General features: G+C 66.4%; 54 protein-coding genes and 1 pseudogene (1 of these 55 only partly in view). 26 read left to right on the top strand and 29 right to left on the bottom strand.

The features are described 5' to 3' along the window. Positions 1-303, bottom strand: the 5' end (the start) of a protein-coding gene (locus ACZ60G_RS27090) for a protein kinase domain-containing protein (protein WP_465813490.1). It extends 3,141 nt beyond the left edge of the window; the window shows 303 of its 3,444 coding nt (coding positions 1-303); it begins with the start codon at positions 301-303; its stop codon lies beyond the left edge, outside the window. 302 nt (positions 304-605) lie between these two features. Between ACZ60G_RS27090 and mftA the strand changes: the two genes are divergently transcribed. Further along, positions 606-704, top strand: coding sequence for a mycofactocin precursor MftA (gene mftA, locus ACZ60G_RS27085; RefSeq protein WP_465813488.1), 99 nt, complete (start codon positions 606-608; stop codon positions 702-704). Here mftA and ACZ60G_RS27080 read toward each other — a convergent pair. From ACZ60G_RS27080 to ACZ60G_RS27070, 3 genes are read right to left on the bottom strand one after another with little or no spacing between them, the layout of a single operon-like run. Next, entirely contained in the window at positions 698-2,083 is a 1,386-nt protein-coding gene (locus tag ACZ60G_RS27080; protein ID WP_465813487.1) for an amidohydrolase family protein, read from the bottom strand. The two genes, mftA and ACZ60G_RS27080, sit on opposite strands and share 7 nt — an antisense overlap. A 10-nt stretch (positions 2,084-2,093) precedes the next feature. Continuing rightward, on the bottom strand, positions 2,094-3,893 hold the full coding sequence (locus ACZ60G_RS27075; RefSeq protein ID WP_465813485.1) for a CoA transferase: 1,800 nt from the start codon (positions 3,891-3,893) through the stop codon (positions 2,094-2,096). Next, positions 3,894-4,949 (bottom strand): enoyl-CoA hydratase/isomerase family protein, encoded by a 1,056-nt coding sequence (locus ACZ60G_RS27070; protein ID WP_465813483.1) that lies wholly within the window; start codon positions 4,947-4,949, stop codon positions 3,894-3,896. A gap of 139 nt (positions 4,950-5,088) precedes the next feature. Between ACZ60G_RS27070 and ACZ60G_RS27065 the strand changes: the two genes are divergently transcribed. The 4 genes from ACZ60G_RS27065 to ACZ60G_RS27050 all read left to right on the top strand — a co-directional run bounded on the left by ACZ60G_RS27065 (position 5,089) and on the right by ACZ60G_RS27050 (position 10,660). Next, entirely contained in the window at positions 5,089-5,865 is a 777-nt protein-coding gene (locus tag ACZ60G_RS27065; protein WP_465813481.1) for an enoyl-CoA hydratase, read from the top strand. A gap of 322 nt (positions 5,866-6,187) precedes the next feature. Continuing rightward, positions 6,188-7,801, top strand: a complete 1,614-nt coding sequence (locus tag ACZ60G_RS27060) for a hypothetical protein (protein ID WP_465813479.1) — start codon at positions 6,188-6,190, stop codon at positions 7,799-7,801. 146 nt (positions 7,802-7,947) lie between these two features. Continuing rightward, the gene (locus ACZ60G_RS27055; protein ID WP_465813477.1) at positions 7,948-9,003 is read left to right on the top strand and encodes a zinc-dependent alcohol dehydrogenase; all 1,056 of its coding nucleotides are present in this window, start codon (positions 7,948-7,950) and stop codon (positions 9,001-9,003) included. A gap of 118 nt (positions 9,004-9,121) precedes the next feature. Then, entirely contained in the window at positions 9,122-10,660 is a 1,539-nt protein-coding gene (locus ACZ60G_RS27050; RefSeq protein ID WP_465813475.1) for a carboxylesterase/lipase family protein, read from the top strand. 153 nt (positions 10,661-10,813) lie between these two features. Here the strand turns inward: ACZ60G_RS27050 and ACZ60G_RS27045 are convergent, their stop codons facing one another. From ACZ60G_RS27045 to ACZ60G_RS27015, 7 genes are all read right to left on the bottom strand, one after another. Next, complete coding sequence (locus ACZ60G_RS27045) at positions 10,814-11,518, bottom strand: DUF8020 domain-containing protein (RefSeq protein ID WP_465813473.1); 705 nt, start codon at positions 11,516-11,518, stop codon at positions 10,814-10,816. Between the two features lie 103 nt (positions 11,519-11,621). Next, positions 11,622-12,284 carry a PaaI family thioesterase gene (locus ACZ60G_RS27040; protein ID WP_465813471.1) on the bottom strand — a complete coding sequence of 221 codons (663 nt, stop codon included), beginning with the start codon at positions 12,282-12,284 and terminating at the stop codon, positions 11,622-11,624. Between the two features lie 50 nt (positions 12,285-12,334). After that, complete coding sequence (locus ACZ60G_RS27035) at positions 12,335-12,700, bottom strand: hypothetical protein (RefSeq protein WP_465813469.1); 366 nt, start codon at positions 12,698-12,700, stop codon at positions 12,335-12,337. Continuing rightward, complete coding sequence (locus ACZ60G_RS27030; RefSeq protein WP_465813468.1) at positions 12,697-13,449, bottom strand: ABC transporter ATP-binding protein; 753 nt, start codon at positions 13,447-13,449, stop codon at positions 12,697-12,699. Before ACZ60G_RS27030 ends, ACZ60G_RS27035 begins: the two co-directional genes overlap by 4 nt. Then, complete coding sequence (locus ACZ60G_RS27025) at positions 13,446-14,159, bottom strand: ABC transporter ATP-binding protein (protein ID WP_465813466.1); 714 nt, start codon at positions 14,157-14,159, stop codon at positions 13,446-13,448. The genes ACZ60G_RS27030 and ACZ60G_RS27025 overlap by 4 nt, the downstream gene beginning before the upstream one ends. After that, positions 14,137-16,254 (bottom strand): branched-chain amino acid ABC transporter permease, encoded by a 2,118-nt coding sequence (locus tag ACZ60G_RS27020; RefSeq protein ID WP_465813464.1) that lies wholly within the window; start codon positions 16,252-16,254, stop codon positions 14,137-14,139. The genes ACZ60G_RS27025 and ACZ60G_RS27020 overlap by 23 nt, the downstream gene beginning before the upstream one ends. 15 nt (positions 16,255-16,269) lie before the next feature. Then, positions 16,270-17,640 carry an ABC transporter substrate-binding protein gene (locus tag ACZ60G_RS27015; RefSeq protein ID WP_465813462.1) on the bottom strand — a complete coding sequence of 457 codons (1,371 nt, stop codon included), beginning with the start codon at positions 17,638-17,640 and terminating at the stop codon, positions 16,270-16,272. Between the two features lie 270 nt (positions 17,641-17,910). On the opposite strand from ACZ60G_RS27015, the gene ACZ60G_RS27010 reads away from it, so the two are divergent. Both ACZ60G_RS27010 and ACZ60G_RS27005 read left to right on the top strand, forming a co-directional pair. Beyond that, entirely contained in the window at positions 17,911-19,095 is a 1,185-nt protein-coding gene (locus ACZ60G_RS27010; RefSeq protein ID WP_465813461.1) for an amidohydrolase family protein, read from the top strand. Between the two features lie 73 nt (positions 19,096-19,168). After that, positions 19,169-20,596 (top strand): FadD3 family acyl-CoA ligase, encoded by a 1,428-nt coding sequence (locus tag ACZ60G_RS27005; RefSeq protein WP_465813459.1) that lies wholly within the window; start codon positions 19,169-19,171, stop codon positions 20,594-20,596. Positions 20,597-20,598: 2 nt separating this feature from the next. On the opposite strand, the gene ACZ60G_RS27000 is transcribed toward ACZ60G_RS27005, so the two are convergent. From ACZ60G_RS27000 to ACZ60G_RS26985, 4 genes are all read right to left on the bottom strand, one after another. Continuing rightward, complete coding sequence (locus ACZ60G_RS27000) at positions 20,599-21,459, bottom strand: LLM class flavin-dependent oxidoreductase (RefSeq protein WP_465813457.1); 861 nt, start codon at positions 21,457-21,459, stop codon at positions 20,599-20,601. Continuing rightward, positions 21,456-22,274, bottom strand: a complete 819-nt coding sequence (locus tag ACZ60G_RS26995) for a mycofactocin-coupled SDR family oxidoreductase (protein ID WP_465813456.1) — start codon at positions 22,272-22,274, stop codon at positions 21,456-21,458. Before ACZ60G_RS26995 ends, ACZ60G_RS27000 begins: the two co-directional genes overlap by 4 nt. Further along, positions 22,271-23,287 (bottom strand): mycofactocin radical SAM maturase, encoded by a 1,017-nt coding sequence (gene mftC / locus ACZ60G_RS26990; RefSeq protein WP_465813454.1) that lies wholly within the window; start codon positions 23,285-23,287, stop codon positions 22,271-22,273. Before mftC ends, ACZ60G_RS26995 begins: the two co-directional genes overlap by 4 nt. A 111-nt stretch (positions 23,288-23,398) precedes the next feature. Beyond that, complete coding sequence (locus ACZ60G_RS26985) at positions 23,399-24,232, bottom strand: TauD/TfdA dioxygenase family protein (protein ID WP_465813452.1); 834 nt, start codon at positions 24,230-24,232, stop codon at positions 23,399-23,401. 169 nt (positions 24,233-24,401) lie between these two features. Here ACZ60G_RS26985 and ACZ60G_RS26980 point away from each other — a divergent pair, with 169 nt between their 5' ends. The 3 genes from ACZ60G_RS26980 (at position 24,402) to ACZ60G_RS26970 (ending at position 26,808) form a co-directional block, all read left to right on the top strand. Next, positions 24,402-25,001 carry a TetR/AcrR family transcriptional regulator gene (locus ACZ60G_RS26980; RefSeq protein ID WP_465813644.1) on the top strand — a complete coding sequence of 200 codons (600 nt, stop codon included), beginning with the start codon at positions 24,402-24,404 and terminating at the stop codon, positions 24,999-25,001. 241 nt (positions 25,002-25,242) lie between these two features. After that, complete coding sequence (locus ACZ60G_RS26975) at positions 25,243-26,496, top strand: amidohydrolase family protein (protein ID WP_465813450.1); 1,254 nt, start codon at positions 25,243-25,245, stop codon at positions 26,494-26,496. 15 nt (positions 26,497-26,511) lie between these two features. Then, positions 26,512-26,808 carry a hypothetical protein gene (locus ACZ60G_RS26970; RefSeq protein ID WP_465813448.1) on the top strand — a complete coding sequence of 99 codons (297 nt, stop codon included), beginning with the start codon at positions 26,512-26,514 and terminating at the stop codon, positions 26,806-26,808. A 233-nt stretch (positions 26,809-27,041) separates the two neighbouring features. Here the strand turns inward: ACZ60G_RS26970 and ACZ60G_RS26965 are convergent. From ACZ60G_RS26965 to ACZ60G_RS26955, 3 genes and pseudogenes are all read right to left on the bottom strand, one after another. Then, a pseudogene (locus ACZ60G_RS26965) lies at positions 27,042-27,280 on the bottom strand (DUF397 domain-containing protein). A 144-nt stretch (positions 27,281-27,424) separates the two neighbouring features. Next, positions 27,425-28,306 carry an SDR family NAD(P)-dependent oxidoreductase gene (locus ACZ60G_RS26960; RefSeq protein ID WP_465813447.1) on the bottom strand — a complete coding sequence of 294 codons (882 nt, stop codon included), beginning with the start codon at positions 28,304-28,306 and terminating at the stop codon, positions 27,425-27,427. Positions 28,307-28,321: 15 nt separating this feature from the next. Next, entirely contained in the window at positions 28,322-28,969 is a 648-nt protein-coding gene (locus ACZ60G_RS26955) for a TetR/AcrR family transcriptional regulator (RefSeq protein WP_465813445.1), read from the bottom strand. A 110-nt stretch (positions 28,970-29,079) separates the two neighbouring features. Between ACZ60G_RS26955 and ACZ60G_RS26950 the strand changes: the two genes are divergently transcribed. Beyond that, a complete protein-coding gene (locus tag ACZ60G_RS26950; RefSeq protein ID WP_465813443.1) occupies positions 29,080-30,429 on the top strand; it encodes an acyl-CoA synthetase family protein in 1,350 nt (449 codons plus the stop codon). Then, positions 30,426-31,829, top strand: a complete 1,404-nt coding sequence (locus ACZ60G_RS26945) for an acyl-CoA reductase (RefSeq protein ID WP_465813441.1) — start codon at positions 30,426-30,428, stop codon at positions 31,827-31,829. The genes ACZ60G_RS26950 and ACZ60G_RS26945 overlap by 4 nt, the downstream gene beginning before the upstream one ends. Here ACZ60G_RS26945 and ACZ60G_RS26940 read toward each other — a convergent pair whose 3' ends face one another. From ACZ60G_RS26940 to ACZ60G_RS26920, 5 genes are read right to left on the bottom strand one after another with little or no spacing between them, the layout of a single operon-like run. Beyond that, complete coding sequence (locus tag ACZ60G_RS26940; RefSeq protein WP_465813439.1) at positions 31,830-32,237, bottom strand: hypothetical protein; 408 nt, start codon at positions 32,235-32,237, stop codon at positions 31,830-31,832. Beyond that, entirely contained in the window at positions 32,234-33,394 is a 1,161-nt protein-coding gene (locus tag ACZ60G_RS26935; protein ID WP_465813437.1) for a thiolase C-terminal domain-containing protein, read from the bottom strand. The genes ACZ60G_RS26940 and ACZ60G_RS26935 overlap by 4 nt, the downstream gene beginning before the upstream one ends. Beyond that, the gene (locus tag ACZ60G_RS26930; protein WP_465813435.1) at positions 33,391-34,563 is read right to left on the bottom strand and encodes a Zn-ribbon domain-containing OB-fold protein; all 1,173 of its coding nucleotides are present in this window, start codon (positions 34,561-34,563) and stop codon (positions 33,391-33,393) included. Before ACZ60G_RS26930 ends, ACZ60G_RS26935 begins: the two co-directional genes overlap by 4 nt. Before the next feature lie 15 nt (positions 34,564-34,578). Next, on the bottom strand, positions 34,579-35,790 hold the full coding sequence (locus ACZ60G_RS26925) for a CaiB/BaiF CoA transferase family protein (RefSeq protein WP_465813433.1): 1,212 nt from the start codon (positions 35,788-35,790) through the stop codon (positions 34,579-34,581). After that, positions 35,787-37,268 carry an aldehyde dehydrogenase family protein gene (locus ACZ60G_RS26920; protein ID WP_465813431.1) on the bottom strand — a complete coding sequence of 494 codons (1,482 nt, stop codon included), beginning with the start codon at positions 37,266-37,268 and terminating at the stop codon, positions 35,787-35,789. Before ACZ60G_RS26920 ends, ACZ60G_RS26925 begins: the two co-directional genes overlap by 4 nt. A gap of 220 nt (positions 37,269-37,488) precedes the next feature. Here ACZ60G_RS26920 and ACZ60G_RS26915 point away from each other — a divergent pair, with 220 nt between their 5' ends. The 9 genes from ACZ60G_RS26915 to ACZ60G_RS26875 all read left to right on the top strand — a co-directional run bounded on the left by ACZ60G_RS26915 (position 37,489) and on the right by ACZ60G_RS26875 (position 45,458). Next, positions 37,489-38,196 carry an SDR family NAD(P)-dependent oxidoreductase gene (locus tag ACZ60G_RS26915; RefSeq protein WP_465813429.1) on the top strand — a complete coding sequence of 236 codons (708 nt, stop codon included), beginning with the start codon at positions 37,489-37,491 and terminating at the stop codon, positions 38,194-38,196. 61 nt (positions 38,197-38,257) lie between these two features. After that, positions 38,258-39,118, top strand: coding sequence for a mycofactocin-coupled SDR family oxidoreductase (locus ACZ60G_RS26910; protein ID WP_465813427.1), 861 nt, complete (start codon positions 38,258-38,260; stop codon positions 39,116-39,118). Between the two features lie 13 nt (positions 39,119-39,131). Beyond that, complete coding sequence (locus ACZ60G_RS26905; protein ID WP_063039407.1) at positions 39,132-39,326, top strand: ferredoxin; 195 nt, start codon at positions 39,132-39,134, stop codon at positions 39,324-39,326. An 11-nt stretch (positions 39,327-39,337) separates the two neighbouring features. Beyond that, complete coding sequence (locus tag ACZ60G_RS26900; protein ID WP_465813425.1) at positions 39,338-40,693, top strand: cytochrome P450; 1,356 nt, start codon at positions 39,338-39,340, stop codon at positions 40,691-40,693. A 20-nt stretch (positions 40,694-40,713) separates the two neighbouring features. After that, the gene (locus tag ACZ60G_RS26895; protein ID WP_465813423.1) at positions 40,714-42,372 is read left to right on the top strand and encodes a thiolase C-terminal domain-containing protein; all 1,659 of its coding nucleotides are present in this window, start codon (positions 40,714-40,716) and stop codon (positions 42,370-42,372) included. Continuing rightward, positions 42,369-43,343: an alpha/beta fold hydrolase gene (locus tag ACZ60G_RS26890; RefSeq protein WP_465813422.1), complete on the top strand. Its 975-nt coding sequence runs from the start codon at positions 42,369-42,371 to the stop codon at positions 43,341-43,343. The genes ACZ60G_RS26895 and ACZ60G_RS26890 overlap by 4 nt, the downstream gene beginning before the upstream one ends. After that, positions 43,343-43,846 carry a DoxX family protein gene (locus ACZ60G_RS26885; protein ID WP_465813420.1) on the top strand — a complete coding sequence of 168 codons (504 nt, stop codon included), beginning with the start codon at positions 43,343-43,345 and terminating at the stop codon, positions 43,844-43,846. Before ACZ60G_RS26890 ends, ACZ60G_RS26885 begins: the two co-directional genes overlap by 1 nt. Beyond that, positions 43,846-44,664, top strand: coding sequence for an NAD(P)-dependent oxidoreductase (locus tag ACZ60G_RS26880; RefSeq protein ID WP_465813418.1), 819 nt, complete (start codon positions 43,846-43,848; stop codon positions 44,662-44,664). The genes ACZ60G_RS26885 and ACZ60G_RS26880 overlap by 1 nt, the downstream gene beginning before the upstream one ends. Next, entirely contained in the window at positions 44,664-45,458 is a 795-nt protein-coding gene (locus tag ACZ60G_RS26875) for an NAD(P)-dependent oxidoreductase (RefSeq protein ID WP_465813416.1), read from the top strand. The genes ACZ60G_RS26880 and ACZ60G_RS26875 overlap by 1 nt, the downstream gene beginning before the upstream one ends. Before the next feature lie 84 nt (positions 45,459-45,542). On the opposite strand, the gene ACZ60G_RS26870 is transcribed toward ACZ60G_RS26875, so the two are convergent. Further along, positions 45,543-46,988, bottom strand: coding sequence for an MFS transporter (locus ACZ60G_RS26870; protein WP_465813414.1), 1,446 nt, complete (start codon positions 46,986-46,988; stop codon positions 45,543-45,545). A gap of 117 nt (positions 46,989-47,105) precedes the next feature. On the opposite strand from ACZ60G_RS26870, the gene ACZ60G_RS26865 reads away from it, so the two are divergent. Then, positions 47,106-47,573, top strand: a complete 468-nt coding sequence (locus ACZ60G_RS26865) for a MarR family winged helix-turn-helix transcriptional regulator (protein WP_465813412.1) — start codon at positions 47,106-47,108, stop codon at positions 47,571-47,573. 5 nt (positions 47,574-47,578) lie between these two features. Here the strand turns inward: ACZ60G_RS26865 and ACZ60G_RS26860 are convergent, their stop codons facing one another. The 3 genes from ACZ60G_RS26860 to ACZ60G_RS26850 all read right to left on the bottom strand — a co-directional run bounded on the left by ACZ60G_RS26860 (position 47,579) and on the right by ACZ60G_RS26850 (position 50,742). Further along, positions 47,579-49,123: an acyl-CoA synthetase gene (locus ACZ60G_RS26860; protein WP_465813643.1), complete on the bottom strand. Its 1,545-nt coding sequence runs from the start codon at positions 49,121-49,123 to the stop codon at positions 47,579-47,581. Positions 49,124-49,261: 138 nt separating this feature from the next. After that, positions 49,262-49,450, bottom strand: coding sequence for a ferredoxin (locus tag ACZ60G_RS26855; RefSeq protein ID WP_465813410.1), 189 nt, complete (start codon positions 49,448-49,450; stop codon positions 49,262-49,264). Next, positions 49,447-50,742: a cytochrome P450 gene (locus ACZ60G_RS26850; protein WP_465813408.1), complete on the bottom strand. Its 1,296-nt coding sequence runs from the start codon at positions 50,740-50,742 to the stop codon at positions 49,447-49,449. Before ACZ60G_RS26850 ends, ACZ60G_RS26855 begins: the two co-directional genes overlap by 4 nt. 201 nt (positions 50,743-50,943) lie before the next feature. Here ACZ60G_RS26850 and ACZ60G_RS26845 point away from each other — a divergent pair, with 201 nt between their 5' ends. Genes ACZ60G_RS26845 through ACZ60G_RS26835 form a run of 3 tightly spaced genes read left to right on the top strand, consistent with a single transcriptional unit; the run spans position 50,944 to position 54,143 of the window. Continuing rightward, entirely contained in the window at positions 50,944-52,074 is a 1,131-nt protein-coding gene (locus ACZ60G_RS26845) for an acyl-CoA dehydrogenase family protein (protein WP_465813406.1), read from the top strand. Further along, the gene (locus ACZ60G_RS26840) at positions 52,071-53,297 is read left to right on the top strand and encodes an acyl-CoA dehydrogenase family protein (RefSeq protein WP_465813404.1); all 1,227 of its coding nucleotides are present in this window, start codon (positions 52,071-52,073) and stop codon (positions 53,295-53,297) included. The genes ACZ60G_RS26845 and ACZ60G_RS26840 overlap by 4 nt, the downstream gene beginning before the upstream one ends. After that, positions 53,298-54,143 carry an SDR family NAD(P)-dependent oxidoreductase gene (locus ACZ60G_RS26835; protein WP_465813403.1) on the top strand — a complete coding sequence of 282 codons (846 nt, stop codon included), beginning with the start codon at positions 53,298-53,300 and terminating at the stop codon, positions 54,141-54,143. On the opposite strand, the gene ACZ60G_RS26830 is transcribed toward ACZ60G_RS26835, so the two are convergent. Then, positions 54,085-54,780, bottom strand: coding sequence for a TetR/AcrR family transcriptional regulator (locus ACZ60G_RS26830; protein WP_465813401.1), 696 nt, complete (start codon positions 54,778-54,780; stop codon positions 54,085-54,087). The two genes, ACZ60G_RS26835 and ACZ60G_RS26830, sit on opposite strands and share 59 nt — an antisense overlap. 35 nt (positions 54,781-54,815) lie before the next feature. Here ACZ60G_RS26830 and ACZ60G_RS26825 point away from each other — a divergent pair, with 35 nt between their 5' ends. Next, positions 54,816-55,583 (top strand): tyrosine-protein phosphatase, encoded by a 768-nt coding sequence (locus tag ACZ60G_RS26825; RefSeq protein WP_465813399.1) that lies wholly within the window; start codon positions 54,816-54,818, stop codon positions 55,581-55,583. On the opposite strand, the gene ACZ60G_RS26820 is transcribed toward ACZ60G_RS26825, so the two are convergent. After that, the gene (locus ACZ60G_RS26820) at positions 55,569-56,840 is read right to left on the bottom strand and encodes an aromatic ring-hydroxylating oxygenase subunit alpha (RefSeq protein WP_465813397.1); all 1,272 of its coding nucleotides are present in this window, start codon (positions 56,838-56,840) and stop codon (positions 55,569-55,571) included. The genes ACZ60G_RS26825 and ACZ60G_RS26820 overlap by 15 nt on opposite strands. Positions 56,841-57,087 lie beyond the last annotated feature (247 nt).

Below are 57,087 nucleotides of genomic sequence, written 5' to 3'. Positions count from 1 at the left end.
GATGAACGGACGACCGTCGGCGATCACATCGGCCTGATGCACCGCAACGATATTGGGGTGACCCGAGAGTCGGCCGAGCGCGTGCTGTTCCCGGACGAAGCGCTCGCGTTCGTCGCCGCTGATCTCCGAGGTCAGCACCTTGACCGCGACTGTGCGATCGAGCGAGGGCTCCAGACACCGATAGACGACGCCGAAACCCCCGCGGCCGATCTCCTCGGCATCCTCGAATCCGGCGGCAGTCAGTTCGGCGCCGATCCCGAACCGGATGTCGCGCTGAGTGCGTTCGTTCTCGTAGTCGGGCATGGCGAATCGGCTAACCGACCGGCGTCGATCCGCGCGAACCCCCGAAGCCGCAATGTCCGACCATACGATCACCTCTCGAGGCAAAACCGCCGACCCCGACCTGCCGATCATAGTCGGGAAAGCCGAGCTCCGGTGGGGTTGCCGAGGCAGTGCCGGGGTTCCGGAAAGCCGTTGCGGACGCGATCTGCAGGCGTACTCGAGATCGTTCCGCTCACCGGGATCCGACAGACGCCGTCGCCGGGCGCTCGCTATCGTCCAATATTTGTCATCAACTGACGAAACTCGTCGGCAAGGGGTACCTGATGTGTGAGGAACAGGACGTTGTGCACGAGTCCGACCTGGTGATCACTGACGTGCTGGTGGAAGACGTCTCGATCGACGGTATGTGCGGCGTCTACTGACCCGAATACACCAGCTCACCTGCCACGATGGTCGCCGCGACGATCTCGGCATCGAGGTGATGAACGGCCTCGTCCGGCGGCACCGACAGCAGTGTCAGGTCGGCGACCGCACCCGGGGTGATCCGGCGCGGCGTCGCCGGGCGATCGGGTGCGCCGAAGAACAGTGACAGCGCTTTGGGGACCGAAACCGCTTCCGCGGCATGGAATTCCGTCGGCCGATGTACCGCGGCACGCACTACCGACCACGGATCGGCTGCACCGAACGGTGCATCGGACCCGGCTGCGACACCGACCCCGGCATCGAGCAGTGAACGCAGCCGCCACAGATCGGGCAGATCCTCCGCGGGCACCTCGTCGCGGTACTGCTCGGCTCGTTCGACCACGAAATGCGGTTGGGTGACGACCGAAACTCGCTGTCCGCGCAGCCAATCCAGCGATTCGCGCGGGATCACCGCACCGTGTTCGATCCGATCCCCCGCGCGCACACCGGTCAGGTCCAGCGCGGCCATGGTCAAGATGAACTGCACTCGCGTGACGCAGTGCACCGCGACGGCCCGGCCTGCCGCATGAATCGCGCGCAGCCGGTCGGCGAATTCGTCGAAGGGGGGCAGATCGAAATCGTCGAGCACGATCTTGGTGGGGCCCAACGTGAATCGTGTGCCGCTGGGCTGCAACACTTCGGGAAGAGCCATGCAGTGCACCCGCTGGACGATCCGCCCGGCTTCGACCGTCTCGGCCAGTTGGTCGATATCGGTCTGTGCGAGTCCCGGGGTCGCGTCGGTGAATCCGGTTATGCCCATCGTCGCTGCGGCGGCGCTCACCGCGGCCAGATCGATTGTCCGCGAGTCGATTCGCTCCCCCAGCCAGGAGTCGAGTCGGCGCAGCCGCCCGGTCGGCCGTCCGGTCTCGTCGCGTTCCACACCCGGCGTGTCATTGCTGTCCAGGCCGACCAGCTCGCATGCCATCGAGTTCAGCTGCCACAGCACACCCGTGCGGTGCTGCACGCGCACGGGACGGTGCGGGAGCATCCGGTCCAGCACCGCGCGATCGAGGGGTCCGGCGACCGATTCGTGGTATCCGGTGCCGCGAATCCACTTACCAGGAAGCAGCTTTCGATCGGCTTCCTGTAGTCGCACCGCCAACTCGGTTGCGGTGCGCACATGCGGCGGGCCCAGCGGAACCGATTCGTAGGTCGCCGCGAGTGAACGCAGGTGGATGTGGTGGTCGTGCAGTCCGGGCAACAACCAGCCACCGCCCGCGTAGATCTCGTCCTCACCCGGCAGGCGAACCAATCCGGTCGCGCATTCGGCGATGACACCGCCGTGGGTACGCACGTCCATCCGGCCCGAACCGAATACCTCGGCGTCACGAATCAACATGGGGCACAATTCATTTCAGTCCGTCCAGTTGCGGTACCCGCGGACGCAATACCCGTTGCGAACGACCGTAGTGCGGGCATTCGACAACCCAATCCGTGCCGTCGGCAAGCACTCGATGCGGTCCATGGGTGAGCGCGGGGGCCGAGGCGAAGGCGGCGGCAGTGGCGCGCATGGACAGGTCGATCAGCTGTCCCCCGCCACCGAGAACGGCGCAGCATACCGCCAGTGCCGCACAGATTCCGGTGAGTGGATCGGCGATGGCGTCACCGCAGAACACCGGCTCGCCCGCGTCCCAGCCGACCAGGCCGCCCGCCACCGCCGCATCGTCGCCGAATGCCACGCGCATCGGCTCGGCGCGACCATATCCCGTCAGGCTCAACCAAACCTGCCCGTCGCGATGCACACGGCCCCCGGGAGCCAGCCCCAGTTGAGCCATCGCCCGCGGCCGGGATGCCTCGATCACCACGTCCGCGGTGGATACCAACTCGCGCAACGTTTCCTGCCCTGCGGGTGTATGGAAGTCGACGGCGATCTGTTCGTGGCCGCCGTGGAGCCAGTCGAAGAACCGAGGATCACCGCGGCGAGCGCCATCCGGGCGTCGCGTGCTCTCCACCTTGATCACCCGCGCGCCTGCGCGCCCGAGCAGGTGGGCACACAGCGGGCCCGCCCACATCGATGACAGATCGACGACCACCGACCCATCCAGCCGTGCTCCGACGACCGGTTGGGCAATCCGACTTGTCTGCCACGGACATTGGGGATCGGGCGTCGCGGATGGTGCGGCTGATGATCCGGCGACGGGGCGTGCCGGGTCGTCGGGCACTCCAGTGGCAGGGTGCGCGTCGACAGGCAGCGCGTCGAAGGGGTGTCCGGCAGCAGACAGCGCCCCGGCGGGGTCCGCGTCGACAGGCAGCGCAGCGGCGGGTGGCGCCGCAGCGGACAGCGCGTCGGCAGGCACCAGAGCGGCAGGGTCCGCGGCAGCAGGCAGCGCGTCGGCAGGGGGCTCGTCGGCAGGCAGCGCGTCGGCAGGCACCACAGCGGCAGGGTCCGCGGCAGCAGGCAGCGCGTCGGCAGGGGGCTCGTCGGCAGGCAGCGCGTCGGCAGGCAGCGCGTCGGCAGGGCGCGCAGTAGCGGACAGCGCGGCGGCAGGGGGCGCTTTGGCAGGGGGCTCGTCGGCAGGCAGCGCGTCGGCAGGGCGCGCAGTAGCGGACAGCGCGTCGGCAGGGGGCGCTTTGGCAGACACCGCAGCGGCAGGGTACGCAGCGGCGGGCAGCACGGCGGCGGGAACCCCGAGTAACTGTGCTCGGTCGGCGAGATCGGTTGCGGTCCACTCGCGGGCGGCCGCGGTGAGCGTCTCCCACGGATCGTCGGCTACCGAATCCACCCCCAGGATTGCGGGCACCGAGTCGATATCGTCTTGGCGGCTCAAGGTGATCGCGCACCAACCGTCCGAGGTGCGCAGCAATCGACCGGCTCCGCCCGCCGTCTGCTGACCGCCGCGCCGTAGGTTCAGCAATCCGGCTCGACCGGCCAGGAGCAGCCCCGGATCGGCTCGGACCTCGGAGCCGATCTGCGCGGTGATTCGCGCCAGCGCCTCCGTGGTTTCGAGGAGTAGTCCGTATGCCGCCGCCGGCGAGACAGTGGGAGCGTCATAGGGGTGTCCGGTCAGATCCATGGCACCGGATGCTGCCCAGGCGAGCGCCGCGCACTCCGGCTGCGTTTCGACCGGGCGCGACAGGACATCGGGCGGGCACAGTGAGCGCACCCAATCCCGCAGCACCGCTGCCGTAGCCGAGGTATTCGTGTGCAATCACTTCCTCGTCTGTTCCACCGCGTCGACCATGCCCCACTCCAGTGCGGCCGCCGCGGTCAATCGCTGTTCGGTCAGCATCAACCAGGCCGCGCGCCAGCGGCCGATCCGCCGCGGCACGCTGACGGTACCGCCCGCTCCGGGCACCAGGCCCATCCGCAGCTCCGGGAATGCGAAGTAGGTATCGGGGGCGGCGATCACCGTGCCCGCGAACGCGGCCACCTCCGCGCCCGCACCGATGCATGCCCCGTGGGCGCGCACCGTGACCCGATTCCGGATGCGGTCGATGATCCGCCATGGCGCCCGGTCCAGCCGGACCAGATACGCGGCCACCAGATCCGTGGCCGTACCGAATTCGTCCAGATCGCCGCCGCTGCTGAAAACCGGTCCCGCCCCGTTGATTTCGACGGTCGTGAGCGTGGAATCGAGGTCGGCCAGTCGCACCGCATCCAGCAGTTCCTCACGCAGCCGCATGCTGAGTGCATTGCGTCGCTGCGGGTGATTCAGCGTGATCGTCAGGCGATCGTCGTCGCGGTGCGTCCGGACCAGGGCATTCTCCGGCGGCGTGACCGTGCGCGGCGCGCCACGCTCAGCCAGCCAACGCTCGAATTCGGTGCCGCCGAGGAGCATCGAGTACACCGCCGCCTCCGCCGCCAGCGCGGGCACGGTCGGCAATTGCACCGTCTGGCGCAGCAACTGTCCGCACGCGACGGCCGCGCGGGGCGAATGCCGCACTGCTGCCCTCAGCAGATCGAGCGCGGCATCGATATCGTCCACCACAACGGCCTGCGGCAACGAGTTCGCCGCGGCGTCCGTGGTGAGGGTGAGCGTCGCCGCCGCCAGCAGTGGTGTCAGGCCAGGTGTCGCAGCCCCACGCAGCACCCCGATGACGAGCGGTAGCGCCTGATTCATCCGTTCGGCGGTCCGGGCGATTCGGTCTGATGTTCCCGTGCCGAATGCGTCCAGCGGGACCACCACCATGGGTGTGGCGGGAGTTCCGTCCGCGGTGAGCTCCACGGCGAACTCGTCGAACAAATCGATCCCCGAATCCGGCATAACTAAAAACTAACCGCGTCGACGAGCGGGACCAACTGCATCGACGCTCCAGTCGTTCATGGCCGGAACCGACCGGAAAGAGTATACCTAATCTGGTTAGAGTAGCTCACAGTCCGATTCTCGACCTGGAAGGCCGACAATGACCGATCAGCCCGATGTCCTCGTGGAACGCACCGACACGATCGTGCGGCTGACCCTGAACCGCCCCGAGCGGCTCAACGCCCTGACGGGCGACATGATGAACGAGGCCGCGACGGCCGTCGAGAAATTCGGCGACGATCCGACCGTTCGGGTTTTCGTCGTGACCGGCAACGGGCGGGCATTCAGCTCGGGAGCGGATCTTTCCAACTCGGCCGGCAATGGTCCACAGGTCTCGACGCTCGACGCGGCGAACCGGTTGATCCGTGCGCTGCGCGGCGCGCCCCAACCGGTGCTCGCGGCGATCAACGGTCCCGCGGTCGGCGTCGGATGTTCACTGGCCCTGGCCGCGGACATCACCGTCGCCCGCGAATCCGCCTACCTCCTGCTCGCCTTCGCCAATGTCGGTCTGATGCCCGATGGCGGTGCCACCGCCATGGTCCCGGCTCTGACCGGGTATGCCCGCGCCGCCCGCATGGCCATGCTGGCCGAACGCATTCCCGCACCACTGGCTGCCGAATGGGGTTTGATCGGCCAGGTAGTGCCTGATAGCGACTACGATGCCGAAATCGCAAGGCTGGCAACCAAGCTCGCCAACGGGCCGACGGCGGCATACACCCGCACCAAGCGCGCATTCAACGCGATGGCCCTCGCCCAGCTCGACCAGGCGCTCGACCTGGAACGCGAAGGTCAGTCCGCCCTCTTCGAGACCGCTGATGTCGCCGAGGGCATCGCGGCGTTCAAAGCCAAGCGCACGCCAGGTTTCATCGGCCGCTGAGCGAGTTCGTCAGATACCACAAAAATCAGCGGAACCTGTTACAGAGGCTTCACAAAAGCCCTGCTCAGCACGGATAGTGCGGCGCGACTGCGTGATTGACACCGAAGAGGACGACTCGTAGCTTCGGCGGACCGGAACGGGAATCCGGCCCGACGAAGGGAACTCACCGTGATACGGCGTGCGTGGTCAGATCTCTGGTCGGTAAGAACATGGTGGCGCGCAATAACTTCGGCAATGACGGGTGTCGCGGCGGCAGCCGTGCTGGTGGCCGCGCACGCGGAGCCGAGCGACGCCGAGCGACGCCGAGCGAACGGAAGTGCCGGTGATCTCCACCTCGGCGATCTCATCGGTCACCGAATCCGTTGTAACAGTGCAGATTCCGCTGCCGGAGGCGGCCGGACCGCATCCGAGCGCCTGCGACCGATTGTCGTATCTGCGCTACCGCGACATCGGCGGCCCGCGGCGCTCCGCGGATGCGGACGCCGTTCTGGTCGCCCAGCCCGGCATCTTCGAAGGCGCGGGAGCATTCGACAGCGTCGCCCGTAACACCGTGGCCGCGGCCGCGAAAGTCGGTCGTCACGTGGAGTTCTGGGCGCTGGACCGCCGTTCCAACTGCCTCGAGGACCCCACCGGAATCCACGCCGCCCTCGCCGACGGCGACGTCCATCGCGCTGTCGACTACTACTACCGCAATGCCGAGATCGACGGTCACCGGTTCGACGGCTATCTGCTCGACGACCGTTCGGCCTGGCTCGGCCACCTCGGCATCGCACAAACCGTGCAGGACGAATTCGACTTGCTCACCGCCGAACTGCCCGATCCCACCGTGCGCAGACAGAAGGTGCTGTGCGGCGGCCACTCGCTCGGCGGCATCGTCACCGGTGTCTTCGCCGAATGGGATTTCGACGGCGTCGCCGGTGGCGATCAATGCGCGGGCTATTTCGCACTGGACTCCGCGATCGACACCTCGCTCTCCGCGCTCAACGGGATCCCGGACATGGTCGATCTGTCCATCGGCGGCCGCGGCTACGATGCCGTGACGGCCGGGCTCGACAGCGGCGCAGTCCCGCGAGTGCTGGCGCTACCGGCGGTCATCAACCCGGAGACGATGAATCTGCTCGGCATCGCAGGGCTAGCCGCATATCTGGCTCCGGACGCCGAATCCGATCTGGCACAAGACATTCCGAACAGCCTCAACCAGGACGCCACCTATCGGGTGCTGATGTCACGCGATGCCGCGACCGCGGCCACCGGTTCGCCATCGGTCCGCGACTTCCGAGTCACCAACGCCGCCGTGCTCGGCGCCTTCCTCGACGCCAACTCCCAGCCACTCGCACTGCTGCAAACCGGGTTCGGATTCTTCGACGGTGGACCGGTGGCCGAGAAGAACTTCCCGGTTCCCGGCGACATCGCCGCGATACCCGCGCTGCACGGACTGACCGGCACCATGCTGGGTCCCGATCGCAAGGCGATCCCGTCAGCCCCCGATGGACCGCTCTACACCTGGCGCGACTACGACCGACTCGCCGATGTCGCCATACCGACCGACGGCCACGGGGTCCCGTTCACCGATTCCGGACAGGAGGTAACCGACCTGCGGGACCTCTCGCGCAGTCTGGCGGCACAGCCCTTGGACTTCACCGAGTGGTACTTCCCGACCAAACTGGCCGCCGATACCTACCAACTGCACGCCCCCGACATCGCTCGGCACACCACCCATCCCGCCGCCATCGACGCCCACCCCACCATCAACCTGATCGGCGGCTCCGGAATCGCCATCGCCAGCGGACATCCCGGCCGCGGCAGCACCGTGGTCGCCCCCGGCTACCACCACCTCGACGTACTCACCGCCGCCACGAACCAGAACAACCGGCAACCCGAAATCGTCTCCACCGCACTCGCCCGCTTCGCCCTCGACACAGCCGGTCCCCATTGATCGGAGGTGTACCCAGGTACACCATCGTTTCGGGACCTCACTCCCTGGGCTCGCCCCTCCGGCGAGGGCATCGTTGATGCCAACGAAGTCGTCGGCCCCGCACCGAGCCGACGGTGAACCCAGAGAGGACAGCCAGCATGGCAACGATGAAGTCGGTTCAGACCAGCACACCCGGCGCGATCACAGTGGTCGAGGAGCAGCGCCCGACGCCAGGCCCGGCCGATGCGCTGGTGCGGGTCCGGGCGTGTGGAATCTGTGGCACCGACGCGACCTTCGTGCATATGGGCGGTATGCCGAAGGTGCTCGGGCCGCAGGTCAAGGCCGAGGCACTGACGCCGGACCAGATGCGTCCGGTCGTGCTCGGCCACGAACCGGCAGGTGAGATCGTCGAGGTCGGCACCGAGGTCACCGGACTGCGGGTCGGTGATCACGTAGTGGTGAATCCGCAGGCCGCCCCGTCGGGCATCATCGGTTGCGGCGGGCCGTTGGGCGGTATGAGCGAATATCTGCTCATCGAGAATGCCGAGGTCGGCTCCAGCGTCGCCATCGTGCCGGATTCGGTGCCCTTCGCCGTGGCCGCGCTCAACGAGCCGATGGCCGTATCGCGGCACGCGGTGAACCGCTCCGAGGCGAAGCCGGGTGATAAGGCGATCGTCTTCGGTGCGGGCCCGATCGGGCTCGGTGCGGTGATCTGGCTGAAGCTGCGCGGCGTCGAGCACGTCGTCGTCGCCGATGTGATCGCCTCGCGGCTCGACACCGCCCTCGCGGTGGGCGCGGACGCGGTCATCGACTCCGCCACCGATGATGTCGCCGCCCGTCTCGGTGAACTGCACGGTTATGGGAGCAATGCGCTCGGCGCACCGCGCCCCGACACCGACATCTACATCGATGCGGCCGGAGTAGCCGCCGTCGTCAATACCGCCCTCGCCAACGGCAAGTGGGGTGCCAAGCTGGTCACCGTCGCCGTGCACAAGAGGCCCGAACCGATCGACCTGGGCGCCATCCTGCGCAACGAGATGACCATCATCGGTTCTCAGGGCTACCCCTCCGAGATCTTCGAGGTGACCCCCGAGATCGCCGAGCACGCCGACCGCTTCGCCCGGCTCATCAGTCACCAGGTCCCCTTCGCGGATGTGCAGAAGGCGTTCGAATTGGCCCTCACCCCCGGCGCGGCGGAAAAAGTGGTCGTCACCTACGAATGAGCCGCCGCCTGCTTCCGCTTGCCGGGATCGGCGCTGGCGGGCCAGGTCCAGCTGAAATAGCATTCTCTGAAATTAGAGAACCATTCTCCTACCTGGCCCCGACCGACAAGGACTGTGCATGACCGAAGTTACGGCGCTGCCATCCGAACACGCCGAGCCCACCCTCCGCACCACCGCAGGTGCGGTCCGTGGGCGACGGGAGAACGGATTGGTCGTATTCCGCGGGATTCCGTTCGCGCAGCCACCGATCGGTGCCGCACGCTTCGCGGCGCCGCAGCCGGTCGCCGGGTGGGACGGCGTGCGGGATGCCTTCGAGTTCGGCCCACCGCCGCCGCAGGAGACCTCGTTCGGCAACCGCTCCGGCGGTGTCGTCCTGCCCAAGGGCGACGACTGGCTCACCGTGAACGTCTGGACACCCGATCCCGACCCGGCTGCCCGTCGGCCGGTGCTGGTGTGGATCTACGGCGGCGCATACAAGCTCGGTTTCTCCGGCAGTCCCGGCTACGACGCGCAACACATCGCGCGCGACGGCGACCTCGTGGTCGTCACGCTCAACTACCGGCTCGGCATCGAGGGCTTCGCGCGCATCGACGGCGCACCGGCCAACCGCGGCCTGCTCGACCAGGTCGCCGCCCTCGAGTGGGTGCGCCAGAACATCACCGCGTTCGGCGGGGATCCCGATCAGGTCACCGTCTGCGGGGAATCCGCGGGCGCCGGATCCATCGCGGCGCTATTGGCCATGCCGAGCGCGGCCGGACTGTTCCGGCGCGCGATTTTGCAGAGCATGCCGGGCACGTTTTTCTCCGACGAGCTCGCCACCGATATCGCGACCGTCATCGCCGCACAAATCGATCTGCGGCCGACCGCGACGGACCTGTCAAGTGTGGATCCATGGCAGTTGACCGACGCGGGCGCAAAGGTCGGCGCGTCGATGCGGCAGTACGAGCGATGGGGCGCGGTGGCCCACACCATTACCGCGTTCTCGCCCGTCGTCGACGGTGACGTATTGCCGAATGCACCGTGGCAAGCGCTCGCGGATGGCTCCGCCCGCGATGTCACGGTGGTCATGGGACACAACCGGGACGAATTCCGGCTGTTCCTCGCCCTCGGCGGACAACTCGGGACGATCGATGACACACAGGCGGCGCACGCGCTACAGGTGTTCGGTCCGGGCTCGGAAGGTGCGGACGCATACCGCACGGCATTCCCGTCCGCCGGACCGGAAGAACTGTTCGAAAAGGTCCAGACCGACTGGCTGTTCCGGATGCCCGCGCTACATCTGGCCAATGCCCAGGCAGCAGGTGGTGGCCGGGCCCATATGTACGAGCTGACCTGGCCCGCACCTGGCAACGGCGGCGTCTTCGGCGCCTGCCACGGCCTCGACGGACCACTGTTGTTCGCCGCCTTCGGCGCCCAACTCGGTCCGCTGCTCCTCGGCCCCGAACCGTCGGCCGAAGCCCGGGAACTGTCGGCCTATATGCGTGCGCGCTGGAGCGATTTCGTCAGGACCGGCGAACCGGGCTGGGCCGCTTACGATCCGGAGCAGCGCCTGACCCACATCCTCGATACGAAACCTTCGGTCGTCGCCTACCCCGAGGAAACCTCTCGCGGTCTGTGGCGCGACCACGCCTTCTCGGCGCTGCCACTGCTCGGTTAGTGCGATCGCGGCGGTGCGGTGCCCGCCCTCGAAGAACCAGCGCGATGATTCCGAGACTCTTCGTCACAGGGGCACCTTTCGCCGGTATCCACGGCGCAGCCGGCCCGATGATCGGACCGGCTGCGCTACTACGTGATGGGCTTTCTCGACGACTTACTTGGCGGGCGGCATCGGCGAGTTGATGGTGGTGAAGTACTGCACCGCCGCGGCGATCGCGATCGGGGCGGTAATCAGTATCTGACCGGCCAAGGTGCCGAGGGCGCCGATCGCGAGGATGCCGCCGACGCAGCCGATGGCCGCGGCCGGGATGAAGGCGCCGAACAGACCGACGATGGTCGCCGAGGCCACGGTCGCACCGGCGATGCCGCCGAGTACGCAGCCCACGAGACCGCCGCTGATCCCGCCGACCACACCGCCGATGGTGGCGCCCATGGTGATCGTGCCGATCAGTCGACCGAACGCCGCCTGCTCGCGGTCGTACTGGGTCTTCCACGGCGCCTGATCCTCATACGGCAGCGCCACCGGCTTGTACACCGCGTGCGCCACATCGAACTGTGGGGTCAGGGTGACGCTGCGGCCGGCGATGTCGGCGGCGATCGGGAACTCGAAGTCGTCGACCCGGAACTTCAGCTCGGTGCCGGCGAGTACTGCGCCATTGGCCGCCCTGATCTCCAGCACGTCATCTCGGATACCGAGCGAACCCGCATCGGTCGAGATGATCGTCGACTTCTCATTGACCCTCGCCTGGAAGTTGACCGCACCGGCCTCTTCTCCGGGAGATGCACCGGCTGTGCACATTCCGACGCAGAGCGCTGTCGATACAGCGGCAGCCGCCACGGTTAGGTTCCTCATCTTCACGATAACTTCCTTCTTCCCTACGCGAATCTCTCTCTCCATTGAGAGAATGTCATTCTTACAAGGGATGCGGCAGTTAGCGGGGTTTTTGCGAATATTTGGGCAACTACTGCTGTCCGGGCAGCAAGGTGAGGAATAGCGCGTGCGCGTCGGCGCACAGTCGGTCGCCATCATGCAGGGTCGCGACCAAGAAGATCTTGCGCCCTTCCTGCCGCTCGACCCTGGCGCGGATGGTCAGCTCTGTGTCGAGCGGGGTAATGGACCGATAGTCGACGGTCAGTGAAGCGGTGCGGATCGCCGCCCCTGAATAGGCGACCCCGCTCATGCCGAGCACGGTGTCGAAGGCGAGCGCGATATGACCGCCGTGCACCGCCGTATTGCCGCCGAGATGGAAGCGGCGGAAGGTAATACGAGCCGACACGCCGTCGCGGTCGGAGCGGTCGACGACGAACGGCGGCAGGGTGATGTTGCCGTTCGCGGGCAAGTCGGATCGAACCCAAGTGGGCACCGACCACTCGTCGACCAGGACCGTGTCCAACAGGCCGTTGAGCTCCTTCAGTGTGGTGATCGTCTCGAGCGCCACGTCATCGGAGGGGCTGGCCAGTCGCACACGGTCCATCAGGCCGCGAATCTGTTCGATGAACTCCCCGTAGTGCGGGCCGCCACGGGAGATGTCGGGCGTGCGATCCAGCGACGGAGACCGTGCCGGCCGAAACCCACCTTCGTGGTGCTCTTCGGTGGGTAACGGCTCGAACTGGCTCTCATTCATGAGAATTACATTATCGCCCGGCGCTGCCGCACTGCGGACCGCCGCCCGCCCTACGGGACGTCGGCACCGTCGTGGGTGATCGCCTTTCCGTTCAACTGGTCGCCCAGCTGCGCGAGATCGTAGGACTGCCTGGCCAGCCAGAAGCGCAGGAATCCGGTCAGCGAATAGCGCAGGAACAGCGCCGATCCCACCACGCTCGCGGCCACGCCGCCGAGTGCGAGGGTTATCGCATCACGTTGTGCCAGTGGGTCTTTGGTGCCATGCGACATGAAGTACGACACCACGGCCACCAGCAGGCCGAGCACCATGAGGGTCACTCCGGTGCGCAGCCACAGCACGGCCCGGCCGGCCGCGGGGTCGGGAATCTTGGCCTCGTCGAGTTCGCGGACGAAGCGGTCCGCGCGTGTTTCGGTCATTCGGAGCTTCCTAAGTAGAGGGCCGCCAGTTCGTCGCGGATGCTGTCGGGGTGGCCTTGTTTTTCGATGCGGCCGCGCACGAGCACGGCCGCGTGGTCGGCGATATCCAGTACCGCCGCGGCGAACTGCTCGACGACCAGGACGGCCACGCCCTGGCGGGCGATTTCGGCGACCTGCTCGTAGAGCTGACCGACCACCAGCGGCGCCAACCCCATGGACAGCTCGTCGAGCATGAGCACCGCCGGATCGGTGGCCAGGCCGCGGGCCAGGGCGAGCATCTGCTGTTCGCCGCCGGACATGGTGCCCGCCGTCTGATCGGCCCGCTTCCCGAGAATCGGGAAGCGGGTGAAGGCGATCTCCTGGATCTCCTCGCGGGAGCGACCCGTGAAGGTCATCATCAGCAGGTTGTCGCGGACCGTCAGATTGGGGAATACGCCGCGTCCCTCCGGGATCAGGCACACCCCGGCCCTCGCGAGGTCGCGGGGGTCGGCACCGGTCATATCGCGTCCGCCCAACCACAGTTGGCCGGACGCGACCGGATGCACACCGGCGGCGACCTGCAGTGTGGTGGTCTTGCCCGCACCGTTCGGCCCGAGCAATGCGACCACCTGACCACCGACGACGCTCAGATCGATGCCGTGCAGCACCGTGATCGCGTCATAGGCCGCGCGCACCTCGCGCAGTTCCAATAGCGGGTCAGCGACGAGATCCGTTGTCGGCGTGACTGTTTCGATACTGTCCACGGTCATGCCGCTCCCAGATAGGCCGCGAGCACGGTTTCGTCGCGCCGGATCACCTCGGGTGGGCCCGAGGCGATGACCTTGCCGAGGTCGAGTACATAGACCTCGTCACAGACATTCATGACCAACCCCATATCGTGTTCGACCAGCAGCACCGCCGTCCCGTCGGCGGCCAGCGAGCGCAGTAGCGCCGCGAATCGTTCGGTCTCGCTGTGGTCCTGACCGGCCGCGGGTTCATCGAGCAGGATGAGCTCGGGTCGCGCGGCCAGCGCCCGGCCCACCTCGATCAACCGGCCGGTCCCCGTCGGTAGCGCATCGGCACTGCTGTCGGCGACTTCGCGCAGGTCCAACCGTTCGATGAGCTCGTCGACGACCCGGGCGGCATGCCGGCGCTGTGGCCCGAGTTCCGCGGCAACCAGCAGATTGTCACGAACGCTCAAGCGTCCGAACAGTTCCAGCCGCTGGAAGGTGCGAGCCATCCCGAGCCGGGCGCGGCGGCCCGTACCGAGCCGGGTGACATCGCGCCCGTTGATCAGCACGCGCCCCGAGGCCGGTTTACGCAGACCACAGATCACGTCGAAGAACGTGCTCTTGCCCGCACCGTTCGGACCGATCAATCCGGTGACATGACCGGCTTCGGCCACCAACCCCGCGCCGTCGAGCGCGCGGTGGCCGCCGAAGACGACGCTCACATCCTCAACTTGCAGCAACGGTGGCACGGCTCAACACCTCCTCGTCCTGGGTACGCCATGGCCGCCGAATCCCCCACCATTCGACCGGTAGTTCAGGTTCGGCCGGCACGCGCTGCCGCGCGATCCAGACGCGGGCACCGATGACGACGAGCACCAGTCCGAAGAACAAATGCCAGCCGGTGATCACATCAGCCAGTCGAAGCACCCACAGCAGCACCGAGACGACCAGCACCACCGGCATCACCACACGATCGCGGAGCATCGGCAGCCATTCCTCCCGCATGGTGGCAATCGCACCCTGGCCGAGCATGCCGCCGGCGAAGGCGATACCGCCCAGTGAAGGCAGCACCTGGGACAGGTTCAGCAGCGAGGGCCAGAGCACCGGAATCACCAGCAGCGGCCCGGCGTAGGCCACGCCGGTGAAGAAGCCGCTGCCGACCGCGCCGAGACCGGCGATCACGACGATCAGGAAGATCGGCAATCCGGAAACCAGGTTGAAGTGATCGGAGGTGACTGCGCGCAACTGCATGCCGTACAGCGCACCGCCGAGTCCGGCGATCGCCGCCGAGAGCGCGAACACCAGCACCTTCGCCATCAGCAGATTGCCGCCGAGGGTCGCGTACGCGGCCTCGCTGTCGCGCATCGCGATCAACCGCCGCCCGAACCGGCTGCGCCGCAGCATCGATATCGCGAAGCCCGCCGCGGCCAGGCATACCGCCGCGAACACGGTCACCTGGGCGGTGCTGTCGAGGTGCAGGCCGAACAGGTGCGGCCCGACCAGACTCACCGAGCCCTGTTCGAAGAAGTTGATCTTCACGCCGAATACGTGCACGGTCGGCAAGGTGAACACCCACCGGTCCAGGACGACCGAGAACGCTACCGTCGCCAGGGCCAGATAGACCCCGGACAGCCGGAGCGCGGGCAATGCGATCACCGCACCCACCGCACCCGCGACCGCCATCGCCAGCAGCAATGCCCACCATTGCCCGTCCGCGCCGTACTGGGCATAGATGACCGCCCCGACTCCGGCGATGCTGAGCTGACACAGCGAGATCTGCCCCGCGTATCCGGCCAGCGGTACGAACGACAACCCGATCACACCGAAGGCGAAGATCTGCCCGTAGGTGATCAGATCGGCCTCGCCGAGGACGGTGGCCAGCACGACGCCCAGCGCCACGACCACCGCCGCGAAGGCGGCCGATCCCGAAACCGTCGGCAGCGGCACCGGACTCAGGCGCCGATCCCGACCGCGCAGCCGTCCGTGCGGGAACAGCAGCAGCGCGATGAACAACAGCAGCGCGGGTGCGGCCAGCCGCAGACCCGGCAGATATTCGTTCTGCGGCAGATAGCCGGTGAGGTAACTCTCCAGACAGCCGACCACGATCGCGCCGAGGAAGGTCATCGGCAGGCTGCGCAACCGGCCGAAGATCGCCGCGGTGTAAGCGCTGACGATCAGCAGCGACAACTGTGGCGCATCGAGCGCGACGGTCGGCGCCACCAGGATGCCGCCGATCGCCGCCAACTCGATACCCAGAATCCATGCGACTCGGTTGGCCCGCCGCGGGTCGGCGCCGGTCAGACCCACCAGCGCACGATCGTCGACGGTGGCCCGCATCTCCGCACCGGTCCTGGTGCGGTACAACAGGATCCGCAGGCCGACGGCCACCGCGATCGCGACCACCATCGTCAATGCCTGATGCCAGGTGATGGTGACGACCCCGAAGTGCATCGGCCGCTGTTCGGCGAAGAACTTCGGCAGGGTGCGGGCCGTGTTGGGGTCCCACACCCATTGGGCGAGCAGGATCAGACCACTCAGCAGGGCAATGGTCATCACCAGCTTCTCCGCATCGCCCAGGCCCTGGGTAGGGGCCAACGCCCACGCGAAGAACAAGCCGAACAGCGGCGCGAATACCAGCAGCACCGCGGCGATCGCCAACGGCGCGGGCACGTCCCAGCCGATGTGCAACTGCCAGTACACGAATGCCGACATCATGCCTGCCGCCCCGTGCGCGAAATTGAATACGCCGGTGGTGGTGTAGGTGAGCACCAGGCCGCTACCGATGATCGCGTAGATCGCCGCGGTGCTCAGCCCGACGATGCCGAAGGCGAGGAATTGCTCCATTGCCGAACGACTCCGCTACTTCAAGTCGTTCATGCTGAGCCCGACATCGGCGAGGGTCATGGCCTTGCCGTAGTCGTTCTTGTACACGTAGGCGTCCATATCGCAGCGGTATGGACCGGTATCGGGTTTGAAACCGGTGGCCTGCTGCCAGCCCTGCGGGGTCGCCTGCACGATGTTGTAGCACTTCGGCAGCGCTCCGTTGGGCCGCACATCCACCGGTGCCTGCAGGCCGCCGGCGGTCCACGCCGTCTCCTTGTTGGCGGCGTCGTACACGCATTTGCGGGTCAACTGATCACCGCAGCTGGCAGCCGATTTGGCGAAAAGCAGCCACTCGGAGAATGCACGCAGCGCCGGATAGGTGACATCCTTACCGGGGGCGTACTTGGCGAACAGGTCCTTCACCAGCTTGACATCCGGCACCGTCGCGGACGCCTCGAGCGGCGCGATGCCACTGAGATCGGCGAAATTGTTCTGCGCCGCAAGGGATTTGCCCGCCAGCTCCAGGAACTGCGAGTTGTAGGCGTTGCTGTTGGCGTCGATCCAGTCCAGCTTGTAATCCATCCCGCTCAGCACATCCTCGAGCTTGGCCAGGCTGCGGAAATCGCCGAGGAAGATCAGCCCCTTGACGCCCTTGCTCTTGATCGACTGCGCGTACGGTGTCCAGTCCGCGACGCCGGTGGCCGGATAGAGCTCGTTGTACACCACCGAGGCGTTCATCGCGCTCAGCGATTCCTGGAATTTGGGCACCATCGCCTTGGTCACCGGCGAGTCGCCGGTGATGATGCCGACCGCACCGGCCGAGGCCGGGTAGGTCGTGAGCAGCCACTGGTGATATGCGGTGTATATGTCGTAGGGGCGAGAGGCCGACGCGCCGCCGCCGACCTGCAGGTCGGATCCGGAGTTCTTCACATCGACGACCTGCGCCGGAAACTCCGGCAGCAAGCACTTCAACCGATCCTCGACGCCGAGCGAATCCAGTGCCGCGCCGCCACCGACCAGCGCGAAGTCCTCGCGGCAGGCCTCGATCATGCGCTGGCGGACTTGCATGAGCTTCGCATCGCGCACGGTGGCGACCAGCTTGCGCCCGCCGACACCACCGGCCGCATTGCACCACGAGGTGAAAACGTTTGCCGCATCGACGAATTCGGTGTTCTTGGTGAACCCGACGTCACTGAAGACACCGACCTTGATCTCACCCGCGGTCACACCCTGCGCGGACGAACTCGACGGCTTACCGGCCTGGCAGACATTCTTCAGATCACCGAAGTCGCCCGACGCAGTCGAGCTGGTGGTGTTGGTGCCCTCGACTTCCTCACCACCACGACTACAGCCGGCCGCCAGCAGCGCGGCTGCCAGCAGAGCAACGAGTATTCGCTGCGATTTCACGTTTCCTCCTCTATGGGACGCCACCACGTTCGGTCGAGGCCCGCGTCCCTGTTCTTCATCGAGCGGCGCCCCTGCCGGATCTGATGCTCTCGCCGCTGGGAAAGCAGCTTTCCACATTAGGAGAATCAAGACGGTCAATTTGGGAAATGTGGTCTACATCGAACTTCGGCCACCGCGCGACCAAGCCCACCCCGCCACCACCCGCCAGCACGCGATTGCCTCCAGACAGGAATGAGAATAGGATTCTCACAAATAGTGAAGGAGGATCTCATGCCGGCCAAAACCCCGTTGCCGTATCCGCTGTTCGACGCGGACAACCACATGTACGAGACCAAGGAAGCACTGACTCGCCACCTGCCCAAGCGGTACGAGGGCATCATCCAGTACGTCGAGGTCAACGGCCGGACCAAGATCGCGGTGCGGGGGCAGATCAGCCAGTACATCCCCAATCCCACTTTCTCGGTGGTCGCGCGTCCGGGTGCGATGGAGGATTACTTCAAGAACGGCAACCCGGAGGGCAAGAGCCGCCGCGAGATCTTCGGCGAGCCGATGAAGGCCATCGACGCCTTCCGTGAGCCCGGGCCGCGCCTGGCGCTCATGGACGAGCTGAAGGTCGACCGGAGCTTGATGTTCCCCACCCTGGCCAGCCTGGTGGAGGAGCGCCTGCGCGATGATCCGGAAGCCATCCACGCCATCGTCCATTCGCTGAACCAGTGGATGCTCGAGACCTGGTCGTTCAATTACAAGGATCGGATTTTCGCGGTTCCGGTCATCACCCTGCCGATCGTCGAGGAGGCGATCAAGGAGCTGGAGTGGGTGGTCGAGCACGGCGCCAAGGCAATCCTGATCCGCCCCGCTCCGGTGCCGGGCTTCCGCGGCCCGCGTTCGTTCGCGCTGCCGGAATTCGATCCGTTCTGGAAGCGGGTGGTCGAGCTCGGCGTCGCCGTGACCATGCACACCTCCGACAGCGGCTACGCCCGCTACACCCAGGAATGGGACGGCGCCAACGCCGAGATGCTGCCCTTCGTCACCAATGCCTTCAGCATGGTCAACGAATGGCGACCGGTGGAGGACGCCGTGACCTCGCTGCTGTGCCACGGTGCGCTGCTGCGGCATCCGGAGCTGAAGGTCGCCATCATCGAAAGCGGCGCCGCCTGGCTGGGCCCGCTCATGAACAAACTGTCCGAAACCTTCAAGAAGGCGCCCGAAGGCTTCGGCATGCAGAACCCGATCGAGACCATCAAGAACCAGATCTTCGTCAGCCCCTTCTACGAGGAGGGTGTGAGCGACCTGATCGACCTCATCGGCGTGGATCGAGTGCTGTTCGGGTCCGACTACCCGCACCCCGAAGGCCTGGCCCAGCCCACCCACTTCGCCGATATGCTCACCCATCTGCCGGTCGAGGATCAGGCCAAGATCATGGGCGGCAACTTGGCGGGTCTGCTCGGCGTATGAGTGGTCAGGCCCGGAGGCGGCAGCGAAGCGTAACCATGCAGTGCCCCGCTCATGCGCCGAGTAGGCACAGCGTATGACTTGGGAGACCATCCCGCAGATGGTCATCAGTGCGGCCGACCGCTTCGGCGCCGCCGAAGCGGTCGTGGACGGACCATTGCGGATCAGCTTCACCGAACTGGCGGAACGGGTCCGGCGGGCCGCGGGCGCCTTCGCGAACGCCGGAGTCGAATCCGGTGACCGAGTGGCGATCTGGGCGCCCAATTCGGCCGAGTGGATCATCGCGGCGTTCGGGTTGCTGAGCGCGGGCGGGGTGCTCGTCCCGGTCAACACCCGGTTCAAGGCCGAGGAGGCCGACGATATCGTGCACCGCAGCGGGGCGAAATTGCTGCTGGTGCAACAGGGCTTCCTCGGCGTGGACTACGCGGGTCCGGACGGCGTACCGGTGATCGACCTGAAGTCGGACTTCCTGTCCAGCGGTGCGCCGTTCGAACGGCAGGTGCGTGGCAAGGATATCGCCGACATCATCTATACCTCGGGCACGACCGGAAAGCCCAAGGGCGCCATGATGAATCATCTGCAGACCCTGCGGCTGTATTCGGAATGGTGCGAGCTGGCCGATCTGCGGGAGGGCGATCGCTATCTGATCGTCAACCCGTTCTTCCACACCTTCGGATACAAGGCCGGGATCATCGCGTCGCTCATCCGCGGCGCGACGATCCTGCCGGTCCCGGTCTTCGATGTCGACCGGGTGCTCGAGTTGGTCGAGCGCGAGCGGGTGACGATGCTGCCCGGTCCGCCGACCCTCTATCACTCGCTGCTGGAGGCCAAGGACCGTTACGACCTGTCGTCGCTGCGGACGGCGGTCACCGGGGCCGCCGATATTCCGGTCGAACTGATCCGGCGAGTGCACGAGGAGTTGCCGTTCCGATCCATCATGACCGGATACGGGCTCACCGAGGCGGGCACCGCGACGGCGTCACGGCCCGGCGACACCTTCGAGCAGATCGCGACCACCGTCGGAACCGCCTGCGACGGCATCGAAGTGCGCATCGCCGATGACGGCGAGGTGCTCGTCCGCGGGTACTCAGTCATGCAGGGCTACCTCGGCGATCCCGAGGCAACCGCCGCGGCCGTCGACCCCGAGGGCTGGCTGCACACCGGCGATCTCGGCAGCCTCGATTCCGACGGCCGGCTGCGGATCATCGGCCGTAAGAAGGACATGTTCATCGTCGGCGGCTTCAACGCCTATCCGGCCGAGATCGAAGGCGTTCTCCTCGAGCATCCGGCCGTCGCGCAGGTGGCGGTGGTCGGCGTTCCCGACGAGCGGCTCGGGCAAGTCGGAAAGGCGTTCGTGGTGGCCACTGGACCGATCTCTGAACAAGAACTGATCGGCTGGGCCAAGACCCGCATGGCGGGTTACAAGGTCCCGCGTTTCGCGGATTTCCGGGAAGCGCTGCCGTTGAACGCCACCGGGAAGGTGATGAAGGATCAGCTGCGGTAGGCCTACCGCAGGTTCCCGATCACCTTCGCCCCGAATTCGGCCAATGTCTCCGGTGCGGCGAAATCGGTGAACCACACGTAGAACCGCTCGACGCCGCGCTCGACGAGGTCGCCGAAGTGTGCGACGAGTTGCGCGGCGTCACCGACGACAAGGCCCTCACCCAGCTGACCGAATCGCCGAGTGCTGCGCGCGTGCACCTGCGCGGCATCCCGGCCATGGCCGACGAAGCCGACCATCTGCTGGACGGATACCCGCGCCGATCCGATCTCGGGTCGCAGTTCGGTCAGCCGATTCAGTTGCGGCGCAGGCAGATTCCACCAGGTCGCATAGCCGCGCACCAATTCCAGCAGGGGTGCGCTGGTGCCGCCGATGACAATCGGAATCGGTGTACTCGGTGCCGGTACCTGCACCGGTCCCTCGGTATTCGGTGCGCCCCAATACTGGTGCAGCAGTTCCAGACTGCGCCGCAGCCGATCCCGTCGTGCGGCCGCTCGGTCCCGGGTGATGTCGAATCCCACCAGCTCGTGCGGTACCGACCCGGCGCCGAGACCGAGTTCGAATCTGCCGCCCGATGCCTCCTGCAGCGTCACCGCCTCCTTGGCGAGTATCGCCGGATGCCGGAACGAGTCGCACAACACCAGATGTCCGATCCGCAGCCGCTCGGTTCGCGCGGCCACCCATGCGGCCACCGTCATCGCCTCCCAGAGCGGCAGTTGTTCGGCGCCGGGCGCGACCAGATGATCGATGAACGCGATGCCGTCGAACCCGCCGGCCTCGGCCATGCGGGCCCGTTCCACGATGTCGTCGACGCGCAATTTGATCTGCGGCAAGAACAGAAACCACTCGGGCGTCGGATTGTTCACAACGCCAGGCCACCGTCGACGGCGACTGCCGCACCGGTCATCGCGCTGCTGTCCGGCCCGGCCAAAAAAGCCAGGACGCCGGCGATCTCACCCGGATCGAGCAACCGTCCGATCGGTTGTTGGCCGGCGAATCCCGTCACGTCGGGCAGCCGGTACAGGCGCGCGATCTCGGCCAGCAGAGCGGTATCGGCGGAGCCTGGACTCACCGCGTTCGCGGTTACCCCGGTACCGCCGAGTTCCGCGCCGAGTGCCCGAATCAGCCCTGTCACACCGGCTTTCGCCGCACAGTAGACGGCGAGCTGGGGCAGCCCCTTAGTCGCGGCGGCCGAGGCGACGGCCAGGAACCGCCCCGATCGCGGTGCGGGCCGGGCCAGCAGCGCCGGAACGGCCGCCCGCGCCAGATTCACGACTCCGCCCAGACAGACATCCAGGACCGCGCGCTCCTGCTCGATCGGCATCTCCCACAACGGAACTCCACCGGCGATCACCCCGGCCGCCGCGACCACCGCATCCAGCCCACCCCAAGTACCGACCGCCTCGGCCACCGCGGCCTGCAGTGCAGACGGATCGCGCACGTCGGCGATATACGGCCGCACCGCACCGACCCGGTTCACCCGGCTGCTCGCCTCGGTCGCCACCGCGACGAGTTCCTGTTTGCGCCCCATCGGATAGGGCAGCGCGGGATCATCGCTCGCCAGATCCACCGCGAGCACCGACCAGCCCCGAGACGCCAATTCCAGCACCGTCGCCGCACCGATCCCCCGCGCGGCGCCGGTGACCAGCGCGACCCGCCGATGCTCCGAACGCGAGGTCACGCCGACCTCGGAATCGGCGGATATTCGGCACCCGGTCGACGCCGATGCGAGTAGTCCTCCGACGGCCTCGACGCGGTTATGCGGTCGATCCGGGCCGACGCCGAATCACCGTGTCCACCTGGGCATTCCGTACGCGTGCCGCTGCTCGGCAGCCCGCGCAGTCCGGTGAACAGTTCCGAAGCGCGCCATATCGGTTCGAATCCGCCTGCGGCACGGATGTTTCCGGCGTGGAATCGGTCGTGGTCGGCGAACGCGAAGACATCGCCGATCGGGTCGATCACATACCGCACCCGGCCACCCCCGCGCAGGTTCGATCCCGGAATCGATGCGCCGTCGCCAGGCAGGTGGAAGAACGAATCTCCAGTCAGGACATCGGTATCGTGCGCGCGCTGCCAGTCGGCGAGTGTCCGCTGCTGAGCAGCCGTCGGGTGCGGCTCATCCGAGACGCGGCCGGATGGCCGGGTCAGCCGAAGCCGCGCACCGAACATATCGGCAATCGCCTTGAAAGCGTCGAGCTGGCCGACATTTTTGCTGGTCACGGCGACGGACAGCTCGAATCCATAGACGCCCGACGACGCGAGCAACTCCATCGCGCGCACCGCCGCCCGGTATGCCCCGGTGCCGCGCACCGCGTCGTTGACCGCCTCGGTCGCGCCGTCGAGGCAGATCCGCACGTCGATATCGCCGTTCCCGGCGATCCGCCGCGCGGCATCGGGAGTGATCCGAATTCCGTTGGTGGAGAACCTCACTCCGATGTGCTCGGCGGTGGCGTAGTCGACCAGTTCCCAGAAGTCCGGGCGCACGGTCGGCTCCCCGCCGCCGATATCGACGCGGCAAATCCGCATCCGCTCGAATTCGTCGATCAGGGCCTTGCATTCGGCGGTGCTCAGCTCGCGCGGATCGCGGCCGCGCGTGCTGGACGAGCAGTGGATGCAGGACAGATCGCAGGCGTGGGTCAGCTCCCAGGTCAGACAGGTCGGCGCGGCGACGGTTTCGCTGGTGTTGTCGATCATGGGGACTCCCGCGTCATTGCTTGCGCCACCGAGGTGGGAAATGTTGTTCTCGTCACAGGATAATGACATTCTGCAAGGGAAACAAGGAAGGCTGGCCCGCCCATTTCGGTATCAGGCGACGGCTTCCTCGCCGACGAGGGTGGTGCGGTGCATCAACCGGCGCGAGCTCACCTCATAGTGCTGGGCGCGGTGCAGCATGCCGGTGTTGTCCCACACCACCAGATCGCCGGGCCGCCATTGATGCTGCAGGGCGAACTGCGGCTGGGTCGACCATTCGAGCAACCGATCCAGCAGTGCCCGGCTCTCGTCCGCCGACATGCCGACGACCTGCGCCGCGGTCGCGCCGATCAGCAGCGACTTGCGGCCGTTCTTGCGCGTCCACACCAGCGGATGCACCCGGGTCGGCACCTTCGCCCAGGCGGCCCGCTCCCGATCCGTCGGATCCGGATTGGCCAGCGACTGCGCATGCGCGAAACTGTGCACCACGCGCAGCGTTTCGAGTTCGGCCCGCTCCGCGTCCGGCAGCGACGCGTAGGCGGCGAAGGTGTTGGCGAATTCGGTGCCACCGCCGTCGGCGGCCACCTCGAGCGCGGTCAGCAGGGTGGCCTGCTGCGGGACAGCGTCGGTCGCGCCATCGATATGCCAGAAGAAGGTGCCCTCCCGATAGGCGGCCAGGACGCTCTTCGCCGGATCACGGGTGATGGCCGATATCTCCGGATGCGCCTTCTCACCGCCGAACGGCGCGACCACGACCTCGCCGAGCAGGCGACTCAGCGCAACGAGCGCATCGTCATCGATGTGGGCGTCGCGGTAGATCACCACCCCGTAGCGGTCGAGCGCCGCGCGCAGGTCGTCGGCAACTCGCCGATCGGCGAGTTGCCTGCCGGACAGGCCGGTGATTTCCAATCCGATGTGGTCGGTCACGGGGATGGCGGTGACGGTCATGATGTGCCTCTTCGGTACGGCAGCACGCGGGTCGATGCCCTTCGAATGCTGAACTAGTGCCCAAACTTGATATGTGCATATGCTTAACACCGTGACGGATGACAGGTCAAGAGGCCGGGCGAGCACGGACGAGCCGACTGCCGGGCGCGGCACCGCCCGGGTACGCCGGATCGGCGCGCAGGATTCGACCACCCGGCTCGCCATCCTCGATGCCACCGCGCAGATCATGCTCGAGCAGGGACATGCCGCGGCGACGTCACGGCGGGTCGCCGCGCTGGCAGGGGTCAAACCCGCGCTGGTGCACTACTACTTCCCGACCATGGACGACCTGTTCCTCGCGGTATTCCGCCGCGGCGCGGAGGCCAATCTCGAGCGGCAGCGCCAAGCCATGTTCTCCGAGCAGCCGCTGCATGCGCTCTGGCAGCTCAGCCGGGAACCGTACGGCACCCGGCTACAGCAGGAATTCATGGCCCTGGCCAACCAGCGCCCGGCCATCCGGACCGAAATCGCCGCCTATATCGAACGTTTCCGCGATATCCAGGTGACCGCGCTGACCTTCATCGCCCGGGCCAGCGGTCTCGACCTCACCGAGCTGCCGCCGGTGGTGATTTCACTGCTCATCGCCAGCGTGTCCGGCGTCATCGCGACCGAGAATGCCGTGGGCGTCACACTCGGCCACGCCGATCTGGTCGCATTCGTCGAGCAGTACCTGGACCGGTTCGAGGCGAACGCATCCGAGCGCACCGAGATCGAGGCCGCGGATTCGTGATCCGCACATGCGTTCAGTCCGAGTTTGAGCACTAGTTCAGCATCCGAACTGGGGTAGCCCGCGGCTCCGACAGCTCGTCGTCGATATCCGGTGGGAATTTGTCGACCGCGCCCGCGCGCAGGGTGTATGGTCGACCTCACTGCGAGAGTGGCATTCTCCCAAATGAAGATTGACCATCTCTCCGCTTGTCGAGATCGGGGTGACGCACACCCCCGGCGGCGCACGAACAGCGAGGAGTCACGTGAACATCGACGACATGATCCTGGTGAGCATCGACGACCACGTCGTCGAGCCGCTCGATATGTTCGACGGTCGGGTGCCGAAGAAGTGGGCCGATCTGGCGCCAAAGGTGATCGTCGACGAAAAGGGCGTCGACCGGTGGGTCTACCGAGGGAAGCCGACGGGTGTCACCGGGCTCAACGCGGTCGTTTCCTGGCCGCCGGAGGAGTGGGGGTACGACCCGGCCGGTTACGCGGAAATGCGGCCCGGTGTCTACGACATCCACGCCCGCGTACGGGATATGAACGCCAACGGCATCCTGGCCTCGATGTGCTTCCCCACCTTCGCCGGATTCAGCGCCGGCCACCTGAGTCACTTCAAGGACGAGATCACCGTCGCGATGATCCAGGCATACAACGACTGGCATCTCGAGGGCTGGTGCGACATCTACCCCGGTCGGTTCATCCCGAACGCCATTCTGCCGCTGTGGGATCCGCAACTGGCGATCGCCGAGATCCACCGCGTCGCCGCCAAGGGCTTCCGCGGCGTCACGATGGCGGAACTGCCGCACCTGCAGGGCAGCCCCAGCTATTTCGACGAGGACTTCTGGGGGCCGGTCTTCGGGGCGCTGAACGAAACCGGACTGGTCATGAACCTGCATATCGGCACCGGATTCGGGGCGCTCAAGCTGGCGCCGGACGCGCCGATCGACAATCTGATGTGCCTGGCGCCGACGGTCTCCCAGATCACCGTCCAGGATCTGCTGTGGGGCCCGGCATTTCGCAACTATCCCAATCTGAAGGTGGCGCTGTCGGAGGGCGGCATCGGCTGGATCCCGTTCTTCCTGGATCGCTCCGATCGCCACTACACCAATCAGAGATGGCTGCGGCGCGACTTCGGCGGCAAGCTGCCGAGCGAGGTCTTCCGCGAGCACGTGATCGCCTGCTACGTCACCGACCCGACCGCACTCACCTATCGCGACGCGGTCGGGATGGACATCATCGCGTGGGAATGCGACTACCCGCACTCGGACTCGCTGTGGCCCGACGCACCCGAATTCGTGCTGAAGGAACTGAACGCCGCCCACGCCGACGACACCGATATCAACAAGATCACCTGGCAGAACGCCTGCCGTTTCCTGAATTTCGATCCATTCGAGCACACCCCGAAAGAGCAGGCCACCGTCGGTGCGCTGCGTGCGAAGGCCGCGGGTTGGGACACCTCGACGACGACGCGGCAGCAATACGCCGAAGCCTATGCCCAGCAAGCACACTGATCGAGGGATGACGACATGAAGTTGATGGTTTTCTCCCGCCCGCAGCCCGGCCGGGACGAGGAATACAACACCTGGTACGGCGAAGTCCACGTACCCGAGATGCTTGCCATCGATGGCGTGAAATCCTGTACGCGCCATCGTCTTCGGACCACCGAGGACCAGCCCACCGAATATCTGGCCGTCTACGACATCGACGGTGATATCGACACCGTGATCAAGGAACTGATGGCCCGGTCCAAGGACGGCCGGATGCGGCTCAGCCCGTCGATCGATCCGGCCAACACGCGGATGACGATCTGGGAGCCGATCTGACCCGCAGCCCGCGAGGCAATCCCGGCAAACGTCGATGTCACTGGGCTGGGTCCGCGACACAGCCGTCGACAAAGACCGCCGCATCCGCACCGCGATGCCCTGCAAGTCATGTCGACGATTTCGGCGGCAGTCTGCCAACATACCGACCCGGACACAACTGAACTCAAATAGCAACGGCCCCAGTCCATTACGTGTCGGACTGGGGCCGTACAGCCGTCAGGGTGGGGAACCCGCTACGGATCGAGTCGGTTGAACTCACCGTCTTTCACGCCTGCGGTAAGGCGTCCCATTCGCTCGGTGTGAAGATCAACGCCGGGCCAGTCGGGTTCTTCGAGTCGCGAACACCGACCGTTCCGCCGCATAGGTTTGCGACTTCCACGCAGTCCCCGCTCGGCTGGCTGTAGCTACTCTTAAACCAATTCGCGCCGGACAGGTCCTGGTCACGCGGCCGCACCACAGGGGTAATTGTCATCGGCGGTAGTCGAATGGTGGGCCGAGCACCGGCGACAGCCACCATTTGACTACCGTCGGCAGATGCTTTGCCAGAGATGAGCTGCGCAGTGCCAGCTCGTGCGGTGGGTCGGCCGTGAGTCGAACGACCGGGAACCGTATGTGCTCAGAAACCGAGATCGGCGAGCAGCCGCTCGCTTTCGGTCCAGAGGCGGATGGCGGCGGCATCGTCGAGAGCGACGGGGGCGGGTGTTTCGACCGTCTTCCGGTGGAAGTAGCGCCCACCGTCGCGACCGCCCTCGGGATCGGTGGCCAGCCACACCAGGGTGTCGGCCGGTTCATCCGGCGGCACCGTATCGGCCGCGGCCATATGTGCTCGCATCGCCGCATCGCCGTGCGTGGCGAAGTTACTGGCGACGACACCCGGGTGCATGGCCTGGGCGACGATGCCGTCAGGTGCCGCACGTCGCGCCAGTTCCCGGGTGAACAGAATATTGGCGAGTTTCGCGCGACAGTAGGCCGCTGTCGGGTGAAAGTCGTTCAGGCTCTGTGGATCCGACCAATCGAAGCCCTCGGTCGCACGGTGGGCGCTCGACGATACGGCGAGTACGCGCACCGATTCGGATGGCAGGCCCGCCGCGCTCTTCCGCAGCAGCGGCATCAGTTCCCTGGTCAACAAGAACGGGGCGAGGTGGTTGGTCGCGAAGGTCGCCTCGGTACCTTCCGCGCTGATGATCTTCCGGTCCCCCACGCCACCCGCATTGTTGATCAGCACATCCAGACACGTTGTGCGGCTTGCGATCTCGGTGGCCACACGCGCCACCTCCGTCATCAGGGTGAAGTCGGCGCGCACCATGTAGAAGCCGCCGCCATCACGCACGGCGGCCATGATCCGCGCTTGCGCGGCGGCACAACGTTGCCGATCGCGACCGACACCGATCACCTGCCAGCCGCGTGCCACCAGCTTTTCGGCGGTCGATGCGCCGATGCCGGAACTGGCTCCGGTCACGACCGCTACCGGACGAACTGCCTCGAATGTCAAAGTCATTGCCTCTCAGTGATTTCAGCGGGGCCGCAGGCCGTCGAGCAGAAGGCCGACGGTGAATTGGACCCGCTCGTCGAGTTGTTCAGGAGTTGGTGGGCGACCTGCCACGATGGAGCGCACCTGGCCGCCGACGACCATGCTCATAAAGGCGCGGGCGGCCTGTCCGGAGTTGGTCGGTGCGATCATCCCGGCGGCGATAGCGCGGTCGAGGACACCGGCTACGAAGTCGACCACCGGCCCGGCGCTCAGGTCGTAGTTGGCGACGAAGATCTCGGGGAAGCGATAGCTCTCGGTATTGATAATGCGTTGCAGGCGTAGCCCGTTCGGCGTCATCACCTGATCGATCCGCAGCCGGGCAACCTCGGTCAGCGTCTCGGCCAGGTCGCCGTTGTCGAAGCCCGCGAGCACGTCCGCGGGTACGACCTGTCGCTCGATGGCGCGCCGGACGGCGGCGAGGAACAGCGACGCCTTATCGGGATAGCGGGCGTAGACGGTGCGTTTGGTCATGTTCACGCGACCGGCGATCATCTCGATCGTCGCCAGCTCGTAGCCGTGCTCCAAGAAAAGATCCAGTGCGGTGTCGAGCAATTCCTCGTGCCGCGCCTCGGCCTGTGCCCGGGTGGGCCGCCCGGCCGTACGCCGAATGGGCGGTCCGACCTCCGTCATCCCCGTCTCCTCGATATTGCCGCTTGCGTCATCGTGCCTCCAGTCGCTAATAATGATACGCATGAGTTGCCATTTTTCCAGCGGGCAGCGCCACCGGGAAGGACTCCCCCGTGAGCTCAGCAATCGAAAGCCTGACACGGCTGGCCGATGCCGCCGATCGCTTCGACCACTCCGCCGCCGACCTGCGCGAAACCCAGGTCGCGGCACTCGACGAAAAACTCCGACAACACCAGGACCGGATCAAGTTGCTCGGACACCGCGCACGAGAAGCCGGTATCACCGAGATCCGCGACCGCGCGGATATGGTGCCGCTGCTGTTCCCGCACTCGGTCTACAAGAGCTATCCGGAAAGCTTTCTGATCGAGGAGAAGTGGGATCGGCTCGGCAAGTGGCTCGGCACCGTATCGCCCTACCCCATCAGCCCGATCGAGACCTCGGACATCGCCGATATCGACCACTGGATCGGGCGGCTGCAGGCCGCGGGGCATTATGTCTCCTGTTCCAGCGGAACGACCGGTAAGTCGGCCATGCTGCTCGCCTCGGAGCGGGATATGGAATGGTCGCGCAAGGATACGGTCAATGTCTTCTCCTGGGGTTCGGGTGTGCGGCCCGCACAGGACCGGCGGATGGTCGGGATCGCCGCCACCGCATCCGTCCCGAAGAACACCGTCATCGCCGCCGCCCAGCAGGCGGCGTTCGGCGATCCGGCCAAAGAGCGTTTCCGCCTGCCCATTCCACCGATCACCGTCGGCTCGCTGACCAAAATGGTGGTGCTGCGCAAGAAGATCGCCGACGGCACCGCGCGACCGGAGGAACTGGCCGATTTCGACCGGACCTCCCGGGAGCGGCAGGAGGCGCTCGACAAAGCAATGATCGCCGGCGCCGAGGCGCTCGTGCGATACCGCGCGGACAAGCTCTATATCTCGGGCATGTGGAATGCGCTGTACCAGGTGGCCGCGATCGTCCGGGATATGGGCTACTCCGCCGCGGACTTCCACCCCGACAACTGCCTCTACGTCGGCGGCGGGCTCAAGCGCGCCCAATTGCCGCCGGATTACCAGCAATTCGTCCACCAAACCTTCAACATCCCGGCCGACCGGGACTTCCAGAACTACTCGATGCAAGAACTGAATTCCGGAATGCCCAAGTGCCGCAAGGGCGATCGCTATCACATACCACCATGGATCGTGCCGTTCATCCTCGATGAGGACGGTGCGACACTGCTGCCGCATGAATCCGGTGAAATCGAAGGCCGCGCCGCGTTTTTCGATCTCTCACTGGACGGACGCTGGGGCGGGATCATCACCGGCGACAAGATCGCACTCGACGTCGACCCCTGCGCCTGTGGCAACAAGGGGCCGTCGGTCCGCAATGACATAGTCCGATACGCGGACATCAAGGGCGACGACAAGATCGGCTGCGCCGGAACCGTCGACGCGTATGTACGGGGGCTGTCATGACCATCGCCGACACCGTCGCGGCCGCGCCGTTCTTTCTGCGCGGCGAATTGCTCGAGGGTGAGGACGTCATGCATCGCTCACGCGATCTGGGCGTCACCTTCGCGACACCGCGCATCCCCATGGACCGCGCGGTGCATCCGCGCAGCGAGGTGCCGCCGCTGCTGAACGTCCCGCTCGCGGAGATCATCGATTTTCTCGTCGAGACCGGCCGACGGTTGCGCGCCCCCGAAAACCCGTTCGTGCGCGACTGCATCGACCGGATGTCGTCCACCCATGTGCTGCCGCGCGCCGTGCTGCAGGCACAGGTCATGGGCGCGGCGGGCTATCTCGACAAGCGGCTGCTCGAGACCGTGGTCGAACAGAATTTTCCGAACCCGCGGGCGCTGGACGAGTGGGTTCCCAAGCGGGACTTCACCGGTCGCCGGAGTTTCGTGCGGGCATTCGCACCCCGGCTGATTCACGTACTGCCTGGCAACTCACCCGGCGTCGCGGTGAAATCCATTGCCCACGGTGCACTGGTCAAGGCGGTCAATCTGTTCAAGATGTCGTCGAGTGATCCGTTCACCACGGTCGCGATCCTGCGGACCATGGCCGATATCGATCCCGACCACGCCATTGTGCAGTCGATGTCCGCGCTCTACTGGCGCGGCGGTGACGATGCGGTGGAACGGGTGCTGTACCGGCCGCAGTATTTCGACAAGATCGTCGCCTGGGGCGGCGGCGATGCGATCGATAACGTGATCAAATACCTCGGGCCGGGCTTCCAACTGGTGTCCTTCGACCCGAAGACGTCGATCTCGATGGTCGGCCGGGAGGCCTTCGCCTCGGACGAGTCGCTCGACCGGTCGGCAGAACTCGCCGCCACCGATGTGATGGTGCTCAACCAGGAGGCCTGCGTCGCAAGCCGTTTCGTCTATGTCGAAGCCGATCAGGCCGACGCCGACCGCTTCTGCGCCCGGCTGCACGCCCGCATCGTCGACAAGGCCGCCGGATCGGGCGACACCCGACCGCTCGATATCGATTTGCGCGAGCAGATCGACACCCTGATGATGCTCGACGACGAGTTCCAGGTCTGGGGACGGACCGACGGCAAGGGACTGGTGATCCGTTCCGAAGAACCGGTGGACTTCCACCCGATCAACAAGACCGCCAACGTGGTTCGCGTGGACAGCCTCGACACGGCGATGAAATACGTCAATGTGGCGACGCAGACAGTCGGCTTCTTTCCGTTCGACCGGATGGCCGACTACCGCGACCGGCTGGCCAGCGGCGGCGCACAGCGCATCGTCCGTCTCGGCGAGGCCGGACCGAGCACGATCGGCAACCCGCACGACGCGATGTATCCGCTGCACCGTTTCGTGCACTGGATGGCGCACGAGGACGGAGTCGCACCGGATTAGCTAGCCCGACTTTTTACCTTTGGCGAGGTCGTGGTGCGCATCGGGCAGCCGCACCGCGACCCGCACCCGGAACATCAGCGAGCGGGTCGGCAGCACCATGACCGCGCCGAGCGCCGCGGCCCGCCGCACCGCGACGGCGTGCGCGCCGACCGGCCCCCACCACCAATTCCAGCCGCAGCCGTGTGCCGAGAGAATACGGGCGGTGCTGGTGAAGTCCGCGTCCTCTAGCCCGACGGCGTCGACGAACAGTCCGCTCAATGCAATGGATCCGAAGAGCATCGACGGCGAGATCCCGTCACAGACGACGTACACGGTGCCCGTGGCGCCGACCCACCGTGCGGCCCGCTCCAATACGGCACGGCGACTCTTCGGGCTGCCCGAAACAAGCGCGACGGCCGCCACGGTCAAGCGCCGGGTCCTTCCAGGATCGTCACCGCCGACACCGCGGTCGGCCCACCGAGGTTGTGCGCCAAGCCGATCCGCGCACCGTCGACCTGATTGACCGCCGTACCGCGCAGTTGCTCGAACAACTCGACGCACTGGGCCACGCCGGTCGCCCCCGGCGGATGTCCCTTGGCCTTCAGGCCGCCACTCGGATTCACCGGCAGCGCGCCGCCGACCTCGGTGACCCCGCTCTCGATCAGTTTCGCGGCCCCGAATCGCTCGGCGAAGCCGAGGTCCTCGTAGCTGATCAGCTCGATACCGGTGAAGAAGTCGTGCACTTCGGCGACATCGACATCCGCAGGAGTCAGACCCGCCATCCCGAAAGCCGCCTTCGCGGCTCGCACCGTGGCCGGGAAGGACGTCATATCCCGCTTGTGCTGGTGCATCACCGAATCCAGGCCGAGGCCGACACCGCGGATCCACACCGGGCGATCGGTGTAGCGGTCGACCACATCCGCCGCGGCGAGCACCAGCGCCGCCGCACCGTCGCTCTGCGGTGCGCAATCGTAGAGCCCGAACGGTCCGGCCACGATCGGCGCTGCCAGCGCCTGTTCCATGCTGATCTCGAAACGCAAGCGGGCCTTGGGATTACGCACACCGTGCCGGTGGTTCTTCACCGCAACCATGGCCAAATGCTCTCTGGTCGCGGGCGATTCGTGCAGATATCGGGCCACGTGCAGCGCGAATCCGACGGGCGCGATCAGGCCGAGGGGATAGTCCCAGGCCATATCGCGCGCCATCGCCTCCCACTCCCACAGCATGTCCTTCTGCGCGGTCTCGCGCAACTTGTCCGCGCCGACGACGAGGGCCACGTCGAAAGCACCGGAGGCGATGCCGAACAGGGCATTGCGCACCGCGTCATTGCCTGTCGCACACGAGTTTTCGACCCGGGTCACCGGCAGATCCGGGAGCCCGAGCGCATCGGCGACAATCCCGGCCGGGAACCCGTCGGTATTGCCCATCGCGCCGAACCAGGCCGCCTGCAGATCAGAGGTGGCCAGCCCCTTGTCGATGCTGGCGGCGCATTCGGCGAACGCCATCGGCACCAGATCCTTGACGCCGAGGGCGAAATGCTCGGCGAAGGGCGTCATACCCGCACCGACGATAGCTACTTCCCTCATCGCGCGACCTCCGGTTCGAATGCGTATCCATAGTCGGGCACCCCCGACCGCACGGCGACCCGGCGCAGCACCATGCGGCCGCGGTCCCCGATCGCCACGGTGCCCGGATCGGTGCCGGTCACCTTCGCCAGCGCCCGCACCCCGACACCGTCGAGTTCGATGATCACCAGGGTGTACGGACTTCTCAGCCCCGGCACCGGTATCGCGACGGTGGCCTCGGTGTACACGGTGCCGGTGCGCGGCAGCGGCACCAGGGTGTAGTCGGTGCTCAGACCGCCGTTCGCGGCGACCCGATAGCGCGGCGGGAAATCCAGTTCATCACTGCCGGAGTGTTTTCCGGCCTCCCAGCGCACCTTCGCCTCGAATGCGCGCTCGTAGGCGGCAAGCGAGATCGGAATCTCGGATCCGGGCCACAGGTCACCGTCGGGCAGCTCTCTGGCCGCCGACTCGCGCCGGTGCAGCACGGCCGTACCGGTGGCCACCGTGATACCGGACAGGCTGGCCTGCTCCACCCCCACCAGCAGACCCGTGCTGCCCCATTCGGCCATGGCCGCCAAGGCGAACAGCCCGGCGCTGGCGCCCACCGTCGGCAGCGACGGCGGACCGCCGAGGCACAGCGCGGTCGCCTGTTTGTCGTCGACCCCGGCCACCGCCACCGGCGTATCCAGCCAGGCCGCAGCCAGCGAGGCCAACAAGCCGCGCGTGTGCAGCAGTCGCGGATCGCCGTAATCGTGTACGGCCCCAACGGCATTGCGGGTGCGCACCGGCAGGCTGCGCGCCACCCGGGCGGCGGTGCGCACCTGCAGGCCGTGATCGGAGACCAATGCCGCGGCCGCGCCCGCGGGCTCGGTATCGACCCCGATGATCAGGGTGCGCGGCCGGGCGGAACTGAGCGAGTCGAGGGTGGCGGGCGCGCCGCCGAGCCGCTCGATCACCTCCAGTTCCGGATCCAGCCCCAGCCCGGCCAGCAGGACCGCGGCATTACTGCTTTCCACCAGCGGCAGATCGCGGCTGACCACAATCACCCGTTCCACCGGACCGGCGTCGTGCAGCGCGGCGCGACCGGCCTCCACGGCCAGGGTGATCGCGTCCTCGTCGTCGCCGAGCACCCGATGGCGCTGGGCGCCCCAGCACGGCAGGTAGGTCCCTATCGAAGCGATGTAGGTCATGAGTACTCCAGCGAATTACGTGATCGCACCCGCGGTTTTGAGCGCGATGATGCGGTCCCAGTCCAGGCCGAGTTCGAGCAGGACCTCGTCGGTCTGCGCGGCGAATTCCGGGCCGGGACGCAGGTCGGGCGCGGTGAGATCGAATTGCACCGGGCTCGAAACCAACTGCAGCTCACCGGCTTTGCGGACATATTCGTTCGCCTGCACCTGCGGATCGTCGATCGCTTGGAGCGCGTCCTGCACCGGCGCCCACGGACCGGACAGAGTCGCGAAACGCTCGGTCCATTCGGCGAGCGTCCGGGTGGCGAACACCTCGCGCAGGATCTCCACGGCCACAGCGGTATTGGCCGCGATCGCGGCGGCATCGGCGAACCGCGGATCTTCTGCGAGGTCCGGCCGGTCGATATGTTGGCATACGTCGGCCCAGAATTTGCCGGGCTGCAACATGACCAGCGACAGATACCGACCGTCCTTGGTGGCGTACAACCCCGACAGCGGATTCGACGGCGAACCGTGTGATCCGGTCGGGAACGCCCGCAGCGGTTCTCCCATATACGCCGAGAGCGCGATGGTGTGCCCCATCGACCACAGCCCGCTGCTCAGCAGCGACACATCCACGATCGACGGCTCGCCCGTGCGTTCCCGCTTCAGCAGCGCGGCCGCGATGCCGCCCGCCAGATTGGTTCCGGAGATGGTGTCGCCGAATGCCGGACCGGGCGGCGGGATCAGCCCGTCGATATTGGGCGGAGTGATGGTGGCGGCGACGCTGCCGCGGCACCAGTAGGCGGTCATGTCGTAGCCGCCCTTGTCAGCCTCCGCACCGCGCGGGCCGAGACCGCTGCCGCGGGCATAGATGATCTTCGGGTTCACCGCGCGAATGTCGTCGACATCGATACCGAACTTGCTTCGGTGCTGCGGCAGGAAACTGGTCAGGAATACGTCCGCGGTCTTGGCCAGGTCGTGGATCACCGCCCGCCCCTCCGGCACCGACATATCGACCCCGATACTGCGCTTACCCCGATTGGCATGTTCCACATTGGGATTGGGATCGCCCTCGACCTTGAAGGTGGCGATCTGACGCAGCCCGCGCTGCGGGTCACCGGTGACCGCGTGCTCGACTTTGACCACGTCCGCACCCCAGTCGGAGAGCACGGCGCCCGCCGACGGCACGAACCCGTACATCGCGACCTCGAGGACGCGGATCCCGTCGAGTGGCCCCCGGCTCATCGGACCGCCGCCGCGAAGGTCTTGATCTCCAGGAATTCCGTCAACCCGTCGACTCCCATCTCCCGGCCGATGCCGGACTGTTTATAACCACCGAAGGGCGCGTCGGCGGCAAAGTAGTTGCCGCCGTTGATGCTCATGGTGCCGGTGCGGATACGCCGCGCCACCGCGAGCGCCCGCTCCTCATCGGCGCTGAACACGCCGCCGGACAGGCCGTAGATGGAGTTGTTCGCGATCCGTACGGCATCGTCGTCGTCCTCGTACGGGATCACCGCGAGCACCGGTCCGAAGACCTCCTCCTGGGCGATTTCGCTGTCCGGATCGACACCTGCCAGCAGCGTCGGCAGGTAGAAGAAGCCCGGGTCGACCTTCTTGCCACCGGTCACCAGCTGGGCACCCGCCGCCACCGCGCGCTGCACCAAGCCATCGACCTTGTCGCGCTGGCGCTCGCTGATCAATGGCCCCATATAGGTTTTCGGATCGCCGGGGTCGCCGTAGCGGACATGCGCGAAGTTCTGCGCGACCATTTCGACGATCGCATCGTGATCCTTGCGCGGCACCAGCAGCCGGGACGTCAGCGCACACCCCTGGCCGGCGTGATTGACAATGCTGAACGCCGCGAATTGCGCGGCCGTCCGGTAGTCCGCGTCGTCGAGCATGATCGCGGCCGATTTGCCGCCGAGCTCGAGGAATACCCGCTTCAGCGTCTCGCTCGCGGCGGCCATGATCTTGCGTCCCACCGGCGTCGAACCGGTGAAGGTGACCACGTCTACGTTGGGGTGCGTCGTCATCCGTTCGCCCACAGCAACATCCGAGGAGGTGAGGACATTGACCACACCGGCGGGAATGTCGGTGTGGTGCGCGATGATCTCGCCCAGCGCCAGGGTGGCCAGCGGCGTATCCGGTGCGCCCTTGAGCACCACCGTGCAACCGGCCGCGAGCGCGGGCGCGAGCTTGGCCAATGCGAGCTGATGCGGATAGTTGTAAGCCGCGATGGCCGACACCACGCCCGCGGCTTCCTTCTCGACCCAGCGCCGATGGCGCTGACCGCGGATTTCGATATCGCCGAGGTCCTCGGTGAAGGAGAACTTCGACAGCAGACCGGCGTAGAAGCGGACGATCTCGAAGGGAATCTCGAGCTGGTTACCGTGCGTGAGCTGCCTGGTCGCGCCGACCTCCGCGATCGTCAGCTCCCGCAGTTCTTCGACGTTATCGCGAAACGCCTGGTAGAGCTGTTCGAGGCAGTGCGCGCGGAATGCGGCGTCGGTGGCCCAGGTCGTGGTGTCGAAGGCCCGCCGGGCCGCGGCGATGGCCGCGTCGGTCTCGGTAAGGCCCGCCTCCGGTGCGTACCCGTACACCTCACCCGTCGCGGGATTGAGCGAGGCGAGCGTGCGCCCGGTCTCGAGCAACTGGCCGTCGACGAGCAGCCGCCGAGTCGGAATCTGCTCCGTCCGGGCGGCCACTTCTTCTTGCACTGACATCCGGTCTCCTACACTGCGCAATGGAAACTTCATTCTCGCTATTGGAGAATGATACATTCATCACTCGCGGACTGTAGCAACAATCCGAAAGCTGCGACACCCCCGTCGCACACGAACGACATCGCGGTTCACCTGCCGATATCCCGCATCACTCGGGAAGTCTTGCGCACGGGATCAACGCGAGAGTACGGTTCTCAACATCCGGAAGGGAGATTCTTGCGTGAAAACCGCTGTGGTCACCGGAGGCGCCTCGGGCATCGGCCTCGGCATCGTCGAGCGCCTGCGCACTGACGGCCTGCACGTCGCCACCCTCGACCTGAACCCGTCCGCCGAGGACGATTTCGCCTATCAGGTCGACGTGACGAAACCGGACGAGATCGCCGAGGCTCTGACCGACGTGCGCGCGAAGCTGGGTCCGATCACCGTGCTGGTCAATGCCGCCGGCATCGAGAAGTACCGCCGCTTCCAGAACCTCACCTTCGAGGAGTGGCAGCGCATCATCGATGTCAACCTGCACGGCGTATTCCACACCGTCCAAGCCGTTCTGCCGGATATGACGGCCGCGAACTGGGGACGCATCGTCAACATCTCCTCCTCCAGTACCCACTCCGGCCAGCCGTTCATGGCGGCCTACGTGGCGGCCAAGTCCGGACTCAACGGCCTCACCAAATCGCTTGCGCTGGAACTGGGTCCGTACGGGATCACCGTCAACGCGGTCCCGCCGGGCTTCATCGATACCCCCATGCTGCGCCGGTCCGAGGAGAAGCAGCTGCTCGGCGGAACCATCGAGGAGCACATCCAGCGCACCCCGGTGCGCCGGGTCGGCCGCCCCGCCGATATCGCCGCGGCCTGCTCGTTCCTGATCTCCGAGGACGCCGGCTACATCACCGGACAGATCCTCGGCGTCAACGGCGGCCGTAATACCTGAACCCGTCCGTGCCCGGCACGGACGGTGCAGCCCAGAAGAAGTAGGACCGAAAGGAAGAGCCGTGGGACGTGTGGAGGGCAAGGTCGCCTTCGTCACCGGAGCCGCGCGAGGCCAGGGCCGCAGTCATGCGGTGAAGCTTGCGGAGGAGGGTGCCGACATCATCGCGGTGGATATCTGCCGTGATATCGAGACCATCCAATACTCGCTATCGCGACCGGAGGATCTGGAGGAGACGACCCGTCTCGTCGAGAAGACCGGACGGCGCATCATCGCCGAACAGGCCGACGTGCGCGATCGAGCGCAGCTCGCCGCGGCGATCGAGCGCGGTATCGCCGAATTCGGCCATCTCGACATCGTGGTGGCGCAGGCCGGCATCGCCGGTATGAAGGGCGAGCCGCAGTGGCAGGCCTGGACCGATGTCATCGATACCAACCTGATCGGCGTCATCAATGCCGTCCAGGCGGCACTGCCGCACCTCGGCGCCGGCGCATCGATCATCGCGACCGGTTCGACCGCGGCGCTGATGGATCTGGCGAAGGTCGATCAGCCGGGCAAGGATCCGGGCGGTGTCGCGTATATGGTAGCCAAACGCCTTCTGTCGCAATACATCCACGAGATCGCCACCCACTTGGCGGCAAGCAGTATTCGGGCCAATGTCGTACATCCGACCAATTGCAACACCCCCATGCTGCAGAGCGAACCGATGTACCGCTCGTTCCGCCCGGATCTCGAACATCCCACCCGCACGGACGCCGAACCCGCCTTCTTCGTGCAGCAGGCCATGCCGGTCCCGTATATCGAGCCGGAGGAGATCAGCAACGCGGTGTTGTTCCTTGCCTCCGACGAGTCCCGTTTCATCACCGGTACCCAACTGCGGGTCGACGCCGGCGGCTATCTGAAGTGGTACGACTACCGCGTCTGAAGGGAAGAATACCGTGAAGGTTCGAGTCGATGACGAGCGCTGTCAGGGGCACACGCTGTGCGCGATGATCGCCCCGAAAGTGTTCGAACTCAGTGAAATCGACGGGCATTCGTCACCGGTCAGCGAAGACGTTCCAGCCGATCAGCAGGACAACGTGCGCGAGGCCGTCCGGTCCTGCCCCGAACGGGCGATCTCCAGCACCGAATAGAGGAACCGCCGATGACCGATATCGCATCCGATGCCGAGCGCAGACAGCCGGAATTTCATTTCGATCGACACACCCCGCAATATCGCGGACAATTCGTCGAGATCACCCAGCAGATGCAGAGCGAGTGCCCGGTCGCCTGGACCGAAACCTACGGCGGGCACTGGGTAGCCGCGGGTAACCGCGAAGTGTTCGAACTGGCCCGCTGCCCGCACATCTCCAACGACAACGACCCAAACGGTGAACGTCGTGGCTACAAGGGGATTTCCATTCCGACACCGGAACGCGGCCAGGGCATTCGCGCGGGCATCCTGGAAATGGACCCGCCCGAACAGCGGGAACTGCGCTCGGCGCTGAATCCGTACCTGTCCCCCGCGGCGGTGCAGCGCTGGATTCCGTTCGTCGACGAAATCGTGCGCGCCAGCATCGACGAGCAGATCGAAAGCGGCAGCATCGATTTCGTCGACGAGTTGGCGAATATAGTGCCCGCGGTGCTCACCCTGGCGATGCTGGGCATCCCACTGGACAAGTGGACCATCTACAACGAACCGGCGCATGCCTCGGTGTACACCCCACCGAATTCGCCGGACACCCCGCGCATCGCCGAGATGCACCGCACCATGGGCCTTGACCTGCTGACGAACTATCTGGAGGTCAAACAGAATCCGCGGCCGGGCATGCTGCACGCCGTCGCGGAGTCCACCCTGAACGGCGAGCCGATCTCCGATATGGACGCGCTCGGCATGCTCAGCCTCATTATCGGCGGCGGCTTCGACACCACCACCGCGCTCACCGCGCACGCGCTGGAATGGCTGTCGGAGAATCCGGATCAGCGCGAATTGCTCAGCCGCGAACGCGATCTCATCCTCGATTCCGCGACCGAGGAGTTCTTGCGCTACTTCACCCCCGCACCGGGTGACGGCCGCACGTTCGCCCAGGATTGCGAGGTCGGGGGCAAGCAGTTCGCCGAGGGTGAGCGGCTGTGGCTGTCGTGGGCGATGGCCAACCGGGATCCCGAGGTGTTCGACAACCCCAATGAGATCGATATGGAACGCCGGGGCAATCGGCACTACAGTTTCGGTCTCGGCGTGCACCGCTGCATCGGTTCCAATATGGCGCGCATGGTGTTCAAGCGAATGCTGCTCGCGGTGTTCGACCGTATGCCGGACTATCGCTGCGCTCCCGAGGACGCCGTACATTACGACACCATCGGCGTCATCCAGGGCATGCGGCATCTGCCCGCCACCTTCACCCCTGGTCCCCGGCTGGGCGCCGGACTCGACGAAACCCTGGCGAAACTGCAGCGCGTCTGTGATGAGCAGCGGCTGGCCGAACCGGTCACCGTGCGCAAGGGCGACGCCCAGATCTGACGAAAGAGCGAGGAGGCGATATGGGCGAAGCATCGGGACGTCCACTGCCATTGCTCACCCTCGAGAACGAGTTCTTCTGGACCTCGGGGAGCGATGGCACGCTGCGCATACAGGAATGTGAATCCTGTGCGGCACTGATCCATCCACCGCAGCCGGTATGCCGGTACTGCCGTGGACACGAGATGGGAGTGCGTGCCGTCTCGGGCTTCGCCACACTCGCCGGCTTCACCGTCAACCATCGTTTCGGTGTGCCGGGACTGCCCGCGCCCTATGTCGTGGCGCAGGTCGCGCTCGAGGAGGATCCGCGAGTTCGGCTGACCACCAATGTGATCGACTGCGATCCGGATGCCCTGGTCCTCGGCATGCGGCTCGAGGTGGTCTTCCAACAGGACGACGACGTCTGGCTGCCGCTGTTCCGGCCCGTCGAAACACAGCCGGAACCGGCCCCGCTGCCCGTGGACGATATTGCGCCACAAGAGTTCTGGCAGCACGTGCGGCCCATGGTGCGGTCGGAGAAATTCGAGGACCGGGTCGCGCTCACCGGTATCGGCATGTCGCCGATCGGGCGGCGGCTGCAGGTTCCACCGCTGCGGCTGACCATCCAGGCCTGCGAACGCGCGATCGCCGACGCCGGTCTGACGATCGACGATATCGACGGCCTGTCGACCTATCCGGGCGGCGGCAATATGGGCGGATTCAGCGAGGGCGGCGCCCTTGCCCTGGAGTCCGCCCTCGGCATCCGGCCGACCTGGCACAACGGCGGGATCGAAACCTTCGGCCCCGGCGGGTCGGTCATCTCGGCCATGTTGGCGGTCGCGGGCGGGCTGGCCCGGCATGTGCTGTGTTTCCGCACCCTGTGGGTAGCCACCTTCAACGATCTGATGCGCACGGGCAAGATCAAGCCCTCCGCCGCGCGCACACCCAGCTGGATGGCCCCATTCGGCGCCACCTCTGCGGCACATACTCTGGCGCAGAACGCGCAACGACATTTCCAGCGCTATGGCACCACTCGTGAAACCCTCGGCTGGATCGCATTGAATCAGCGCGCCAATGCCGAACTCGAGCCGACCGCGATCTACCGAGATCCGATGACCATGCAGGACTATCTCGAGGCGCGCACGATCACCACACCGTTCGGGCTCTACGACTGCGATGTGCCCTGTGACGGTGCGATCGCGGTCATCGTCTCCAGCGTGGACGCGGCGCGCGATCTGGCCAAGCCACCGGTCCTCGTGGAGGCGGTCGGCACCCAGATCATCGAGCGCATCGAATGGGACCAGAGCACCCTCACCCACGAACCGCAGGTGCTCGGCCCGGCCGCGCACCTGTGGACCCGAACCACGTTGCGCCCCACCGACGTCGACATCGCCGAGCTGTACGACGGCTTCACCTTCAACTGCCTGTCCTGGCTGGAGGCCCTCGGCTTCTGCGGTATCGGCGAGGCCAAGGACTTCCTCGACGGCGGTAAGAACATCGCCCGCGACGGCCTGCTGCCGCTCAATACCCACGGTGGCCAGCTCTCGCACGGCCGCACTCACGGCATGGGCCTGCTGCACGAGGCGATCTTGCAGTTGCGCGGTGAAGCCGGTGCGCGGCAGGTCCCCGATGCCCGCATCGGTGTGGTGTCCAGCGGCGGGCTCACCCCCGGTGGGGCGATGCTGCTGCGGAGTGATTCATGACGATTACCGAATCCGATTTCTCGCTACTGACCGGAGACGAACCGATTCCAGTCGTCACCGAAGTCGACGGCATTCCGATGTCGGGGCTGTTGGCCGAGGCGCAGACACCACGGGCGGTGCTGCTCGCCCTGCACGGCGGAGCCACCACCTCAGCGTATTTCGACTGCCCGGACCACCCGCGACTGTCACTGCTGCGGCTGGCCGCCGCGGCCGGATACACCGTGCTGGCCCTGGACCGGCCCGGATACGGCAGCTCGCACACGCATGCCGACGAACTCGCCGACCCACAGCGCCGTGTCGATCTGATGTATGCGGCCGCCGAGCAGCATCTCGGATCGCGGCCGCGCGGCGCGGGCACCTTCTTGCTCGCCCATTCCGCGGGCAGTGAATTGGCGTTGCGGATGGCGGCCGACGAGCGCGGCCGCGAATTGCTCGGCCTCGAATTGGCCGGGACCGGGCTGGAACATCAGCAGGAGGCCTACGACATCCTGTGGGGAGCGGATCCGCACGGGAAACGGCGCATGCGTCGCGACGGTGTGCCGGGCGGCGTCACCGAACTGCTGTGGTATCCGGCCCGGCTGTATCCGCCCGAGTTGGTCGGCGGTGCGCGGATCGGGTCCTATGGCCCACGCTACGAGGGGAATTCGGTCGAGGACTGGCCGACGGTCACCTTCCCCACACTTGCCGCCGAAGTGCGGATTCCGGTGCGGTTCACCGTCGGCGACCACGAACGGGTGTGGCGCAACGATCCGGACGCACTCGCTGAAGTCGGCGCCCGGTTCACCGCCGCACCGAGGGTCGTGCTCAATATCCAGCCCAACAGCGGCCACAACCTCAGCATTGGACATACGGCCGCCGCCTACCACCTCGGGCTGCTCGCCTTCGTCGAAGAAGCAGCCGTTGCCCGAAGAACCGGCGAATTCCACGGCCCGGCAATACAATTCAACGGCGCCACACAGGAGGTGAACTGATGGACGTCATCGACGTTGCCATCGCACTCGTGCGACTCGTTCTGGGAGCCACCATGATCGCCCACGGGGTCAATCACTGGGTGGGCGGCGGCAAGATCGCGGGCACCGCGCGCTGGTTCAGTGGCCTCGGACTGCGCGGCGGCATCCTGCACGCGTGGCTGAGCGTCGTCACCGAAATCGGTGCCGGCGTGTTGTTGATCGTCGGGCTGCTCACTCCCCTGGCGTGTGCGGCGGTCATCTCGGTGATGGCGGTCGCGGGCCTGCTCGCCCACCGCACCAACGGATTCTTCGTATTCAAAGAGGGTTACGAGTATGTGCTCGTGCTCGCGGTCGTTTCGCTGGCGCTGGGGCTGCTCGGTCCCGGGTGGCTTTCCATCGATCACGCCGCCGATATCGAGATAACGGGTTGGGCCGGTGGCGGCATCGCCCTCGGGGTCGGCCTGGTCGCCACCGCGGGCCTGCTCGCCGTGTTCTGGCGGCCCGAAGCGAAAGGCGAAGCGTGATGCGGGTCGGATTCATCGGACTCGGCAGCCAAGGTGGGCCGATGGCGCGCCGGATCGTCGACTCCGGATATGAGACGACGCTCTGGGCGCGGCGGCCCGCCTCGCTCGAGCCGTTCGCCGATACGGCGGCGAAGATCGCCGCATCACCGGCGGAACTAGCCGCGGCGAGCGATCTCGTCTGCCTCTGCGTGGTCGGCGACGCCGACGTCCGCGAAGTCGTGACCGGCGCCGACGGCGTACTGGCGGGCATGGCCGCGGGCACGATCCTCGCCGTGCACAGCACGGTGCATCCGGACACCTGCCGCGATCTCGCCGATATCGCTGTGGCACAGGGGGTTTCGATCGTCGACGCACCGGTCAGCGGTGGCGGCGCTGCGGCCGCCGACGGCCGGTTGCTGGTGATGGTCGGCGGCTCGACCGATATCGTCGAACGCGCTCGCCCGGTATTCGAGACCTACGCCGAACCCGTCGTCCATCTGGGCCCGCTCGGCGCCGGACAGACCGCCAAGCTCCTCAACAACCTGCTGTTCACCGCGAATCTCGCCACCGCGGCAAGCACTCTCGCGCTCGGTACGTCCATCGGTATCGATCCGACCCGCCTCGGCGAGGTGATCTCGCACGGCACCGCCGACAGCTTCGCGCTCGGCCGTGTCGTCTCCGCGGGCGGCACCCTGGACCGGATCGCCGCACACGCCGGGCCGCTGCTGCGCAAGGATGTCGGCCTGATCGCGGACCTGGCCGCCGCCGCGAGCGCCGAACCCGGCATCGTGCTCGACGCCGCCGACGCGACCCTCACGATGATCGATCACCCGCGCTGATGCGCGTCGGATTCCTCGGCGCCGGACGGATGGGGCGTCCCATGGTCGAGCGGCTGGTCCGGGCCGGGCACGAGGTGTGCGCGCTCGGCCGGTCGCTCGAAGCGCGCCGAGCCCTCACCGAGATCGGCGCGCAGGCGGTATCCGCACCCGCAGCCGTCGGGACCAACGCCGATCTCGTCATCGTGTGCGTTTTCACCGATGAACAGGTTCGAGCGGTCTGTCTCGGCACACCGTTGCTGGCCGCCATGCCGTCCGGTTCGACTCTCGTCCTGCACACGACCGGCAGTCCGCACACAACTGCGGCCATCGCCGCCGAAGCCGTTGCCTCACATGGCATCCAGGTGCTCGACGCGCCCGTCAGCGGCGGCCCGCCCGATATCGCAGCAGGACGGCTCACCCTCTTCGTCGGTGGCCCGGCCGAAACCGTGGACCGGGTCCGGCCCGTGCTGGCCGCCTACGGCGACCCGATTCTGCACGTCGGTCCGCTCGGCGCGGGCCAGCGCGTCAAGTTGGTCAACAATGCCGTATTCGCCGCGCAGCTCGGAATACTCACCGCGGCAGTGGATCTCGGGAAACAGCTGGGCGTTGCCGAAACCACTCTGCTGGCCGCGCTGCCGCACGGCAGTGCGGCAAGTCGCGCGCTGTCCGGTGTCGCGAGCCGGGGGTCGGTGGCCGAATTCAGCGCATCGGTCGGCGATTTCGTCGGCAAGGATGTCGCGGCGGTCCGGTCGATCGCCGCGGAGCTCGGCACCGATCTCGGCCTGCTCGACGACGCGATCGACAAGCGGCACTGACGAATACAAGGCGGCGCTCCGAACCTGCTGCCGGTGCAGGTTCGGAGCGCCGTTCCCACCGCGCCACGCTGCGCGGGTGAGCCATCAGACTCGGGCGGGGACTTCCGCTTCGGTCTGCTCGGCCGGACTGGCGGCCATCGCCCGGCGGACCGGAATGGCCATGGCGACCAATGCCGCCAGAACCGATACGGCACAGCCGATCAAGAACGCGACGCGGAAACCGTCCTCGGTGGGGATGCTGTGACCGCCGACCGTGATGGTCAGCTGTGCCAGCACCGCGCCGACCACGGCCGCGGAGATCGAGGTGCCGATCGACCGCATCAGGGTGTTGAAGCCGTTGGCGGCGGCGGTTTCCGACTGCGGCACCGCACCCATGATCAGGGCGGGCATGGCGCCGTAAGCGAAACCGACACCCGAGCTGCAGATGATGTTCACGATCAGCAGTCCCCAGGTGCTGCCCATCAGGACCTGCGCGGCGCCGTAGCCGATGGCCATGACGACCGCACCGACGACAAGGGTGAACTTCGGACCGCGCACAGCCGACAGCTTCGCGCCGACCGGGGAGATGAGCATCATCATGATGCCGGCGGGGGCCATCCACAGACCCATCGCCATCATCGACTGGCCGAGACCGTAACCGAGCGAACGCGGCAGCTGCATCAACTGCGGGACGCTCAGCTGCAACGCGTACATGCCGACACCGATGGCGACCGTCGCGAGATTGGTGACGAGCACCTGTGGCCGGGCGGTCACCCGCAGGTCGACCAACGGCTCAACGGTCCGCAGCTCCCACCAACCCCACACCAGCAGCACCACTACGGCCGCGACGAACAGGCCGAGAATGCTGCCGCTCGTCCAACCCCATGTCGCGCCTTTGGACACGGCGAGCAGCAACGACACCAGGCCGGCGCCGAGCAGCACCGCACCGAGTCCGTCGAAACGACCCGACGGCCCTTCGGCAATACCCTCCGGGACGATCAGGGTGATCAGCGCGGTGGCGACCGCGACCAGCGCCGCCGCCGCCCAGAACAGCACCCGCCAGTTGCTGTACTCGGTGACCGCCGCCGCCAACGGCAGACCGAGCGCGCCACCGATACCGAGCGAGGAGCTGATCAGCGCGATGGCCGAGCCGAGTCGCTCGGGCGGCAGCACATCGCGCAGCAGCGCGACGGCCAGCGGGATGGTGCCGAAGCCGAGACCCTGCAGGCCGCGGCCGATGATCATCGGCAGCAATGACCCCGCCATGGCGCAGACCACCGAGCCGATGATGAGCGGCACGGTCGAGGCGATCACCATCCGGCGCTTGCCGAACATATCGCCGAGGCGTCCGGCGACCGGGGTGGCGACCGCACCCACGAGCAGGGTGATTGTCACGACCCAGGATGTATTGGCCGCCGAGGAATTCAGAATCTGCGGCAACTCGCCGAGCAATGGCACTACGAGCGTCTGCATCAGCGACGCGACGATGCCGGTATAGGCCAGCACCGCCAGGATGGCGCCTGGCCGGACAGCGGAATCAGGCTTGTCCACCTAAATCTCCCTCGGACTCATAACAATCAGCGTGTATCGTACACTACATGTGTATCATGCATTCCGCGTGAATAATACACGCACTGTGTGTGATGCACATCTCCGAGGAAGGAAGGCATGGACAAGCGCATACAACTGATCGAGTTCGAGACCTTGCTACTCGGCCACTACCGACTGAGCCCCCAACATCGGCGCACCGATGACCCGCTGGAGCGCAGCTCGTATCTGCTACTGAGCCGACTGCGAATCCAGGGCCCGATGTCACTGCGACAGCTCAGCGACGCACTGGGATTGGATGTGTCGACGCTGCATCGGCAGACCGCCACACTGCTGCGGGCCGGACTCGTGGAACGCATTCCCGATCCGGATGGCGGTGTCGCGCGCAAGTTTCGCGTCACCGCTGCGGGTGGTCGGCGCCTCGATCAGGAGCGCGCTGTCATCATCGAGGTCCTGGCAGCGGTGACGCAGGATTGGACCGGCGAGGAGCGCGCCGAATTCGCCAGCTATCTGGAGCGATTCAACAGCGATATCGAGCGGCTGTACGGACGGACGTGGCCGCGCCCAGAGCCGATGGCCGCCCGATAGGCCACTCAGCCGACCAGGGTGTCGTGGCCTTCCCAGTACTGGGCGCGCAGCTGGCGTTTGTAGAGCTTGCCGCTGGGATCACGGGGCAATTCGGTGACGAAGTCGACCGTGCGCGGGCATTTGTAGGCGGCTAGTTCCGCGCGACAGTAGGCGATCAGCTCGGCCGCGATCTCGGCACCGGCGGTAGCCGGATCAACCAGTTGGACAACGGCTTTCACCGCCTCGCCCATTTCCTCGTCCGGCACGCCGAGCACGGCGACGTCGGCGACCGCGGCATGTGCCGCGAGGACATTCTCGGCCTCCTGCGGGTAGATATTCACCCCGCCGGAGATGATCATGTGGGCTTGCCGATCGGTGAGATACAGATAGCCCTCGGCATCGAGATATCCCATATCGCCGAGTGTGCGCCACCCCTTCTCATGGGTCACCGAAGCGGTCTTCGCAGCATCGTGGTGATATTCGAACGGCCGTCCCCCACCGAAGTACACCACCCCGACCTGGCCGAGCGGCAACTCCTCGCCATCCGCGCCGACAATGTGACACTCCTGCGCCGGTCTGCCCACCGAGCCCGGATGCGCCAGCCACTCCTCGGCACTGATGTAGGTGTTCCCGACATCCTCGGTCCCGGAGTAGTACTCGCTGATGATCGGTCCCCACCAATGCAGCATCTGCCGTTTCACCGGCACCGGGCACGGCGCCGCCGAGTGGACCACATTCACCAGACTCGAGATGTCATACCGTTCGCGTTCGGCCTTCGGCAATCGCAACAGGCGCACGAACATCGTCGGCACCAGCTGCGCGTGCGTGACCCGATGACGCTCGATCAGCTCGAGGCATTGCCGAGGGTCGAAGCGTTCCATCACGATCACGGTCGCGCCGATTCGATGCCACGACATCGAGAACACCAGCGGCGCACCGTGATACAGCGGTGCGGGCGACAGATAGACCGCATCCGCACTGGCGCCGCTCACCAGCAGACCCCGCGCGATCTGCACCGGCGCCGAATCCGGATCGCCGAGCGGAGCGGCGGGCAGCGGTTTGCGAACTCCCTTGGGCTGCCCGGTCGTTCCCGACGAGTACAGCATCTCCCGGCCCTCGCATTCGTCGGAGCCGAGCGGATGCGGCGATGTCGCCGCCAGCACATCCTCGTACTGTTCGAAACCGACCAGTTCCCCCACCGCCACAATCCGGACCGGGAGGGCGGAGAGGTCGAGCTCGGCCACCACATCGGCCATGGACTCGCTGGTCACCAGCGCGCTGGCGCCGCAGTCGTCCAGGATGTACTGCACCTCACCGGCTTTCAGATGCCGGTTGATCGCGGTGTAGTACAGACCGCAGCGCTGCGCCGCCCACGCGATCTCGAGAAACGGGCGATTGTTCTCCATGAGAATCGCGATGTGGTCGCCGACCGCGAGTCCGCGCGAACGCATGGCCCTGGCGAACCGGATCGACCGCTGCTCCAATTGGGCATAGGTCACCACCTCGCCACTGGACGCCAGCACGATCGCCGGGCGATCCGGCGCCCGATCGGCGTGCCAGCCGGGCGTCATCGGTGCCGCGGTGGTCTGCGCAACGTCGCCGCCCGCCGCCGGATCACCTTGTTCGACAATGTGATTCTCGGCCATGGAACAACACTCTTCCTCGAATTGGATGCCGGTCAGCTGATGCAGGCGGCCGCACCGAACCGGTCAACTCGCGGTGATGGCATGCTCCGGACAGGCCGACACCGCCACCAGGACAGCACTGGCGTGGTCGGCCGGAACCTCGGGAGTCTGCACCTCGGCGTAGCCGTCGTCGTTGAGGGTGAACACCTCCGGGCACAACGACAGGCACACACCATGTCCGCGACAGCGATCGGAATCGACGGAGACCTTCATCGGGTACCACCTTCCGCGATATCGAATTCCAGATGCAGCGCGGTCAGGCCGCGCAGGACGAAGGTCGGCACATACTCGTACTCGCGTGCGCCGGCGGCGCCGTGCACCGCTTCGTCGATGCGGATATCGGTCGTGCGGTCCAGCAGCCGCTCGATGGCCACGCGAGCCTCGGCTCTGGCCAGCGGCGAACCCGGACAGGTGTGGATACCACGGCCGAAGGCGATGTGGGTGCGGGCATTCGAGCGCTCGGGATCGAAGGTCGACGGATCGTCGAAGCGGCGCGGATCCCGGTTGGCGCCGCTGTTCACCACCATCAAGGTGGTACCGGCGGGCAGGTCGACCCCGCCGACGCTGACCGGCACCCGCGACAACCGGAAGTCACCCTTCACCGGGCTCTCCATGCGCAGCACCTCCTCGACGAAATTCGGTACGCGCGAATGGTCCTCGCGCAACCACCGCTGCAGTTCGGGCTGTTCGCCGAGCAGTTTCAGCGCGGAGCTGAGCAGTCGAACGGTCGTCTCCTGACCGGCCGAGAACAGATTCGCCGCCACCCGGACGATATCGAGCACCGTGGGTTCGGAACCGTCCGGGAACATCGTGGTCGCCATGCTGCCGAGCACATCGCCGCGCGGTTCGCGACGACGGTCCTCGATGTAGTCGGCGAACCTGCCGTAGAGGAATTCGATCGGGTTGTGGTGCATGGATTCACCCTCGGTACTGCCGAGTGTGGAGCCCTCCCGGTGCGGGTCGCGCTGCAATGCCTGCAGGAATTCCTCCTGGTCGGCCGGGGGCACGCCGAGCAGGTCGGCGATGACGTACAGCGTGAACGGTCCGGCGAAGTCGCGGATGAAGTCGCCGCGACCGGGTGCGAGGTAGCTGTCGAGCATCCGGTCCGCGAGCGTCCACATCGCGTCCTCGTTCTCCTTGAGGCGCTTCGGGGTGATGAGCCGCATCAGCAGGCCGCGATGCTGGGTGTGCACCGGCGGGTCCAGGGTGGGCAGTTGGTCGCTGAACGGCAGTTTGTCGCGGTGCTCGGCGATCAGCGCATCGATATCGCCCTCCAGCGGCACCGGGAAACCGGGGAACGGACCGGTCACCGAGGTGCAAGAGGAGAAGTGCTCGGTGTCGTTCAGCACCTCGAGCGCCTCGTCGTAGCCGGTCACCATGTACACGCCGTGGTGGTTCTCGCGCGCCACCGGGCACTGCGCGCGCATGGCGTCGAAGTACGGATACGGATCCGCTATGAGCTCCCGCCCGAGAAAGAAATCCATCTCCTCGAAGTCGTTCACCACTGATGGCTCCCTTCGGCACCGCGCGCCCGCCATGGACCTACCGACCGGCACGCGAGAATGATACTCTCAATAACTGTTGAATCCGATTCTCACATCGGTATGAGAGACCGTCAAATAGGAGACCGCGGCGCGCGGTTTCCGACTAGCGCGTCTCAGTCCGGTGAGCAGGTGCTCAGCGGTTGATTCGGAGGGCCGAAATTCATGAGTGTCGAGCCGACCGGCGATCAGCGGTTGTTCCAGACGACGACCCGCGAGTTCCTCGACCGGACCGTCCCGATCGAGACGGTGCGCGAACTCGCCGATGCCGCATCGGGTTTCGATGACCTGTGGTGGCGACGAGGCGCGGAGCTGGGCTGGACGGCGATGCTGGTGCCCGAAAGCCTCGGGGGCGGCTCGATCTCCGGCCAGCCGATGACCGAACTCGCGCTGGTGGCCGAGGAGTTCGGTCGCACCTGCGCGCCCGGCCCGTTGATCCCCACCAGCGCCGTACTCGCCGGACTGGCAGCCGCGGGCGATCGGTTCGCGGATGTGATCGCCGAGATCGTCAGTGGGGACGCGATCGCCGCGTGGGCGCTCTACGAGCCCGGCCACGGTCTGGATCTCACCGCCCCGGACACCCGCGCCGAACCTGAGGGCACGGGCTACCGGCTAACCGGGCTCAAGGACCGCGTCGAAGCCGGTGACCGCGCCGACCTGTTCCTGGTCACCGCACATGGTCCCGACGGCCCGATCCAGCTCCTGGTGCGTGCCGATACCCCGGGCGTGACGGTCACCCCGACCTGGACACTCGACCTCGTTCGCCGCACCGCCCGGGTCGAGTTCGCGAAGGTCTTCGTCGGCGCCGACGCCGTGGTCCAGCAGGGCGAAACCGCCACCGCGGCAACGCGATCGCAACTGCATATCGCAGCGGCACTCAGCGCCGCGGAATCGGTCGGCGCCGCCCAGCGTGCCTTCGACGCCACCGTGACCTGGATGTTCGACCGCTACACCTTCGGCCGCCCGCTGGCCTCCTATCAGGCCCTCAAACACCGCATGGCCGATAACAAGACCTGGCTGGAGGCCTGCCATGCGACCGCCCGCGCCGCGGCTGCGGCCATCGACGAAAACCCCTCCACGGCAGCCGAATTCGTCAGCGTCGCCAAGTCCTATGTCGGCACGAAGGCCCCGGTGATCGTCCAGGACTGCGTCCAGATCCACGGCGGTATCGGCGTCACCTGGGAACACGACCTGCATCTGTTTCTGCGGCGCGTCACCTACGGCCGGGCCCTGTACGGCACCCCGGAGGAACATCACCGCCGCATCACCGATCTACTCGTCCGGAGCGCCGCATGACAACCGATCTCGAACCCCTCGACAGCTTCCGCGACCGCGCCCGGCGCTGGCTGAAGGAAAACCTCCCGCCCACCACGCAGTCCTACACCGGAGCGGATCACGACGAGGTGTGGGATCGCGCGCGCGAACTACAGCGCATCCTCTCCGACGGCGGCTTCGCCGGTATCTGCTTCCCGAAAGCCTATGGCGGCCAAGGGCTTACACCCGCCCACCAGCAAGCTTTCACCGAGGAGTCGCTCGGCTACGAGATGCCGCTGGTGCTGAATGTGCCGACGCTGGCAATCTGCGCGGCCACCCTGCTCGAACTGGGCACCGAAGAGCAGAAGCGCACGCATTTGACGGCGGTGCTGCGGGGTGAGGAGATCCTGGCCCAGTTCCTGTCCGAACCGCGCGGCGGCTCGGATCTGGCCGGGCTGACCACCCGCGCCGATCGCGACGGTGCCGAGTGGATCCTCAACGGCTCCAAGATCTGGAGTTCGGGCGCCTATGCCGCCGACTACGGGCTGTGCCTGGCCCGCACCGACTGGGATGTGCCGAAGCACAACGGGCTCACCCTGTTCCTCGTCCCGGTCACCGCGCCGGGCGTAACTATCCAGCGGATCAAACAGGTCACCGGATCGACCGAGTTCTGCCAGGAGTTCTTCGACGATGTCCGGTTACCCGCCGACGCCGTGATCGGCGAGGTCGGCGGCGGCTGGGCGGCGGCGTCGCGGCTGCTGAATCACGAACGGGCCGCCATGGGCGGCACCTCGCCCTACACCAGCGGTCAACGCCCCCACCTCGGCGCGGAGGCCACCACGTTGGTCGACTTGGCGCGGGCAACCGGCCGACTCGACGATCCACGGGTGCGTGAGGATGTCGGGGCGGCCAGGGCCATGATCGTGGTCCGCAACCAGCTCATCGCGCACGTTTCGCACGCCATCGGCATCGGCGCCCTGCCGCCTGCGGCGGGATCAATCGTTCGCCTGTTCAGTGCCGAAAATGCCTTGCTGCAAACCGATTCCGCGGTCACGATCGCGGGCGCGGCGGCGGTGACCGGCGATCCGGACGGTCCGGGCGTCGGCCAACTCGGCATCGACTATCTGTTCCGCAACGCCTGGAGCCTCGCGGGTGGCAGTACCGAAATGGCCCGCAACATCATCAGCGAACGCGTACTCGGCATGCCCCGCGAACACGCCGCCGACCGCGACGTGCCGTTCAACAAGGTCGAGCGAGGTCGTTGAGTGACGGGTTGGTTCGAACAGCGCAGCGGCCTCGACGGCACCGTGGCCGTGATCACCGGCGGCGCAGGCGGTCTCGGGCAGGCGATCGTGCACGATTTGGTCGCCAACGGTGTGCGGCCCGCAGTCCTCGACCTCGATGCCGAAGCAGCCGAGGCCCTGCGGCACACGATGGCCGACGGCGACGCCCTGGTGCAGGTCGGTGACGCCCGCGACCCCGAAACGCTGGCGGCACTGTTCGCCGCGGTCGACGAGCGCTGGGGTCGGCTCGACACCCTCGTCAATGTCGTCGGCGGCACCTTCCGTGCGCCGTTCACCGACACCACACCGAAGGGCTGGGACGCGCTGCTGCGCACCAATCTGCTGCATGTATTCCACGCCTGCGCACTGGCGGCGCCCCGGATGCGGGCCGGTGGGCGCGGCGGCAGCATCATCAATATCACCACTATCGAAGCGCACCGTGCCGCACCGGGTTTCGCCGTCTACGCCGCCGCGAAGGCGGCCGTCGAACAGTTCGGCCGCACCCTCGCCGTCGAACTCGCACCGGACCGGGTCCGGGTCAACAATGTGGCCCCGGACTTCGTGCCGACCCCCAACCTCGCCAGGTTCTCGCACGGTGACGGCGCCATGTCGGATCCGGCCGGGGCCCGGGTCGCCATCCCACTCGGCCGCCCCGGTCAGGTCACCGATGTCTCGAACTGCGTGGTCTTCCTCGCCTCGGCCCTTTCGGCCTACCTCACCGGCACCACCCTGCACCCCGACGGTGGCACCTCGGCATCGGCGGGCTGGTTCAACTGGCCGGATACCGGTTGGGCCAATTACGCTCCGCTGCGCTATCTCCAAAGTTGATCGGAGTGATCGCGCGCAGGCAGAACGCGGTCGTGCGGTCGATATCGGCGGCGGTCGGCTCCACTTGGCGCCAGAGGAAATCGGTCAGACTGCCGACGGTCGCATGCGCGACCAGCCCGGCATCGAATATCGGGTCCTGGCTGCCCAATTCGGCGAAAGCGCCGTGCAGCAGTGTCGCGAGCCGATCGCTCGGCGTGGGCGACCCGCCATCGAGATCCGGTGCCGACCCGCCACCATTCCACAGGACCGCCCTGGTCAATGTCGCCGTGGCCTCGGCCGCCTGGGACAGCACCGCCTCGACCCACCGGCGCACCTGATCCTCCGGTGTATCCGCCGTGCGCATTCGGCGGTCGGCATAACGCACCAGGCGCTCGGCACCATCCTCGATGAGCGCGGAGATGAGTGCGTCCTTCGACGGAAAGTGCCGGTAGAAGGCGTCATTGGACAGACCTGCGGCGGCGACGATATCGGCGACACGCGGTCGCGACGCGGTTCCGCTGGCGCGGATGACGGCCAGCGCGGCATCCAGCAGGCGGCGCACCTCGTCGGCGTAGGTCGCTTCCCGTTTGGCGAGAGCCCGCGCGGCAATGCGGCCCACCACGTCGACCCCTGGACCTGCAAGGCTATTCTCGCTCACAAGAAGAGTATTCTCAAAAATAGGAGTCGGCGCAAATGCCCGAGCGTGTCCTCACCCTGCAGGGTGCGACGAACTTCCGCGATCTCGGTGGCTATCCGACCGTCGACGGCGGATGCACCCGCTGGGGCATGGTCTATCGCTCCGACGCTCCGCACCGCCTCAGCATCGACGACCTCGCCATCATCGGACGCCTGGGCCTGCTGGTCGCCTATGACCTGCGCACCGACGAGGAACGCGACCGGTCTCCCTCGGCCCTACCGGCCACCGTGCGCCGGATACCACTCACCATCGGCGGCACCGCCGCTCACTCCCGGGTCAATGCCGAGATGATCCGGACCCGGCCCGCCGACATTCCCGACGACTTCCTCGCCGAAATGTATCGCCGGATGGCCGATTTCGACGCCGGGATATTCGGGCGGATCCTCACCGAGCTAGCCGATGCGGACGGTACACCGGCGCTGATCCATTGCACCGCGGGCAAGGATCGCACCGGCGTCGCCGCCGCATTACTGCTGGCGGCACTCGGTGTCGACGAGACGACGATTCTCGACGACTACGAACTCAGCGCCATCCACTTCACCGACCGGCGCCTGCCCCGGCTACTCGCCCGCCTCCCCGAGGATGTCGACCCCGCACGCTACCGCGCGGTGTTCGGCGCACCGCGGCTTGCGATGTCCACCCTGCTCACCACACTGCGGGAACAACACGGGAGTATCGAGGGCTACCTGCATGCCAGGGCCGGGCTATCACCCTCGACTCTCACCGCGCTGCGCGACCGGCTGGTCCAGTCAGCCGTTTCGTGACTCCGCCTGGTACCCGGCAACGACGTCGGTGGCCTGCTTGTGCAGATGCCGCAGCAGGATCTCCTGGTCATTGAGCGGGAACTCGGTGATCGCCCGTGATTCGAGCATGGTCTGGGTGGCCTCGAGGGTGTTGCAGTCCTGCAGGCCGAATTCCTTGAAGGTGAGCGCGGCCAGTTCCTGGCGCAACCGGTCGGTGGCATTGCGGGCGGGGGCGAAATAGCAGGTGCCCTCGAAGATGTGCTTGTTGTAGGCGGTCGGCCAGTAGTGATACGTCAGGTACCAACCCGGCGCCCACACGACGATCATGAAATTCGGGAAGAAGACGTAGGAGTCCAGGCCCCATGACCGGTGCCGGGCGGGGTTCAGGCCGGGTGGCAGATTGTCCAGCGCGGGGATGTCGGGGCGATCCCAGGCGCCGAAATTGCCGCTGCGCAATACCCGTTCGATCGGCTTGACCATATTCAGGTCCTTCGGCGGCGCCATGCCACCCCAGGAGGACACCATGCCGTGCGGCCCGTCCAGTTCGTAGTGCAGCGCCTCGAAGCCGAAGTTCGACAGCTTCGACGACTCACCGGACACGTACTGCTTCGCGTGCAGGATGGGCGCGTGGTAGAACTCGGCGAAGGCGTCGATATAGAGCTTCCAATTGCTGCCGACCTCGGCCCGGTACTTGTACACCTCGGTCATCTCCCCGAACGGGTAGCCCGCCAGGCCCTCGGCGAGCTTGCCGAGATAGTCGGTCAGCGGCGCGGCATCCCCATCGAGGTTGATGAATATGAAGCCTTCCCATACTTCGCATCGCACCGACTTCAGACCGAATCGGTCCTTGTCGAAGTCGAAGAACTCCTGCTCCTGCTGCACGAAGGTGGCCTCGCCTTCGAGGCTGTAGCGCCAGGCGTGATACTTACAGGTGAACTGCCGACAGGTACCGGCGGTCTCCTGGCCCGGATAGTCGTCCCAGACCAGCTTGTTGCCGCGGTGGCGGCAGACATTGTGGAAAGAGCGGATTTGCTGGTCGTTGTCTTTGACGATGATCAGCGACGTGTTCACCACCGCAAGCTCTTTGGTGAAGTAGCTGCCCTTGCGTGGAAGCTGTTCCACCCGACCGACATTCAGCCAGGTCCGCGCGAAGATCGCTTTGCGCTCGAGCTCATAGTGCTCCGGCGAGATCGAATCCTCGAACGACACCAGGCCGGTGCCGAGCTCTGGATAGTGCTCCGTCCACGACCCCTCCGCGGGCTTCGCGAAATGCGGCATCTGTAGCTCCCGTCATATCGAATACCACGGCCAACGGGCCGCCGACATCAGGAAATGCTAGTCGTTCGTAAAGTAGATTGCTAGCCGTTCGTAAAGTAAATGCCTTGCCGATCGTCAAGTACAGTCTTAGGCATCACGATGAGCTCACCGGAAGGACTCTCAATGATCGTGTCAAGCCGCGACTGCCGTCGGGACGGGTGTGTCGAGGGTGAATTCTCTCCCGTCGCGCAGCAGTGCCCACAGGACG

The organism is Nocardia sp. NPDC102475 (genome assembly GCF_055584605.1).
The sequence above is the reverse complement of the archived record's forward strand: the minus strand, read 5'-3'. Positions and strand labels throughout refer to the sequence as shown.

Excerpts from the sequence above, each read along its gene's own strand:
- mftA (WP_465813488.1), top strand. The coding sequence starts at position 606 with ATGTGTGAGGAACAGGACGTTGTGCACGAGTCCGACCTGGTGATCACT.
- ACZ60G_RS27080 (WP_465813487.1), bottom strand. The coding sequence starts at position 2,083 with ATGTTGATTCGTGACGCCGAGGTATTCGGTTCGGGCCGGATGGACGTG.
- ACZ60G_RS27070 (WP_465813483.1), bottom strand. The coding sequence starts at position 4,949 with ATGCCGGATTCGGGGATCGATTTGTTCGACGAGTTCGCCGTGGAGCTC.
- ACZ60G_RS27065 (WP_465813481.1), top strand. The coding sequence starts at position 5,089 with ATGACCGATCAGCCCGATGTCCTCGTGGAACGCACCGACACGATCGTG.
- ACZ60G_RS27055 (WP_465813477.1), top strand. The coding sequence starts at position 7,948 with ATGAAGTCGGTTCAGACCAGCACACCCGGCGCGATCACAGTGGTCGAG.
- ACZ60G_RS27050 (WP_465813475.1), top strand. The coding sequence starts at position 9,122 with ATGACCGAAGTTACGGCGCTGCCATCCGAACACGCCGAGCCCACCCTC.
- ACZ60G_RS27040 (WP_465813471.1), bottom strand. The coding sequence starts at position 12,284 with ATGAATGAGAGCCAGTTCGAGCCGTTACCCACCGAAGAGCACCACGAA.
- ACZ60G_RS27035 (WP_465813469.1), bottom strand. The coding sequence starts at position 12,700 with ATGACCGAAACACGCGCGGACCGCTTCGTCCGCGAACTCGACGAGGCC.
- ACZ60G_RS27030 (WP_465813468.1), bottom strand. The coding sequence starts at position 13,449 with ATGACCGTGGACAGTATCGAAACAGTCACGCCGACAACGGATCTCGTC.
- ACZ60G_RS27020 (WP_465813464.1), bottom strand. The coding sequence starts at position 16,254 with ATGGAGCAATTCCTCGCCTTCGGCATCGTCGGGCTGAGCACCGCGGCG.
- ACZ60G_RS27010 (WP_465813461.1), top strand. The coding sequence starts at position 17,911 with ATGCCGGCCAAAACCCCGTTGCCGTATCCGCTGTTCGACGCGGACAAC.
- ACZ60G_RS27005 (WP_465813459.1), top strand. The coding sequence starts at position 19,169 with ATGACTTGGGAGACCATCCCGCAGATGGTCATCAGTGCGGCCGACCGC.
- mftC (WP_465813454.1), bottom strand. The coding sequence starts at position 23,287 with ATGATCGACAACACCAGCGAAACCGTCGCCGCGCCGACCTGTCTGACC.
- ACZ60G_RS26985 (WP_465813452.1), bottom strand. The coding sequence starts at position 24,232 with ATGACCGTCACCGCCATCCCCGTGACCGACCACATCGGATTGGAAATC.
- ACZ60G_RS26970 (WP_465813448.1), top strand. The coding sequence starts at position 26,512 with ATGAAGTTGATGGTTTTCTCCCGCCCGCAGCCCGGCCGGGACGAGGAA.
- ACZ60G_RS26960 (WP_465813447.1), bottom strand. The coding sequence starts at position 28,306 with ATGACTTTGACATTCGAGGCAGTTCGTCCGGTAGCGGTCGTGACCGGA.
- ACZ60G_RS26955 (WP_465813445.1), bottom strand. The coding sequence starts at position 28,969 with ATGACGGAGGTCGGACCGCCCATTCGGCGTACGGCCGGGCGGCCCACC.
- ACZ60G_RS26945 (WP_465813441.1), top strand. The coding sequence starts at position 30,426 with ATGACCATCGCCGACACCGTCGCGGCCGCGCCGTTCTTTCTGCGCGGC.
- ACZ60G_RS26935 (WP_465813437.1), bottom strand. The coding sequence starts at position 33,394 with ATGAGGGAAGTAGCTATCGTCGGTGCGGGTATGACGCCCTTCGCCGAG.
- ACZ60G_RS26930 (WP_465813435.1), bottom strand. The coding sequence starts at position 34,563 with ATGACCTACATCGCTTCGATAGGGACCTACCTGCCGTGCTGGGGCGCC.
- ACZ60G_RS26925 (WP_465813433.1), bottom strand. The coding sequence starts at position 35,790 with ATGAGCCGGGGGCCACTCGACGGGATCCGCGTCCTCGAGGTCGCGATG.
- ACZ60G_RS26920 (WP_465813431.1), bottom strand. The coding sequence starts at position 37,268 with ATGTCAGTGCAAGAAGAAGTGGCCGCCCGGACGGAGCAGATTCCGACT.
- ACZ60G_RS26900 (WP_465813425.1), top strand. The coding sequence starts at position 39,338 with ATGACCGATATCGCATCCGATGCCGAGCGCAGACAGCCGGAATTTCAT.
- ACZ60G_RS26895 (WP_465813423.1), top strand. The coding sequence starts at position 40,714 with ATGGGCGAAGCATCGGGACGTCCACTGCCATTGCTCACCCTCGAGAAC.
- ACZ60G_RS26890 (WP_465813422.1), top strand. The coding sequence starts at position 42,369 with ATGACGATTACCGAATCCGATTTCTCGCTACTGACCGGAGACGAACCG.
- ACZ60G_RS26885 (WP_465813420.1), top strand. The coding sequence starts at position 43,343 with ATGGACGTCATCGACGTTGCCATCGCACTCGTGCGACTCGTTCTGGGA.
- ACZ60G_RS26880 (WP_465813418.1), top strand. The coding sequence starts at position 43,846 with ATGCGGGTCGGATTCATCGGACTCGGCAGCCAAGGTGGGCCGATGGCG.
- ACZ60G_RS26875 (WP_465813416.1), top strand. The coding sequence starts at position 44,664 with ATGCGCGTCGGATTCCTCGGCGCCGGACGGATGGGGCGTCCCATGGTC.
- ACZ60G_RS26865 (WP_465813412.1), top strand. The coding sequence starts at position 47,106 with ATGGACAAGCGCATACAACTGATCGAGTTCGAGACCTTGCTACTCGGC.
- ACZ60G_RS26860 (WP_465813643.1), bottom strand. The coding sequence starts at position 49,123 with ATGACGCCCGGCTGGCACGCCGATCGGGCGCCGGATCGCCCGGCGATC.
- ACZ60G_RS26855 (WP_465813410.1), bottom strand. The coding sequence starts at position 49,450 with ATGAAGGTCTCCGTCGATTCCGATCGCTGTCGCGGACATGGTGTGTGC.
- ACZ60G_RS26845 (WP_465813406.1), top strand. The coding sequence starts at position 50,944 with ATGAGTGTCGAGCCGACCGGCGATCAGCGGTTGTTCCAGACGACGACC.
- ACZ60G_RS26840 (WP_465813404.1), top strand. The coding sequence starts at position 52,071 with ATGACAACCGATCTCGAACCCCTCGACAGCTTCCGCGACCGCGCCCGG.
- ACZ60G_RS26825 (WP_465813399.1), top strand. The coding sequence starts at position 54,816 with ATGCCCGAGCGTGTCCTCACCCTGCAGGGTGCGACGAACTTCCGCGAT.
- ACZ60G_RS26820 (WP_465813397.1), bottom strand. The coding sequence starts at position 56,840 with ATGCCGCATTTCGCGAAGCCCGCGGAGGGGTCGTGGACGGAGCACTAT.